This is a genomic window from Speluncibacter jeojiensis, assembly GCF_029589495.1.
Taxonomy (GTDB): domain Bacteria; phylum Actinomycetota; class Actinomycetes; order Mycobacteriales; family Mycobacteriaceae; genus Speluncibacter; species Speluncibacter jeojiensis.
Genome location: NZ_JAAIVF010000002.1, coordinates 738,516 through 791,325, shown reverse-complemented (window position 1 = coordinate 791,325; position 52,810 = coordinate 738,516). Strand labels below are relative to the sequence as shown.

Genomic DNA, 52,810 nt, shown 5'->3' with positions numbered 1-52,810 from the left:
TATCGGATGCTCGAGACGTTGCGTGAGTATGGGCGTGAACGCCTCCGTGGTGGTGGTGGCGAGTTGGGGGTGCGGCGGGCGCATCGGGATTGGTTTGAGCGGTTGGCGTTGCGGGCGCACACGGAGTGGATCGGTCCCGGGCAACTCGAATGGCTCGACCGGCTCGATCGTGAACAGGCCAATCTGCGTGAGGCCATGGAGTTTTCACTGTCCGAACCCGATGGTGCGGGCGCAGCACTACGCCTCGCCGCGAGTCTCTACGAGTTCTGGGTGGCCCGACAGCGGATCACCGAGGCCCGCTACTGGCTCGGCCGGGCGCTGGCGAAGCCGGGCGGTCATCCGATGGTGCGCGCCATGGCCCTGAGCGAGGACACCGTGCTGGCCGCGATGCAGATGAATGCCGAGGCCGGGCGGGGCATTCTCGAGGAAGCACGCGCCATTGCCGACGAGGTCGACGACGAGACGCTGCATGCGCTCGTCACCGCGGCTGGAGGGATTCTCGCGCTGTTCTCCGGCGACTTCGCCGGCGCGGTCACGCATTTGGGGCGGGTGTTGCCGGTGTTCGAGAAGTCCGGGGATGTGCTGCACCAGGTGTCCGCATTGTTGGCGCTCGGCGCCGCGAAGGGGCTGTTGCAGGAGCCGGAGAGTGCGGCCGACTGTCAGGAGCAGGCACGCAAGCTCACCGAGGAGCGGGGGGAGTCGGTCTATCGGTCGTACGCGCTCTCGCAACTCGGCTACACGGCGGTCGAGCGTGGCGACCTCGAACGCGGGCCGGTATTCGTCAAAGAAGGGCTGCGATTGGCGCGGATGATCGAGGATCGGCCGGTGGTGGGAACGTGCCTGGCCACCCTGGCACTCGTCGCCGCCGAGAACGAGCAGCCGGAACGCGCAGCGGTGCTGGTCGGTGCCGCCTCGGCGGTGGGGGAATCGGAGGGCGCGCAGGCGGCCGCGCTGATCGAGATGTTCGGCCACCACACGCAGGCGCAGCAATACGCGGCGAAGGCGTTGAGTTCGCGCGCCTACGAGGCGGCGCTGCGCCGCGGCCACGAGTTCGACATCGACGAGGCGGTCGCCTTCGCGCTCGAGGAGCGGGCCCCGGAGCGAGTGCCGCAGCAGGAGGCGCAGAAAGATGTGGCGCCGTCACCGCTGACCAAACGCGAACAGCAGGTTGCCGAACTGGTCGCCCAGGGCATGACCAACCGGGCCATCGCCGACAAACTCGTCCTCTCGCAGCGCACCGTCGAATGGCATGTCGAGCACGTGCTGAGCAAGCTGCAGTTCACGACTCGTGCGCAGATCGCCGCGTGGGTCGTCGAACGGGAGCGCGGATAGGCGCGATCTTCCCGGCACGGCCCCTGTATCCGGCACGCCCGTGCGGCGGCGCACGGCACTGGGGCTGGACGGTTGTGGGGCTGGACGGTTGTGGGGCTGGATTGTTGCGGGGCCGGATTGTTGCGGGGCCGGATTGTTGTGGCGCCGGCGTTGTGTGGGGTCAGGACACGGTCATCGCATGGCGTGCGGGGTGTGCGCCTCGTCGGTGAAGTCGATCTGGCGTTGCACGTTCGACAGCGCGGTGACCACGCAGGTGCCGAGCGATCCGTGTCGGTCGTACATGGTCGCGGTGCCGACCGAGATGCCGTCGGCGCTCACGTGGTTGTCGGCCTCGAGCCCCAGTTCCGGACCCTCGGGAACCCGGCACAGCGTAAGGGTCAGGTCGGCGTTGATGTAGCCGACGCCGCATGAGCCCCAGTTGGTGAGCAGGCTGGTCGCGTCACCGATCATGGCGGCGCGCGCGAACGGGGACGGCGCCTCGCCTTCGACGACGCCGAGTTGGTGCGTCCACATGCGCTTGCGGCTGGCTCCCTGGTGGCCGGCGAGTGAGTTGGACCAGCCGTCCGGGTGTCCGTCGCTGCCGAACCAGGGTGCGGTCGGGTGGTCCGACGGCGGCGCCAGGTCGACGGACGGGGGCACGGGGTGTTCTTCCCGCGTCCACATCTCGCCGGGCGGCGGCGCCGAGCGGTGAAGGAAGACGGCCGACGCACGGGCCACCGTCTCGCCGTTCTGGATCGCCTCCGCATCGACGACGCGAATACGGTTGCCGTCGCGCACCGTGGTGGTCGAGGTGGTCAGCGGAGAGGTGCGCGCCGGTCGGAACATGTCGACCGTCAGCCGGGTCGGAATGAAATTCTCCCCGCCGCCCGCGGCTTCGAGTGCCCGGGCGAGCAGACCGCACACAGAGGCACCGTGGATCATGTCGGGTGACCAGTTGCTCGTGGCGGGCCGCAGCGGCGTGAACACGTCGCCGGCACGGCTGAAGAACGCGGTGGGCACCGCTCCAGTGGTGGACACGGTCGGACTCCTGACGCTCGGTGTGCAGCAAACTGTAATTCGTTCTACCACGGCGAGAAGAACCGTTCCACCACGGCGAGAAGAACTCAGTGCCGCAGCAGGATCGCGCGCGTATCCACCCCGGCGGGCAGCGTGCCGTACTCGTGCCCGCGGCTCTCGCCGATCCGGGCCGCGATGAAGGCGTCGGACGTGGCGGCGGGGGAGAAGCGCACCAGAAGCGACGCCTGCAGCGCCAGCGCCATCGACTCGACGACCGTGCGGGCCCGCAACTGCGCCTGCTCGGGCGCGACCCCGGTGAGCTCCCCGAGTTGGATGCGCACCCGGTCGAGATGGGCATCGAGCGTCGCGTTCGCGCCCCGAGCGAGACTCACCTCGGCGTCGAACGCGGCAACCGACTCCGGCTCCCGGGTCATCGCACGCAGCACGTCCAGTGCGATCACGTTGCCCGAGCCCTCCCAGACGGCCATCACCGGCTGCTCCCGGTACCGGCGCGCCAGCGGGAAGTCCTCGACATAGCCGTTGCCGCCGAGGCATTCGAGCGACTCGTAGGCGTGGTGCGGCCCGCGCTTGCAGATCCAGTACTTGGCCACAGCGGTCGCGAGCCGCCGGAACGCGCGCTCCTGATCGCCGGCGTCCTCATCGTGTGCCCGGGCCAGCCGGATCGCGGTGACCGTGGCGGCCTCCGACTCGAGCGCGAGGTCGGCGAGCACCGCGGCCATCGCGGGCTGATCGGCCAGCGTCCGGCCGAACGCGGCCCGGTGCCGGGCGTGCCAGAGTGCCTCGGCCACCGACTGGCGCATGCCTGCGGTCGACCCGAGGATGCAGTCGAGCCGCGTCCGGGCGACCATCTCGATGATCGTGCGCACGCCGCGGCCGGGCTCGCCGACCATCACGCCGACGGTGCCGTCGAGTTCGATCTCCGAGGAGGCGTTGGACTTGTTGCCCAGCTTGTCCTTCAGTCGCTGGATACGGAACACGTTGCGGGTGCCGTCGGGAAGGATGCGCGGCAGCAGGAAGCATGACAATCCCTCGCCCGCAGCGCCCTTCGCCTGGGCGAGCACCAGGAAGGCGTCGGACATCGGCGCGGAGCAGAACCACTTGTGCCCGGTGAGCAGGTACTCGGCGCCGGGGCCGCCCGCACCCGCGGGCACCGCGACCGTCGTGTTCGCGCGGACGTCCGAGCCGCCCTGCTTCTCGGTCATCGACATGCCGAAGATCGCCGACTGCTTTGCGGGAGCGTCCAATCGGGGCTCGTAGGACCGTGACAGCGCCCGCGGCACCCACTGGGCGGCGACATCTGGCTGCAGCTGCAGCGACGGGATCACGGCGTGCGTCATCGACACCGGGCACGCGTGGCCCGGCTCGATCTGAGAGAACATCATGAACGCCGCAGCGCGAACGACATTCGCACCCGGACGCGGGTCCGCCCACGAGCGGGTGTGCGCACCGTGCGCGACCGCGGCCGAGATGATCCGGTGATAGGCCGGGTGGTACTCGACCTCGTCGATGCGGTGGCCCCAGCGGTCGAAGGTGTGCAGCTGCGGGGTGATCGTGTTGGCGAGCTCCGCATCGTGTTGGAACGACTCGGTGCCGACGTACTCGCCGATCTCGGTCAACTCGGTTGCAGCCCAACCTCCGTCGTGGCGGTCGACCGCCTCGGTGAGCACCGCGTTCAGCGTGTACTCGTTGACGTCGACCCGTGCGGTGGCCTGGTTGAGGACCTCGTGGGTCACGTGCGGGGCGGGATGGGTGACGTCGCGGTGCGGGGTGACGGTCATGGTGTTCCTCATTCGGTGTGGCGGAGTGGGAGGGGCCGATATCAGGCGGTGCGGAGCAGGTGCTTCTGCGCCTTGCCGCTGGGGGTACGCGGGATGGCCGCGGCGAAGACATACCCGCGCGGGACCTTGTACCGGGCCAGTCGGTCGGTGAGGAAGGCGCGCAACGTATCCCCGTTCACGGCGGCGCCCTCGCGGATCACGACGTGCGCGACGACGGTCTGACCCCATTCCGGGTGCGGCCGGCCGATCACGGCGACGTCGAGGACGTCGGGGTGAGCGGTGATCGCGTCCTCGACCTCCTTCGAGTAGACGTTCTCACCGCCGGTGATGATGACGTCCTTGGCGCGGTCGACGATGAACAGGTAGCCGTCCTCGTCGACGCGGGCGATGTCGCCCGTGCGGTACCAATTGCCTTGGGCGAACGCCTCCGCGGTGGCCCCGGGGGCGTCGAGATAGCCGAGCATCACGGTCTCGGTACGTAGCCAGATCTCGCCGACCTCACCGTCGGCGGCATCGGCGCCGTCCGGTCGGACCACGCGCATGTCCACCCCGGGTAGCGCCTCTCGCCCGATCGAACCGGCCTTGGACACCTGCTCTTCGGGGTAGAGCACACTGCCGAGTGGTCCGGTCTCGGTCATCCCGTAGACCTGGAAGAAGCGGTCGGTGCGGTAGCTGTCGACGAGCCGGCGTGCCACGTCTGCCCCGATCGGACCGCCCCCGTAGATCCATCCCCGCACGGCACTCAGGTCGTAGCTGTCGAAGTCGGGGACCGCGTTCATCGCGGTCGTGTAGATCACCGGCGGGCCGAAGCACAGGGTGATCCGCTCCTGCGCAGCCGTTTCCAGGAACTTCTGCGGATGGTACTCGCGGAGCAGGACGACGGTGCCGCCCATGTAGGTCGTGCTCATCAGCCAGTTGTTCAGCGGCGAGGCATGCCAGATCGGCACCGCCATCAGCAACCGCTCCTCGCGGGTGATCGACAGGCCCAGCGCGGCGACCATCGCCGTCAGCGTCACCCCGCGATGGCTGTGCACGCAGCCCTTCGGCGCACCGGTGGTCCCGGAGGTGTAGAGGATCTCGGCCGGATCGGATTCGGCCGGCGCGGTGCCGTCGATGCCCTCCGCGGCGGCGACCAGGTCGTCGAAGTGTGCGAGCCCGTCGTGGCGACTGTCGGTGGTGGCCAACCGGAGCGACGTTCGCAGCCCGTCGAGCACCGGACCGAGCGCGCCGTCGGCGATGCAGACCGACGCCCGGCAGTGGCCCAGGATCCGGTCGACCTCCGGCGCCTGCAGCTTGTGGTTGACCGGCACGACGGTCGCGCCGAGACGCCAGGCCCCGAACATGGCGTAGACGAATCCGGTCGTGTTGAAACACATCAGCGCGACGCGGTCACCGGACCGGACCCCGAGGTCGCGCAGTGCCGCAGCAGCACGCCGAGTGTGCTCGAAAGCGTCTGCGTACGTGACGGATTCCCCGTCCTGACGCAGGAAGTCCTTGGCGGGGGTCTTACGGACGTTGCTGTCGAAGGCGCCGAGCATGTCCATCGTGGTTCTCCAATGTGCGAGAAGTTCGCGGTCGATCAGTTCAGGGCGCTGTCCAGCACCGATTCGGGGATCTGCAGGTGGGTGAACACCACCGTCACCGCATCCTCGAGCGAGTAGCCGAAGCGGTCCTCGGTGGCAGCCTTCTGGATGGCCAGTCCGAAGATCGCGGACCAGAAGGCGCGGGCCTCCACGTCGACGCCGGCGCGCAGCACCCAGCCCCTGCTCTCCAGGGTTCGGATCAGGGCCTGCTCGCCCGCGGCGTGCAGCGTGGTGAGGGCCTCGGTGATCAATTCGTCCAGCCCGGGCCGGCGACTGGCGAGCAGCATCGCCGCCACGAACAGTCGCACGCTCGGCGCGTCGGGTCCGAGCAGCGTCGACACCAGCGTGCGCGTGTACCCGCGGACGGTGTCGGCGCCCAGCGCGGACTCTTCCGCATGCCGACCGGCCCGCAGCACCGCCGCGCACGCGACCTCGACGAACAGGCGTTCCTTCGAGCCGAAGTAGTAGGTGACCTGGTTGGGGTGCGCGCCGGCTCGCGAGCAGATCTCCGACAGCGGCACCGACTCCCCGTGTTCGAGGAACAGGTCGGTCGCGGCCCGCAGCAGTGCGGACCGGGTCTGCCGCCCCGACGATCGCGACGCGCGACCGGACGGGACGGCTCCGCGGGATCGGGGGGTGGTCACAACGCCTCCATTGTTGTTTGTACGACAAACAATAACAGCCCGCGATGAGCCTCGCCAGGGGAAGTGCAACTGGATCGTCAGGCGGATTCGTCGGCGGTGCGGGCATACACGGTGAGCATGTTGAACGTCACCTCGCTGCCGACCTGTTCGCAGCCGAGCCGCTCGAGCAGTCCCTGCAGCTCGTCGGGGGTGAACATCCGGGCGCCGCCGAACCGCGACGTCGCGTCGACCAACGGACCGGTCAGCGCCGCCAGACGGCCGACCGGCCGGCACGGCACCATGACCAGCAGCCAGCCGCCGGGGACCACGATCCGGACCATTTCCGCGAGTGCCTCGACCGGCTCGGGGACCAGCATCACGACCGCCGTCGCGCAGGCTGCCTCGGCGCAGTGGTCACGCAGCGGGATCCCGGTCGCGTCGGCGCGCAGCAGCCCCATGTTCGGGCGGGCCTGCCGGGCCGCGAGCTCCAGCATGGGCCCGGACAGGTCCACCCCGACCGCCAGCCCGTCGTCGCCGACCGCCTCGGCCAGCCGGACGGTGACGTTGCCCGGGCCGCACCCGACATCGACGACGGTCTGCCCCGGCCGCAGCCGCAACTGATCGGCGACCCTGCGGTATCCGGGTACGAACGACGCGGCCATCACCCGCTGTATTCGCTGCCAGGCGGCCGAACCGAAGCGGTTCTGCCACGCGGCCTGGGCGCGACCGGGCGGCGGTACGACCTCGCCGGGCATGGTGTCCAGATAGCCCGCCGTCGACGGGACCGCGGTCGTCTCGGGTCGGAGCAACTGCTCGAGGCGCGCCGTGGCCGCATGCCGACGGGGCATCGACGACTTGTCCATCGAATCCTCCCCGTGGGAACCCGTCCCAATTGTGCGCCGGAAGCGGCACAGAGGGAACCACTGCGGGAACCGCACAGGGGGCAAGCGGGGGAGCCACTGCCGTGGCCGCTGATCGCCGCCGATTCGCCGACCCCGAGGGCGGTGAGCACCGATACTGAAGGCCGACCGAGAAGCACCGACCGAGCGAAGGAGCCGCCGACGATGTGTACCCGACTGGTCTACCTGGGTCCGCAGGACACCGTGCTGACCGCGCGGTCGATGGACTGGAAGGTCGACGTCGGCACCAACCTGTGGATCTTTCCGCGGGGGATGGAGCGCGCCGGGCAGGCCGGACCGCGTTCGGTCGAGTGGACCTCGCGGTACGGCAGCGTCGTCGCCTCGGCGTACGACATGTGCACCACCGACGGGATGAACGAGGCCGGACTCTCGGCAAACCTCTTGTGGCTGGCCGAATCCGACTACCCACAGTACGACGGGTCCGGACCCGGACTGTCCATCTCGATCTGGGCGCAGTACGTGCTCGACCGCTTCGCCACCGTCGCGGAGGCCATCGCCGCGCTCGGCGACGAACCGTTCGCGGTGGTCACCGGCGGGGTGCCCGGCGAGGATCGCCTCGCCACGCTGCACATGTCGCTGTCCGACGCCACGGGCGACAGCGCGATCATCGAGTACATCGACGGCCGGCAGGTCATCCACCACAGCCGGGACCACCAGGTGATGACCAATTCGCCGGTGTTCGACCAGCAACTCGCCGTCCGCGCGTACTGGGAGCAGATCAGCGGCGTCGTCATGCTGCCCGGGACCAACCGCGCCGCCGACCGGTTCGTCCGCGCCTCCTTCTACGTCGACGCGGTGCCGCAGACGGACGACCCCGAGGTGGCCCTGGCGTCGGTGTCCAGCGTGATCCGCAATGCCTCGGTGCCGTACGGGATCTCGACGCCGGACGAGCCCAACATCTCCTCGACGCGGTGGCGCACGATCGCCGATCACAAGCGGCTGCTCTACTTCTTCGAGTCCGCGCTGTCGCCGTCGTCGTTCTGGGTGGACCTCAAGGCGGTGGACTTCGCCGAGGGGGCGCGGGTGCGTCGACTCGAACTCGGTCCTGACCAACGGAATTCATACGCGCGCAACGTAACCGATGACTTCGCCGATGCCGATCCGTTCGCCTTCCTGGGCGTCTGAGGGGATTCGGACCCCGTCGGCGCGACGCGTAGCGTGGGGCGCATGGCTTTTCTTCGTACAGGTGCGGTGCTCGCCGCCGCGGGTCTCGCGGCGGTGGGCGTGTCGGCGTGCGACTCCGATTCGTCGGCGCGCTGCCTGACGGTCCCGGATGCGGCGGTCGAGCAGATCGAGCGCGGGGCGCCCGGCGGAACGCTCGACGTGACGAAGTCGGCCGCCGTTCGCAACGACGTCGCCGGTACGGTCCTGGTGGAGTTGCGGGTGCAGGGTTCCGGTGGCGAGCGGACCGGTGCGTGGTCGCTGTCGAATCTCGAGGCGCCCGGACCGGTGTTCTCGGTCGACGAGGTGGCCGCCGGACTCACCCACTGGCCGATGCTGCCCTATGCGACCGGTGCCGAGTTGCACGCCGACCTCGACAAATGCCTGGGGTGAGCGCCTTCATCCGTCGTGTCCGGCGCGGAGGCTGCACACGGCGTTGACCGCGAGCAGCACCAGGAACGTCACCAGCGGTGCGGTCCAGCCGCCGGTGCGGTCGTGGATCCACGAGGCCAGCAGCGGCCCGACCGCGGCGATGAGATAGCCGACGGTCTGCGCCATCGTCGACAGCGCGGTCACGTGATGGTGGTCGCTGCCCCGGCGGGTGAACAGCACGCCCGACAGTCCCTGCCCGGAGCCGAGTCCGATGCCGAGCAGCACCGCCCACACCGGCGGGGCCGCGGCGGGTGCACACAGCAGGCCGACGACACCGGCCGCGCCGAGGATGATCGTCCCGATGATGTGCGGCCGCTGGTCCTCGCGCATGCCGGCCAGCAACGGCACCACCAGTCCGCCGATCGACACGCCGACGATGAACAGCGCCTGCATGCCACCCGCGGACGACTTCGCGAGCCCGGCGGCGACCAGGATCGACGGCAGCCAGGCCAGCACGGTGTAGAACAGCAGCGTCTGCAGGCCGAAGAAGATGGTCAGGCTCCAGGCCAGCGGCGTCCGGTGCACGCGGTGCTTCGGCGCCGGAGCCTGTGTGGTCGTGGGATCCGTTGCGGCCGAGCAGTTCAGCTGCGGAACGAGGCCCGCGACCGCCAGCAGTGCCGGTACGATGGCGATGCCGATCGCCGTCGGCCAGGACTGGCCCGCGGCGCGCCAGACCGGCACGATCAGCGCGGCCACGATCGCCGACCCGGCGCCCATCGACAGCGCGTAGACGCCCATCATCACGCCGATCCTGTTGGGCGCGAACCGGGTCCGGACGAAGACGGGGATGAGCACGTTGACGACGGCGATCGCCGCCGCGACGACGACGGTGCCCACGAACAGGCCGGGCATGCCGAGCATGCGCACCACCGCGCCCGCCAACACGACCACGCTCGCGGCGAACAGTGCGCGTTCGTCGCCGAACCGGCGTCGGGCCGGCACCGCGAGCGGTGCGAACAGTCCCATGCACAGTGGCGGGATCACACCGAGGACGGTCACCGTGCGGTTGCTGAAGCCGGCCACCGGAGCGAGCGGGCCGATCTGGCCGAACGCGACGCGGGTGTTGAGGCTGAGCAGGACGAAGCCGACTACCAGCAGGATCGCCGCGGTGCCGCCTGACGCAGGAGGGCGGGCGGGTGCCGGCCGGGCGGGTGCTGGTGCGGATGCTGTCGACATGGCGGGCCTTTCTACGGGGGCGTAGAAAGGATTCACGCTCAAGTCCACTTGAGTGCAACTCGTCAGGAGGTGATCATGCCCGAACTGCACCCGATCGACGAGGTCGCACAGGCCTTCCGGATCTCGGTGCCGGCGTTGCGCTACTACGAGGAGCAGGACCTGGTGCGCTCGTCGGAGCGGCGCGCGCGGGTGCGCCAGTACGACCGGGACGCGCTGCGCCGGCTGGCCTACGTGCAACTGTGGCACGACGACGGGATGCTCTCGCTGGCCGACAGCCGGGCCATCGTCGACTCCGGGACGGCCGAGGACCGCCGACGGCTCATCGAGGAGCAGCGCGACGCGATCAACGCCCGGATCCGCAGCCTGTCCCGCGCGGTGGCGGTGCTCGAGCACATGCTCGGCTGCACCACCGACCGCGCGCTCGAATGCCCGGTGACCGGCGGATACATCGAGGCTCGGGTCGATGCGGCGCTATCCGGGCAGGACTTCGCCGACGACTTCCTGCCCGGCGGGTCCGGGCCGATGACCCGACGTCCGCGGGTTCGCTGATCACCGCAGTCAGGTCGTCACGATGTCTGCCGCCAGCGGTTCCAGTGTCGCGACGACGGCCGTGACGGTGTCCGGGACGACGCCGGCGGCGTCGAGCGCGTCGGCCAGGTGCCCGACCGCGCGATCGAACTGGCGACGGCCGATGTGCCGGCCGCGATGGGCGTCGGCCATGGACAGCCCCGTGTACCCCTGCGGCCCGCCCAACGCCGCGGTGAAGAAGGCCACCTGGCTGCGCTTGAGCCGGTCCAGGTCTGTCCGGCGGAAGTATCCGGCCAGCCGGGCGTCGGCGAGTACCCGCTTGTAGAAGTCGTCAACGACGCAGGTCAGCGCCTCGGCTCCACCGATCTCTTCGTAGATGCTCTGCATCATCGCCTCCCGTGGTGTGGTCATTTCAGTGATGGTCGAACCGCCACCAGCACACCGCCGTCAGGTTTCGGGGAGGTGAGCGGCAGATCAGGATCGCCGAACATGTCATGCGCGGTCCCGAGCAGGCAAGGCGGGTAGGTTGACGGATCGTCGGATCGGCAAACCGGGAGGCCTGATGGTCGGCGCTGGACGTCACAATGGTGTTCGCGGGCTGCGTCGCGCAGCCGTGAACGGAGTCTTCGTCGTGGTCACGGCCGCGACGGGAGTCGTCATGGCGGCGGCGCCGGCGTCGGCTGCGCCCGCGGGCGGGTGTACGCCCGCCACGGCGACCACGGCGATCCCCTTCACCACGCCGGTGCTCGACTGGTCGGAGAACGTCGGCTACGACGCGGGCGGCAACCTGTGGGTGACGCGCGAGCTGCGCGACGAGGTCCAGCGGTACGACAGCGCCGGGCGGGTGACCGCGACGGTGCCGGTGACCTCGCCGGGCGCGGTGCGGCTCGGCCCCGACGGACTGATGTACGTCGCGTCGGGCGACACGCCGACCAATCTGCTGCCGGGCTCGCGCCGCGGCTCGGTGGTGCGTTTCGACCCGAACAGCCCCGCGCCACGACCGCAGCCGTTCGTCACGGGCCTGGGCATGCCCAACGGCATGGCCTTCGACGACGCCGGGAACCTCTACGTCGCCGACAGCGCCTCCGGGGTGGTCCGCGTGCGACCCGACGGGACGGTCGACGCGGCGTGGACGGCACAGTCGCCGAAGAACTTCGACTTCGGTGCGGGCGTGGACGGCTACAGCATGAACGGCATTGTCGTGCAAGGGGAAGCGCTGTACGTGACCGTCTCGGAGAGCGTGACCGGTCGGGTGCTGCGGATCCCGATCGACGCGCCGTCCCGCGCCACGGTCGTCGCGAATCTCACGCTCGGGCCGCTGCGGGTGCCCGCGCTGCCCGACGACCTGGCCGCCGCTCCGGGCGGTGCGCTCTACATCGCGACGACGACCGGGCAGTTGATGCGACTCGATCCGCGCACCGGCGCTACCTGCGCGGTGCTCAGCGGAGAACCGATGACCTCGGTGGCGTTCGTGCCGGGCGCGCCAGACCAGCTGATGGTCGGCACCGAGAGCGGCGACGTGCTGCGGGTGCTCATCTGACCGGCGATCTCGGCGTGGCGACGGCCGGGTAACGATCTGATGCAGTTCGGCCCACGGGATCGGTCGTGGCCGTTAGCCTTCCGTCCGACCTCACATGGACGGGAGTCTGCACATGCGCGTGAAGATGTTGCCGTTGATCGCCACCGCCGCCATTGCGATCGGGTTGGTCGCCGCACCGGCCGCGACCGCCGACCCCGCTCCGGGGACCACGTACTACCTGTCGCTCGGTGACTCGCTGGCCGCGGGCTACCAGCCGGCGCCGCCGCCGGGAGGCGACACCGACCGCGGGTATGCCAACGTCATCTACAACACGCTCAAGGCGAAGGAGCCCGGACTGCAGCTGGAGAAACTCGGCTGCGACGGCGAGACGACGACGTCGATGATCAAGGGCAACACCTGCCCCTACCCCAGTGCCACCTCGCAGCTCGACGCAGCCAAGAAGTTCCTGGCAGCACACAAGGGTCAGGTCAAGTACGTCACGATCAACATCGGTGCGAACGACATCTACCACTGCATCAACGGCTCGGGGACCGGCTCGCTCGGGTCCTCCGGCGTGCCCGACGTCGGTTGCATCACCAGCGAGCTCGCGACCATCAACACCAACCTGAACTCGATCGACAAGCAGGTGCGCGCCGCCGGCGGCGAGACGCCGCGGTATGTCGGGATGAACTACTACAACCCGGCCCTCGCCGGTTGGATCAAGGGCGGGTTGAGCAGGGTGGAGGCCGACGCCACCGCGGTCTTGAACAACCTGCTCAGCGCGACCATCGTGCAGGCGAACATCGCCAACGGATTCCGGACCGCCGACGTGCTGTCGGCCTTCTCCAACAACGACTTCGGCAACTTCGAGAACGTCCCGCCGTACGGGTCACTGCCGCGCAACGTCGCCCGGATCTGCCAGTGGACGTGGATGTGCTCGATGAACAACATCCACGCCAACGACCAGGGCTACCAGGTCATCGCGGACACCTTCCTGCCGTTGCTGACCAGTTCCGGCACCGGTAGTTCGATGAGCTCGACCGGGTCGGCGGGCTCCAGCGGGTCATAACGAGGCCGAGCCGGCTCCTATCGATGGCTTACACTCGATAGTGATCGATAGGAGCTGGCCATGGCCACGAGTGGGAAGTACGTGCCGGGGAGCGTCGAGTCACGGTTCGTCGCCGGCAAGCTCGACTTCGAGACGGCCCTCGGCGAGATCGTCGGAGACCGGATCGGCCGCGACGACCTGGCCCAGATCTTGCACGTGATCGCCGAGCGTGCCGCTCTGTCGCCCGTGGCGGCTCCGCTGTCCGGACACGACGCGCAGATCCTCGCGGATGCCGGTTTCGTCGGGGACCGTGTCGCGAGTTCGTCGGCGGCCGTCAGCCGGGACCTGCAGATGCGCGAGCTGATGCGCACGGCACTTTCGGTCTCCGAGGCGGCCGAGCGGCTCGGTGTGACGCCCGGAAGGGTCCGGCAGCGGATCACCGCCCACACGTTGTGGGCGTTCCGGTCCGGCCGCAATCAGCTGCTGCCGGCAGTGCAGTTCACCGAGGAGGGCACGGTGCCCCACCTCGAGCGGATCGCCCCGTTGCTGCCCCGCGACCTGCATCCGCTCGCGCTGCAATCCCTGCTGACGCTGCCGCGAGCGGAGTTGCCTGTGGACGGGGAACCTACGTCGATCGTCGGTTGGCTGGCGGCCGGCGCAGGCGCACCCGAGGACATCGCGGCGGTCGAAGCGGTGATCGCCGCGGCGCTGTGGGAATCGGCGTAAGTGGAGCAGATGATTCCGGCGCCGCCCGGCGTCGAGGCGCTGCGTGCCGCGGGTCTGCTTCCCGGCGAAGTGATCGACGTCGGTGCCGAGCAGCGAATCTGGCGCGTGCACCGGACCGACGGGGTCCACGTGCTGCCGTGGAATGCGTTGCGCACCTTCGGCCCGATCCTGCGATTCGATCATCACCCGCCGCCACGCGGGGAACACGCCGATCACGGGATCTGGTACGGATCCGACAGTCCGCGTGGGGCACTCGCCGAGGCGTTCCAGTCGACCCGGGTGATCGATTGTCGCCGTGGCGAGCCATTCCTGACGGCACTGCGATTCACGCGTGTGCTGCGCCTGCTCGACGTCTCCGGCATCGGGGGAGCGGCGTGGTCCACCCGAGTCGGGGGAAACCATGCGATCGAATCTGTCGCGCAATGTCTCTCGCGACAGTGGGCCCGTCAGATCCGACAGGCGTACGGAGAGATCGACGGTGTCGCGTATCGGGGTCGCTACGCGGGAAGGATGAGTATCGCGCTGTTCGAACGGGGTGCGGATGGGTTCCCTGACCGACCCGAACTGTCGCTGCCGCTGAGGCATTCGGAGCTGGCGTGCCCGCTGGAGACGGCCGCGCACGAGTTGGGGTACACGGTCGTGTGAAGGTGCTCAGGTCCAGTGCTGCCAGCCGTCTGCTGGTGGCTGGAGGGGGCGGGACCGGAGTTCGCGTGCCACGTCACCTGCCAGTGCCTCGCGACTCGAGCCCATCCGTGTTGCTGTCGTCCACGTGGTGCTCCGCCACGACCTGAGGCGACCGCTGATCCGCTCTGCGAGTCCACCTTCGGTCACCGCCAGAACTGCGTCACGTAGATCGTCGATCAGGTCCTCGGGGTCCTCATCGCAGGCATCACAGCCACACGCGGGGAAGCCCTTGAACGCCCACGCGCCGGCGCGAAGGAAGATGCCGGGGAAGTCGGAGAAGCCAAAGATGATGGGTGCGGCGTCGAGTGCCTGGGGAAGGACTCGGACGTAGTGGCAGCCTGGGAAAGTACTCAGCACCGCCCGGCCCTCGCTCGACGCTGCATGCGAATCGCTCGACCAGGCCCGGCACGAGTTCTTCTGCCGCAGAGTGGAGTACGACATACCGTTGCGGATTGGTGACGCGGCCGTACGCATCGTCGGGCGGATCTTCCATCACGTAATTCTGGCGCAGCCGGTGGCAATCGGGTGGGTGGCAAACAACGTCCCCAACTCGCACACACTCGAACACGTGTTCGTGTATGGTGTGGTCATGGGGATCGGGGAGATCAGGGGTGACGAGCAGACCGCCGCGCTGCTCGATGCCGAGTTGTGGCAGTTGAGTGATGCTCAGTTGATCGCTGGTGTCCCCGCGGTGACCGCTCAGATCCACCGGTTGCAGGCGTTGCGGGTGGGCTTGGTCGGGGAGATGACGGACCGCGGTGTGGTGCCGGATCGGGTGCATCCGTCGCTGAAGAATTGGCTGGCCGCGCATCCGGTCGGGTTGTTGTCCGAGGGTGAGGCGGCTCGGATCGTGGACCTCGCGAGGGTGTTGCGCGCGCAGCCGGAGGTGGCCGCCGCCTATGAGTCCGGCGCGTTGCGCGGCGAGTTGGCGTTGGCGATCGCCGCGTTCTGCGAAGACCCGCCGCCGCGCATGCCGCAAGAGCGTGTGCCGGAGTATCGGAAGGTGTTGATCGAGCACACCTCTCATGGTGGTCTGGGGATCCAGGGTCTGCGGCGGGCGTTGACGAAGTTGCGTGATGACTATGGGCAGATCCCGCCGGCGGAGGACACCGACCGTAACGAGTTCTACGCCTCGCAAACGTTGAACGGGCGGGTTGTCATCAAGGGCGACATCGACTCCGAAACCGGGGAAATGCTGCTGACCGCCCTGTCGAAACTGTCCGCACCCGTGCCGGGTCCGGGTGGGGAACCCGACCCGAGGCCGGCGGCACTGCGGCGGGCGGACGCGTTCACCGAAATGCTGCGTCGCTTCCACGACTGCGGTGCCGGTCCGGTCGAGGGCGGCGAGAAGCCGCACCTGACGGTGCTGGTGAACATCCACGACCTGCACCACTGCGACGGCGACGGCGATGGCGACGGGGAGGGTGGCTGCGAGTGCGGTTGCGGCGGCGGCGAAGCCGGCCAGGGCGGCAAGGGTGAAGCCGCCGGCCACAGTAGCGGCAGCGGAGGCAGTCGCAGCGGCCACGGGCCTGGGTCGGGATCCGGGTCCGCCGGCGGCCTCGGTCCGCAGATGATGTGGACCGGCCCGCTCTCCCGCGCGTCGACGCGCCGGTTGGCGTGTGACTGCATCATCACCCCCATCATCATCAACGACGACGGCGTCCCATTGAAACTCGGCCGCAAAGACCGGTTGGTTCCCGCCTCGTTACGCCGCGCCTTGATCGTCCGTGACCGGTGTTGCGCGTTCCCCGGCTGCGGTAGGCCCGCCGCCTGGACAGACGCCCACCACATCGTCCACTGGGCCGACGGGGGTGAGACCGACCTGTCGAACACCGTCCTGCTCTGCCGCTACCACCACCGACTGATCCACCACAGCGAGTGGGAAGTATTCATCGGACCCGACCTTTGCCCGTGGTTCCGGCCGCCACGCTCCCGCGACCCCGACCGAAAACCCCTCCCCGCCCACGGCCGCACCGCCGCCTGAGCGGGAACGAGCAACAACCGCATACGTCTACCCCGCGCCGACGCGATCGGTGCGGGGTAGAGGTGCCGGCACGGCACAGCACAGCACAGCACCTGGCTGCGCGCATCTGTGCGGGAGCCCGTCGCGTCCATTCATCCCAGTTCTGCACCGGCGCTCAGGGGCTCGGCAAGCACCGTCGCCTCGGCCCGACCGCGCAGCACCGCGGCGCCCCCGACCACCCACTGCGCCGCTTCTGCGGACTCCGCGGAGGCGACCGTCACCGATGAGGCCAGCACGCGGGCACTCCGGGACTTGGCCAGCTCGGTCAGCCGGGCGGCCTCGTTCACCGGATCGCCGATCACTGTGTACTCGTAGCGATGTTCGCCGCCGATCTTGCCGGCGAACACCTGCCCCGACGAGACGCCGATGCCGAAGTCGATGTCGTCGAGCGCGGTCAACGCCCGCCGTAGCCCTCGCGCGGCTGCCAGCGCGCTCCCCTCGGCATCTGAAACCCGCTGTGGCGCACCGAACACGGCAAGCGCGGCATCGCCCTCGAACTTGTTGATGAATCCTCCGTTGCCCTCGACCGTCTCGGCCACGATGCGGAAGAAGTCGTTGAGCAGTGCCGCCATCTCGTCGGGCGGTACCGCTGCGGCCATCATCGTCGACCCCACCAGATCGACGAACAGCACGGCGACATCTTGCACCCGGCCGTCGAGCAGGCCGTCGGACTCGAGGGCGAGTCGTGCTACCTCCCGCCCCACCTGCCGTCCGAACAGGTCGCGCAGCCGTTCCCGCTCGGCCAACCCGCGCACCATCGTGTTGAAGCCGCTCTGCAGCCGCCCCACCTCCGAGGTGTCGTACACGGGGACATCGGCATCGATGCTGCCGCGCTCGACCTCGCCCATCGCCGCGACCAGTTCGTGCGCCGGATCCGATACCGACCGCGAGATCAGCACGGTCCCGCGCAGTCCGGCGAACAGGGACACCACCGCCAGGATGAGCACCGGCACATCGATCGGGGTGCCGGACGTGATCGGCCACCCGAGTTCCCGGGCAACCACGATCAGCGCGATCGCGCCGACCGGAACACCCGTGCACAGCGTCCACACGGCGACCAGGCGCACCATCATCCGCGGCCGCCGCACGCTCGCCGGGTGACCGCTCAGCGCCGACTGGGTGATCGGACGCAGAATGCGTTCGGACAGCAGATATCCCATGCAGCAGGTGGTCGCCGCACCCAAGCCGGCCGCCACGGCGATCAGGACTTGGACGTTCCCGCCCGCATCGCGATTCGCGACCACGAACGCGACGGCGGCGACCGTCCAGATCAGAATGTGTACCGCGCCCTGCCGAAGCGGAATCCGTAGCGCGGATCGTCGCTGTCGGTCGTTCGGGGACACTTCCGCGGAGAACCACGCCAATGCCGGGCCGAGTGTCAGCGCACCGCCGAGGAACGCGCCCGGCACACCGACCAGCACCGCCGCTCCGAGGATGACGATGTTCTCCGTGGTCAGCAGACTGCCGCCGGCCGGGCCGGCGTGCGGAGTGAGCAGCACGACCAGCGCGAACACCTCGACCGCGCCGACCAGTTGTGAACTCAGCAGCGCCAGGGCGTACCGGACCCGTATCGTCCCCGCCTGCCGCGTCGCTTCGACGGTGTCCGTGGCGTCCTCCTCGGTACACGTGCAGACTCAGAACGCGCACCGGATCAGTACGCGCGCAGCCTCAGTATTCACGCCAGGACGCCGGCGACCACGCGAGCGCGCCGGGCACTCTCAACTGTGCACCGGCGCCAACTCTTCGGTCTCGTCCACCAGCGCGCCCTCGAACTGCGACATGTACAACCGGTGGTACGCGCCCCGCGCCGCGAGCAGGTCGACGTGGTTGCCGTGCTCGACGATGTGCCCGTTCTCCATGACGATGATCGTGTCCGCGTCGCGGATGGTCGAGAGTCGGTGTGCGATAACGAAACTCGTGCGGTCCGACCGCAGCGCGTTCATCGCGTGCTGCAGCAGCACCTCGGTGCGGGTGTCGACCGAACTGGTCGCCTCGTCGAGGATGAGGATCGCCGGATCGGACAGGAAGGCCCGGGCGATCGTGATCAGCTGTCGTTCACCGGCGGAGAGGTTCGTGCCCTCGTCGTCGATGACTGTCTGATACCCGTCCGGCAGCGAGTGCACGAACCGGTCCACGAAGGTCGCGGTTGCGGCGGCCAGCACCTGCTCGTCGGTCGCCTCGAGGTTGCCGTAGCGGATGTTCTCCTCGATCGTCCCCTCGAACAGCCACGTGTCCTGTAGGACCATGCCGATCTTCGAGCGCAGGTCGGCCCTGCTGATCTCGGTGATGTCCTTGTCGTCGAGCAGGATCCGGCCCGAGTTCAGTTCGTAGAACCGCATGATCAGGTTCACCAGCGTGGTCTTGCCGGCGCCGGTCGGTCCCACGATCGCGATCGTCTGGCCGGGTTCGGCGGTCAGGTTCAGGTGCTCGATCAGCGGCACGTCCGGTTTGTAGCCGAAGCTGACGTCGTCGAAGGACACCTTGCCCTGTACCGGGGTCGGCAGCTGCGCGTCGCGATCGGGCTCCTGGTCCTCGGCGTCGAGCACCTCGAACACCCGCTCCGCCGAGGCGACGCCGGACTGCAGCAGGTTCGTCATCGACGCCACCTGCGTCATCGGCTGGGTGAACTGGCGCGAGTACTGGATGAATGCCGTGACATCGCCCAGCGAGAGGGCGCCGGAGGCGACCCGTAGCCCGCCGAGTACGCACACGATGACGTACTGCAGGTTGCCGACGAACATCATGATCGGCATCACCAGGCCGGAGATGAACTGCGCGCGATAGCCGGCGTCCATCAGTTCGCCGTTCTTGTCGCGGAACCGCGCCTCGACCTGCGGCCGACGCCCGAAGACCGTCACCAGTTCGTGGCCGCTGAACGCCTCCTCGATCTGTGCGTTCAACGATCCGGTGTGCTTCCACTGCGCGACGAACTGCTTCTGCGAGCGCTTCATCAGCTGCGCGGTGATCAGCATCGCCACCGGGATCGACACGACCGCCACGAGCGTGAGCAGGGGGGAGACGACCAGCATCATCACCAGCACACCGACCATCGACATCAGCGACACGAGCAGCTGGCTCATCGACTGGGTCAGCGACTGGCCGAGGTTGTCGATGTCGTTGGTGACGCGGGAGAGAAGCTCGCCGCGGGGCTGATTGTCGAAGTAGCGCAGCGGAAGCCGGTTGATCTTGTGCTCGACGTCGCGACGCAGGTCGGCCATCGCCCGCTGCACCGCGCCGGTGAGCAGCCAGCTCTGGATGTACTGCAGCACCGACGAGCAGACGTAGACCGCCAGCGCGATCGCGAGGATCTCGCCGACCTTGCCGAAGTCGATTCCGGTGCCCGGGATCAGGTTCAGGTGCGCGATCATGTCGGCCAGCGTGTTCTGCCCGCTGTGCCGCAGGCCCTCGACGACCTGCTCCTTGGACTGCCCCGCGGGCAGCCGGGAGGCGATCGCGCCGCTGTAGATGTAGTCGACCGCCTTGCCGATGATCCACGGCCCGGTCACGCTGAGCGCCACCGAGATCACCGACAGCACCAGTACGACGATCATCGTGACGCGCTGCGGGCGGAGGGTGCCCAGCAGGCGTTTGGCCGACGGCCAGAAGTGCATGGACTTCTCGTTGGGAGCCAGCCCGGCCATGCCGCCGCCGGGCCCTCTGCGTACCGGTCCGGTCATGCCACCGCCTCCGATCCCGCCTGCGAACCGGCGATCTCCTGGTAGGTCTCACAAGTGTCGAGCAGTTCCGCGTGCGTGCCGATGCCCATCACCTTGCCGTCGTCGAGCACGACGATGCGGTCGGCACCGACGATCGTCGAGACACGTTGCGCCACCAGGAAGATGGTCGCGTCGGTGACGTGCGGGCGCAGTGCCGCGCGGACCCGGGCGTCGGTGGCGAGGTCGAGCGCGGAGAACGAGTCGTCGAACAGGTAGATCCGCGGTTTCGCGACCAGTGCCCGGGCGATGCTCAGTCGCTGACGCTGTCCGCCGGAGACGTTGGTGCCGCCCTGGGCGATCTGCGCTTCCAGACCGCCCATCGACTGCACGAAGCTCGAGGCCTGTGCGATCTCGAGGGCCTGCCACAGTTCGTCGTCGGCGGCCTCCGGGTTGCCGTAGCGCAGGTTGCTCGCCACCGTGCCGCTGAACAGATACGACTTCTGCGGGACCAGGCCGATGTGCCCCCAGAGGGCCTCCGGATCGATGTCGCGGATGTCGGTGCCGTCGATGCGCACCGCGCCGCCGGTGACGTCGAACAGCCTGGCGATCAACGAGATCAGTGTCGTCTTGCCGGAACCGGTCGAGCCGATGATCGCCACCGTCTCGCCTGGGCGGCCCGTCAGGGTGACGCCGGAGAGCACCGGTTCGTCGGCCCCGGGGTAGGTCATGGCGACGTCGTCGAACCGGACCTCGCCCCGGATGGGCGGAATCGAAGTCGGGTGCTCGGGCGGGCGCACCGAGGGTGTCGTGTCGAGCACCTCGGTGATGCGCTCGGCCGACACCGATGCCCGCGGCACCATCATCAGCATGAACGTCGCCATCATGACGGACATGAGGATCTGGATCAGGTAGGTCATGTATGCGGTCAGCGCGCCGATCTCGACGCTGCCCTGATCGATCGCTTTCGCGCCGAACCACCAGACCGCCACCGTGGTCACGTTCATCACCAGCATGACGAACGGGAACATGATCGCCATCAGCCGCATCACCCGGATGCTGCTGTCGGTCAGCTCCTCGTTCGCGGCGCGGAAGCGCGCCGTCTCGTAGGGCTCGCGCACGAACGCGCGCACCACCCGCACTCCCGAGAGCTGCTCGCGCAGCACGCGATTGACGTTGTCGAGCTTGGTCTGCACGGTGCGGAAACCGGGCACCATCCGCGCGATGACGAATCCCATGACCACCCCGAGCAGCGGGACGGCGACCAGCATCAGCCAGGACAGCCCGATCGCCTCGCGCAGCGCCATGATCACGCCGCCGACGGCCATGAACGGAGCGGCGACCATGAAGGTCATCGTCATCAGCACCAGCTGCTGCACCTGCTGAACATCATTGGTGCCGCGGGTGATCAGCGACGCGGCACCGAAATTGCCGACCTCGCGGGCGGAGAACCTGCCGACCGCGTGGAAGATGTCGCTGCGGGTGTCGCGGCCGAATGCCATCGAGGCGCGGGCGGCGTAGAACGTGGCCAGCACCGAGGCGACGATCTGCACCAGCGAGATCGCCATCATCACGCCGCCGCTGCGCCAGATGTAGCCGGTGTCGCCGACCGACACGCCTTGGTCGACGATCCTCGCGTTCAGGCTGGGCAGGTAGAGGTTGGCGATGACGCTGACCAGCTGGAAGAGGCCGATCAGCGCCAGCCAGCGTTTGTACGGCCGCAGCCGGCTTGCGATGAGTGCGATCAGCATGAGAGCCCCCCTTGGTGTCGGCTCGGTTCGGTGGAGATCCCGTCGAGGACGAGATCGACGATGAAGTGCGGATCCATCCGGTCGTTTCCGCAGAGCAGTGGGTTGACGCCGCCGAAGGAGAGCATCCGCAGTGTCTGCATGACCCGCTCGGGGGACACCCGGAACCGGTCGACGTCGTCGCCGAAGATCCGGTGCATCATCTCGGTGATCTGGCGGCGCATCTCGGGATCGTCGGCGTCGCGGCGCGGGGGCGCGGTCATGCCCAGGGCCGCCATCAACCCGAACATCCCGGCGAAGCGGTCCTGGTAGAGGGCCACCATGCCGTAGAGGCGTTCGCGCAGCGGCAGGTCGGCGGGGATGGCGCCGACCGCGTCGATGAAGTCGGTGGGGTCGAAGGCCTTGTCGATCACGGCCTGGATCAGGTCGTCCTTGGTGTCGAAGACACGGAAGATGGTGCCCTCGGCGATGCCGGCGTACGCGGCGATCACCCGGGTGCTGACCATCGTCCGGTGGTCGAGCAGCGCCCTGCGGGCCGCGTCGACGAGCGAGGCTCGGCGGTCGTCCGGTGCCAGCGGTCGGGCACGGGTCTTCGGTTGTTGCACAGACGAGAACCTAGTATGAGTGAGCGCTCACTCGCAAGGGCTTTTCGGCGGCCCTGTCTGCCGGCGCCGATGTCCGGCAGTGCTGCCGCATACGCACCCGCACTGTCGCCCCGGTCACGTTCGCGGGCCGCAAAGCCGGTGACCCCGCCCACAAGCGCGCCACCTTATTCGACACGTCACAGATCAACAAGGCGAATTCGCCTACAGTTCATGCGAATTGGCGTGTCAGGCATTCGGTGGCCACTCGGCGTTCACCTGACAGGATCAGTCTTTCTCTCGTCAGACACCGACACCTTCGAGGAGGCTTCCAATGCCCACTTTCGACTTCCTGCACAACTTCTTCACGCTCGGAAGCCTCGTCAGCACCGGCGATTTCGTGTTCAACCTCGCCCCCGGCAAGTAGTCCGGGCCGCTGACTCATCCACCGTACAAGATCAACCCGAAAGGTAACGACATGACCACGATCCTCACCCTCCTCACCGACGTGCTGCCGCTCATCAGCGGGCTCAGCTCCGACTCGAAGGACTCGGGCAAGACCTCGTCCGGCTCGCTCAGCGCCAGCCTCTGACGCACAGCCGCGTCGCCTTCGGCGGCCTCGCCCATCGGGCGGGGCCGCCGTTCTGCCGTCCAGGGGTGAGGAACGCCGGGGTGAGAAGCCCTGCGCCCGAAACGGCCGTGCCTACACCGGACGGGTTCTAGCCTGTGTGAGACCGCGGCAGGACCCGACCGCGGTCGAAGGGGGCCGAACACGATGAGCCGCAGCGCACCTGGAGCCGCACCAGAATCGGTCGTCCCCGATCTCACGGATCTGGACCTGTTCGTGCGCGGCTTTCCGTACGACGCCTTCGCGCGGCTTCGGGAGCAGGCGCCGGTCTGGTGGCACGAACCGACCGCGCACACCCCGGCAGGCGAGGGCTTCTGGGTGGTCAGTCGCTACCGCGACGTGGTCGGTGCGGGTGGCGACACCGCCACCTTCTCGTCGGACGGCACCGCGGTCCGTGACGGCGGCGGCACGCTGATCGAGGATCTGCCGGCCGGACTCGCGCCCGGGCACATGCTCAACATGACCGATCCGCCCCGGCATCCGAAGCTCCGCCGGCTGCTGCATGCGAGCGTGGCGCCGCGTGTGCTCGCACGCATCGAGGACGACCTGCGTGAACGGGCGGTCCGCATCGTCGACGCGGCCGTCGCGAAGGGCGAGTGCGACTTCCTGCTCGACGTGGCTGCCGAGCTGCCGCTGCAGGCGGTCGCCCAGTTGCTGGGGGTGCCGCAACAGGACCGGCACCGGCTGTTCGAGTGGGCCACCGCCACCCTCGACTACGCCGATCGCGACCTGGGCGAGGTCACCGAGCTGAGCCGGCGCGCGCTGTCGGAGATGCAGGACTACGGCCGGGCGCTGCTCGAGCGCAAGCGTGCGGATCCCGGCGACGACCTCATGTCGGTGGCGGCGACGGCCACGATCGACGACGAGCCGCTCGCGGACCTGGACCAACGGATGGTGTTCAGCCTGCTGCTGGCGGCCGGTAGCGAGACCACCCGCAACGCGATCGCCGGGGGCATGCTCGCATTCGCCGAATGCACCGGCATCTGGGAGGACCTCCACGCGGACCGCACGCTGCTCGCGCCGGCGGTCGAGGAGATCCTGCGATGGACCTCGCCGACCCCGTACAACCGGCGGACCGCCACCGCGGACGTCGAACTCGCCGGGGTCCGCATCCGTGCGGGGGAGAAGGTCACGTTGTGGTGGGCGTCGGCGAACCGTGACGCGGCGGTCTTCCCCGATCCCGACACCTTCGACATCCGCCGTACGCCCAACCCTCACGTCGCGTTCGGCCGGGGGCCGCACTTCTGTCTCGGCTCGGTCCTGGCCCGGATGGAGATCCGCGTGGTGCTCGAGGCGCTGCTCGACCGGGTGGCCGGGTTCGAGGTCGTCGGGCCCGTCGAGCGGGTGCGCTCCAACAAGCACACAGGGATCAGGCGGTTGCCTATGCGGTTGGAGCCGCGGTGATGTCAGACCCCGGTGGCAGCATCGCGGCCATGACCGCAGCAGAGCGCCTCGTGCCCGCGATGAACGCAGACGAGCGCACCACACTCGAGACCTGGCTGGACTTCTACCGGGCCACACTGATGCTCAAGTGCGACGGCCTGGATGGCGAGCAGTTGCGTGCCGATTCGGCACGGCCGTCGGAGCTGACCCTGCAGGGCCTGGTGCAGCATCTGGCGGAGGTCGAGCGCAACTGGTTCCGGCGGGTGCTGACCGGCGAGGACATCGCGCCGATCTACCCGCGACGGCCCCAGGCCGACGGGCACGACGGTGGGTTCGAACTACTCGACGCGGTGTCGTTCGCCGCAGCGCGGGCGGCGTGGGAGACGGAGGTCGCGGTGGCGCGCGACAACTGCTCCGGCCGAGACCTCGCTGGCACCAGCGCTTTTCGCGGCACCCAGGTCTCGCTACGCTGGATCTACATCCACATGATCGGCGAGTACGCGCGGCACTGCGGGCACGCCGACCTGCTGCGTGAGCGGATCGACGGCACGACGGGGGTGTGAGCGGTCAGTTCCCGAGGCGGCCGAACCCCACGACGCCGTCGTCCCGGTCCCACGTGACGGTATGGACGCGGATGCGGCCGGCTTCGTTGCCGCCGACCGTGGTCGCGGTGTCGCCGTGGACGGCGACGACGATGTTGGTGTGCTGCCCGATCCAGTCGCCGCGGTCGTACAGCACGACGTCGCCGACCACCGGGCGGTAGCCGCGCCCGACCGGGGTGAACAGTCCCTTGGACTCGTAGTACTCCTGCAGCGTGTACACGCCGGGGATCCGCCAGTCGCCCGAGTTCGGGTTGGTCAGCGGATGGCCGGCGCCGCGCATGATCCAGCTGACGAAGTCGGCGCACCACGGCTCGTCGATGCCGCCGGAGTAGTACGTCCCCGCATGTTGATCGGTGTGCGCGGTCTCGAGTAACTGCACGATCTGCGCCTGGGTCGGCGAGAGAGCGGTGACGTCCACTTCCGGGAACGAGGTGGTGTCCCACGGCAGGTATCGGCTCGGGGCGAACCACAGCACGCCGCCCGCCGCAACGGCCAGAACCGCGACGAGCGTGACGAGCCACAGCACCAGGCGCCGGCGACGACAGGTGGGCGCGGCTGCGGGTTCGCGTGCGGGTGTGGTCACGCCGTCGAATCTACGAGGTGTGTACAGGGAACCCTCAGGGAACGGGGCTACCTTGGCCGACATGTGCACCGAGTCCCCTGCTCGCGACGCGGCGGTCACGCGATGAACCTGGCATCGGGGGTCATCGTGTACGGCGGCGGCGGCGCGGCCATCCTCACCGCGAGTCTGGTCATTGCGATGATCGCGGCGACCGTCGCGATCGAGAAGCGTCGCAACCTGTACGTCTGGCTGCTCAGCAGCTTCGCCGGAACCTTCCTGATCATGACGGCCGTCGTGGACCTCGCCGTACGCTGACCGACCCGAGCCGCCGCCCACCGTTTCAGCCCCGGAGCGGACGCTTGGTCGCTAGCATCCCCGGTGTCGGTGCAGATCGGACAGTGGGGAGTCGTCATGAGCGCTGTGCTGCGTGCCGCGACCGCGTTGGCCGCCGCCGCGACTGTCGGGTTGCTCACGGTGGGCACGTCACAGGCCGCGCCGCCGCCGCAGAAGTACGTGGCGCTCGGCGACTCCTATGCCTCCGCCGCCGGGGTGATGCCGCTGGTGCCGGGCGCGCCGCTGCCGTGCTCGCGGTCGCAGCGCAACTACGCCCATCTGGTCGCGCAGGCGAAGGGGGTCGACCTGACCGACGTCACCTGCGGCGGGGCGAAGGTATCCGATCTGACCGGATCGCAGTTCCCCGGCGTCGCACCGCAATTCGATGCGCTTACTCCGGACACCGGCGTCGTCACCCTGCAGATCGGCGGCAACGACGGCAACCTCTTCGGGGGGTCCGTGGCGGACTGCCTCGCCGCGACCTTCGCCGACCGGACCGCGATGACGGAGGGCGCCGCGGGTGGTGGCGGTGCACCCTGCCGCGACCGGTACGGCGACACCTTCCTGCGCCAGGTCGCCGCCGACGGGCCCCGGATCGGGGCGGCCATCGAGCAGATTCATCAGCGCTCCCCGCGAGCGAAGATGTTCGTTGTGGGTTACCTCGGAATCCTTCCGCGGCAGGGTAATTGCTTCGCACAGATTCCGCTCGCGGTCGACGATGTCGCCTACCTGAACGAACTGGAGCTCGCACTCAACTCGATGATCCGGACAGAGGCCGCGTCGCACGGCGCCACCTTCGTCGACACCCCAGATGCCGGGCACGACGCGTGTGCCCCCGAGGGGGTGCGCTGGGTGGAGCCGCTGATCCCCGGGACCGACGCGGTGTCGCTGCATCCCAATGCCACCGGCGAGGCCGCGGTGGCCCGCCAGGTCGAGGCCGCGCTCGGCCGCGCCTGATCCGGCGCCCAGAGCAGTCCGATACCCAGAGCAGTTCGGCGCCCAGAGCAGTCCGATACCCAGAGCAGTCCCAGAGTTCAGTGCAGACCGGCCAGCAGCAACTGCGCGACGTGCGAGTCGGTGGCGACCCCGTCGTCGTACCCGCCCTGCCCGTTCAGCGAGTTCATCATCGCGAGCGTATAGCGCTGGCCGGGGCCGACGAAGCCGACCGAGTTGATCACCCAGCCGCCCTGTTCCAACGACCAGCCGTCCTTGTTCCCGGGCTGCTCGGCCGGCCCGGCGCCCCACACTCCCCACTGCTGGTCGGGTGCGACGTGCTGCAACTCGCGGACGATGTAGTCGCGATCGGTGGCGGGCAGGTCGGTGAGCACGTACTGGATCAGCCGGTCGAGGTCGTTGGGTGTGCACTTCTGGAAGCCCCAGTACGGGAAGTACCTGGTGAACCCGCGCTCGGGCTGCAGGTCGGTCATCCCGTAGCGGACGAAGTCCCGATTGAAGGTCATGTGGTCCGCACCCGCGTAGCGGAACCAGAGGGTGTCCGCGGCGTCGTCGTCGGACGAGTGCAGCATGCGCTGGATCAGCGTGCGGTCCGCGTCGGTCAGCGTGATCGCGCCGTCGCGGTCGCGGATGAACAGGTCGACCACCATCGCGAGCTTGATCGTCGACGCCGTCCACACCATCGTGTCTGCGTAGGCGTTGCGATAGACCGCCCCGGTCGTGCGGTCGCGCAGGACGAAGCCGACGGTGCCGGGGCGGGTGGCGAGGTACGCGTCGACCGAGGCGAGGCGGGCCGGGATGTCGCAGTCCTGGGTGCAGGCCGGCGCGGGAGGCGTGGTCGGCGCGGCCGGGGTGGTGGCGACCGGCGCGCCGGCGGGACGCGTGGGGGCTGTGGGCGCCGAACTCGCCGCCGGGACGGGAAGCGCGACCGGATGCACGCTCGAGCACGCGGCGGTTCCGGCCATCAACGCGGCCGCCGCGAGGACCGGCGCGACGCGGCGCGGCGTGCGGAAGGTCATCGGGGCAGCCTGGCACACGGTTCCTGCCAGGCGGCTGTGTGCCCGGGGTAGGCCCCGTGGGCTCGATCTGCGCCGCTTGTCGACCCGCACGGCGACGCTTGTCACAGACGACCCGAACGCTATGACGGCTCACAGGGCGCAACCGTCGCGAATTCAATTAGCTTGGGGGCATGGATCAACAGACCATGCCGCCCACCCCGAACCTGATCGGTGTGGCCCGGGATGCCGGCGTCTCCGTCGTCACCGTGCTCGCGTCGGCGCTCGGGCGTCGGTGGCCGTTCGCCTGAAGAAGCGACCCGCCCGCCGAATTCCGTTACCGAGTGATGAACGACCGTCCGGGTCGGTTTCGGAGGCGAGGGGACCCTCTGTTACCGTTCGCAACGCACTGGCCGCAGCTGTCGATTCGCTGCGGCCAGTAGTACGTTTCCGGAGCGTTTCCGGGCCGCACGACACGCCCGTGCGACCTGCCCGGTGACCGATCGGCAAACGTGCTGATCATCACTGCTGGGCTGCTTGTTTCGCGGCTGCCCGGCAGGTGCTCTGCCTGCTACACTCACAACTGGCTTTTCGTGTTCTCTCAGCGTCGCGGTGCACAGTGTGGTGCCACCACGACGTTTTCACCGCTGCCGTTCGGCTACGAGCCGCATTTGGGCGTCGGCCGGTGGGAGACCGCAAGAGCCACATTCGCACACTGGTCAACGTCGCCCAGTGCAGGGTCGGCCCGACATGTTCGGCCGGCGGGGCATCCACGATCGTGGTGCTCACCCGAGTCTTTTCATCAAAGCGCCGGCCCGAGTGCACCAACCGTCATGTTCAAGTGACCGGGCGCCGTCGACGAACACCACCGGAGCGGATCTTCCTTCCGTCGTGATCGCCGCCTGCTCGGCCCTGTGACCACCGGCGCGGTGTCTCGCACGACCCGATCTCGCTAGATCTGGTTCGGCGGGACCGCCCGCCCGCCGGTCGCAGCTTGCGATGAAAGCGACCTATGAAGCAGATCCCTGGGCCCATCGGCCTCTACGACCCGGCGAAAGAGCACGACTCGTGCGGTGTGGCGTTCGTCGTCGACATGCACGGCCGCAAGAGCCGGGACATCGTCGAAAAGGCGATCACCGCGCTGGTGAACCTGGAGCACCGTGGTGCCGCAGGGTCCGAGCCCAACAGCGGTGACGGCGCCGGCATCCTGATCCAGGTCCCGGACCGCTTCCTGCGCGAGGTCGTGGACTTCGAACTCCCCGCTGCCGGCAGCTACGCGACCGGCATCGCCTTCCTCCCGCAGCACACCCCGGACGCCGACAAGGCGGCCGAGGGCGTCGACAAGATCGTCGAGAGCGAGGGCATGCGCGTCCTCGGCTGGCGCGAGGTCCCGGTCGACGGCACGTCGCTCGGTGAGATGGCCCGCGGCGCCATGCCGACCTTCCGTCAGCTCTTCATCGCCGGCGCGGACGGTGAGCTCTCCGGCCTCGACCTCGAGCGCCGCGCCTACGTCGTCCGCAAGCGCGTCGAGCACGAGCTCGGCTCCGAGGGTGCCGGCCAGGGTGGCCTCGGCTCGGAGACCGTGTACTTCCCGAGCCTGTCGGGCCGCACCTTCGTCTACAAGGGCATGCTGACCACGCCGCAGCTGCGCGCGTTCTACCTGGACCTTCAGGACGAGCGTGTGGAGAGCTCGCTGGGCCTGGTGCACTCACGCTTCTCGACCAACACCTTCCCGTCGTGGCCGCTGGCCCACCCGTTCCGCATGGTCGCGCACAACGGCGAGATCAACACCGTCTCCGGCAACGAGAACTGGATGCGGGCCCGCGAGGCGCTCATCGACAGCAGGGTCTTCGACGCCCCCGGTTCGTCCGAGAGTGCCCTCGACAAGATCTTCCCGATCTGCACCCCGGGCGGTTCCGACACCGCGCGGTTCGACGAGGTCCTCGAGCTGCTGCACCTGGGCGGCCGGAGCCTGCCGCACGCGGTGCTGATGATGATCCCCGAGGCCTGGCAGAAGCACGCCTCGATGGACCCGGCCCGCCGGGCGTTCTACCAGTACCACTCGTCGCTGATGGAGCCGTGGGACGGACCGGCGTCGGTGTGCTTCACCGACGGCACCGTGGTCGGCGCCGTGCTCGACCGCAACGGCCTGCGCCCGTCGCGCGTCTGGGTGACCGACGACGGCCTGGTCGTGATGGCCTCCGAGGTCGGCGTCCTCGACATCGACCCGAGCAAGGTCGTGCGCAAGATGCGCATGCAGCCCGGCCGCATGTTCCTGGTGGACACCGCACAGGGCCGCATCGTCGGTGACGACGAGATCAAGTCGCAGCTGGCCGCCGAGCACCCCTACGGGGAGTGGATCGAGCAGAACGTCGTGCACCTGCGCGACCTGCCGGACCGCCCCTACAAGTACATGTCGCACGAGCGGGTCGTGCTGCGGCAGTTGATGTTCGGTTACACCACCGAAGAGGTCAACCTGCTGGTCAAGCCGATGGCGCTGACCGGTGGCGAGGCGCTCGGTTCGATGGGCACCGACACCCCGATCGCGGTGCTGTCGACGCGGCCGCGGCTGCTGTTCGACTACTTCCAGCAGATCTTCGCGCAGGTGACCAACCCGCCCCTGGACGCGATCCGCGAGGAGCTGGTCACCAGCCTCGGCAGCGGCATCGGCCCGGAGGGCGACCTGCTCAACCCGACCGCCGATTCGTGCCGGCAGATCTCGCTGTCCCAGCCGATCCTCGACAACGACGAGCTCAACAAGCTCATCCACGTCAACGACGAGGGCCAGTTCCCGAACTTCGGCAGCGTGGTCGTGCGCGGCCTGTACCCGGTCGCCGAGGGCGGCGAGGGGCTGCGCCGGGCGCTGGAGAACATCCGCGGACAGGTGTCCGAGGCCATCGCCGCGGGTGCCCGGGTGATCGTGCTGTCCGACCGTGAGTCGGACGCGACGAATGCGCCGATCCCGTCGCTGCTGCTGACCGCGGCCGTGCACCACCACCTGGTGCGGGAGCGGACCCGCACCAAGGTCGGTCTGATCATCGAGGCCGGTGACGCCCGCGAGGTGCACCACATGGCGATGCTGATCGGCGTGGGCGCCGCGGCGATCAACCCGTACATGGCCTTCGAGACCATCGACGAGCTGATCCAGAGCGGCAGCCTGCCGGGTGTGAGCCGCGAGAAGGCGATCGCCAACTACAACAAGGCGGCCGGCAAGGGTGTGCTGAAGGTGATGTCCAAGATGGGCATCTCCACCATCGCCTCCTACACCGGTGCGCAGCTGTTCGACGTGATCGGCCTGTCGCAGAACCTGATCGACGAGTACTTCACCGGATTGCGTTCGCGCAACGACGGTATCGGGCTCGACGAGATCGCCGCGGATGTCGCGACGAGGCACACGCTGGCCTTCCTGGACCGCCCCGACGAGCGCGCGCACCGCGAGCTCGAGGTCGGCGGCGACTACCAGTGGCGGCGCGAGGGCGAGTACCACCTGTTCAACCCGGACACTGTGTTCAAGCTCCAGCACTCGACCCGCACCGGTCAGTACAAGGTGTTCAAGGAGTACACCCAGCTGGTCGACGACCAGTCCGAGCGGCTGGCCACCCTGCGCGGCCTGCTGAAGTTCAAGTCGGGTGTGCGCGAGCCGATCTCGATCGACGAGGTCGAGCCCGTCGAGTCCATTGTGCAGCGGTTCTCGACCGGCGCGATGAGCTACGGCTCGATCTCCGCCGAGGCGCACGAGACCCTCGCGATCGCGATGAACCGGCTCAAGGCCCGCTCGAACTCCGGTGAGGGCGGCGAGAACCCGGCGCGCTTCACCCCGGACGCGAACGGCGACCTGCGCCGGTCGGCGATCAAGCAGGTCGCCTCCGGCCGGTTCGGTGTCACCTCGCACTACCTGACCAACTGCACCGACATCCAGATCAAGATGGCGCAGGGAGCCAAGCCCGGTGAGGGCGGCCAGCTTCCGGGCAACAAGGTGTACCCGTGGGTCGCCGAGGTGCGGCACTCGACGCCGGGCGTCGGGCTGATCTCGCCGCCGCCGCACCACGACATCTACTCGATCGAGGACCTGGCGCAGCTGATCCACGATCTGAAGAACGCCAACCCGCAGGCCCGCATCCACGTGAAGCTGGTCGCCGAGTCGGGTGTCGGCACCATCGCCGCGGGCGTCTCCAAGGCGCACGCCGACGTGGTGCTGATCTCCGGCCACGACGGCGGCACCGGTGCGGCCCCGCTGACCTCGCTCAAGCACGCGGGTGGTCCCTGGGAGCTCGGCCTGGCCGAGACCCAGCAGACGCTGCTGCTCAACGGTCTGCGCGACCGCATCGTGGTCCAGGTCGACGGCCAGCTCAAGACCGGTCGTGACGTGGTGATCGCCGCGCTGCTCGGCGCCGAGGAGTTCGGCTTCGCGACCGCGCCGCTGGTGGTGTCGGGCTGCATCATGATGCGGGTGTGCCACCTCGACACCTGCCCGGTCGGTGTGGCGACGCAGAACCCGGTGCTGCGCAAGCGGTTCACCGGCTCGCCGGACTTCGTCGTGAACTTCTTCGAGTTCATCGCCGAGGAGGTCCGGGAGCTGCTCGCCGAGCTCGGCTTCCGCAGCATCGACGAGGCGATCGGCCAGGTCGAGACGCTCGACATCAAGTCGGCGGTCGACCACTACAAGGCCGCCAAGCTGGACCTGACGCCGATCCTGGCGAAGGTCGAGTCGCCGCTGTTCCCCGACCAGTCCCAGTGCTGCGTGCAGAGCCAGGACCACGCGTTGGAGAAGGCGCTCGACAACACGCTGATCGCACAGGCCCGCGGCGTCATCGACAACGGCGGCACCATCACCATCGAGACGCCGGTCGGCAACGTCAACCGCACGGTCGGCACCATGCTCGGTCACGAGCTCACCAAGGTGCACGGCGCGGACGGTATGCCGGACGACAGCATCGACATCACGCTCAACGGGTCCGCCGGCAACAGCTTCGGCGCGTTCGTGCCCAAGGGCATCACGCTGCGGCTGTTCGGTGACGCCAACGACTACGTCGGCAAGGGCCTGTCCGGCGGCCGGGTCATCGTGCGGCCCTCCCTCGACGCGCCCGAAGGGTTCGTCGCCGAGGAGAACGTCATCGCCGGCAACGTGATCCTGTACGGCGCCACCAGCGGCGAGGCCCTTGTCCGCGGTGTCGTCGGTGAGCGGTTCTGCGTGCGCAACTCGGGCGCCACCGCCGTCGTCGAGGGTGTGGGCGACCACGCCTGCGAGTACATGACCGGCGGCCGGGTGGTCATCCTGGGCAAGACCGGCCGGAACTTCGGTGCCGGCATGTCCGGCGGTATCGCGTTCGTCTACAACCCGGATGCGACGTTCGAGGCCAACCTCAACGGCGAACTGGTGGAGTTGGAGAACCCGGACACCGCCGACATCGAATGGCTGCGCGAGACGGTCGTGCGTCACCACGCAGCAACCGATTCGCCTGTGGCCGAGAGGATCCTGGCGAACTGGGACCAGCAGGTGAATCACTTCGTGAAGGTGATGCCGCGCGACTACAAGCGAGTGCTGCTCGCGATCGAGACTGCGAAGAAGGACGGAACGAACGTGGACGAGGCGATCATGGCGGCTGCAAATGGGTGACCCGCGCGGATTTCTGAAGCACGGCCGGCAGCTGCCGGCCCGCCGGCCGGTCGCATTGCGGCTGCTGGATTGGCACGAGGTCTACGAGCCGTTCCCGAAGGACAAGCTCGAGACGCAGGCGAGTCGCTGCATGGATTGCGGTATCCCGTTCTGCCACAACGGTTGCCCGCTGGGGAACCTGATCCCCGAGTGGAACGATCTGATCACCAAGGGCAACTGGCGCGATGCGCTCGAGCGACTGCACGCGACGAACAACTTCCCGGACTTCACCGGGCGGCTGTGCCCCGCGCCGTGTGAGGCCTCGTGCGTGCTCGGGATCAACCAGGATCCGGTCACCATCAAGCAGGTCGAGTTCGAGATCATCGACCACGCCTTCGACGAGGGCTGGGTCACCCCGCTGCCGCCGTCGGTGAAGACCGGCAAGAAGGTCGCCGTCATCGGTTCCGGTCCGGCGGGCCTGGCCGCGGCGCAGCAGCTGACCCGGGCGGGCCACGCGGTCACCGTGTTCGAGCGCGCCGACCGGATCGGCGGCCTGCTCCGCTACGGCATCCCCGAGTTCAAGATGGAGAAGCGGCACATCGACCGCCGTCTCGAGCAGATGGAGGCCGAGGGCACCGAGTTCCGCACCGGCGTGAACGTCGGCGTGGACGTCACCGTCGACCAGCTGCGCGCCGACTACGACGCGGTGGTGCTGGCGATCGGTTCGACCATCGGTCGTGACCTGCCGATTCCGGGCCGTGAACTGGACGGCATCCACCAGGCGATGGAGTTCCTGCCGATCGCCAACCACGTCCAGCAGGGTGATCTGGCCGAGCCGACGATCACCGCCGCGGGCAAGAAGGTCGTCATCATCGGCGGCGGCGACACCGGCGCGGACTGCCTGGGCACCAGCCACCGGCAGGGCGCCGAGGTCGTGCATCAGTTCGAGATCATGCCGCGGCCGCCGGAGACGCGTGCCGAGCAGACCCCGTGGCCGACCTACCCGCTGATGTACCGCGTGTCCTCGGCCCACGAGGAGGGTGGCGAGCGGGTGTTCTCGGTCAACACCGAGCAGTTCGTCGGTGTGGATGGCCACGTCACCGGACTGAAGGCCCACGAGGTCCAGATGGTCGCCGGCAAGTTCGAGAAGGTCGAGGGCTCGGACTTCGAGCTCGAGGCGGACCTGGTGCTGCTGGCCATGGGCTTCGTCGGCCCGCAGCGTGAGGGCCTGGTCGATTCGCTCGGCGTCGAGCTCAACGAGCGGGGCAACGTCGCCCGCTCGAGTGAGTGGCAGACCAGCGTCGACGGCGTGTTCGTCGCCGGTGACGCGGGCCGCGGCCAGTCGCTGATCGTGTGGGCGATCGCCGAGGGCCGGTCGGCCGCGGCGTCCGTCGACAAGTTCCTGATGGGCACCACCGCGCTGCCGGCGCCGGTGGAGACCACCACGATGCCCCAGCGGTAGCTCCTCGGGGCGGTATCCGGAACCATGTCTGTGCGCGGTCGGTGTGATGCCGGCCGCGCACAGGCGTTCGCGGAGCGGGATTCCTTTACTCTCTGTGCATCTGCGTGACATACGGTGCTGGCAAGATTCAGCTGCCGGAATCCCGCGTTGGGGCGGGCGACGAAGAATTGGGGGCAACCACATGTTGCTGAGGAAGTCGATGGCGATCGTCGCGGCTGCGGGCGCGGCGCTGGTCGGGAGCATTGTCGGTACGGGCGCCACCGTCGGCACCGGGGTGGCGCAGGCCGCGCCCTCCTGCCCGAGCCTGTATGTTGTCGCGATCCCCGGCACGTGGGAGACCTCCGATCACCCGTCCGGGGGTGCCGACCGCGGCATGTTGCTCCCGGTCACCGACAATCTGCCGTCCTCGGTCCGCGTCGACTACGTGACCTATCCGGCCACGGCCTTCCCGTGGGAGGGGGACGTCTACGGCGCGTCCAAGCGGCAGGCCGTCCGCAACGGGCGCGGGATGATCGCGGCGATGGCCAAGAGGTGCCCCGGCACTCGCTACGGCATCGTCGGGTACAGCCAGGGCGCGGACGCGGCGGGCGATCTCGCCGCGGAGATCGGCACGGGCACCGGCGTGGTCCCGCCGAACAAGGTCGCCGCGGTGGGCCTGATCTCGGATCCGCGCCGCTCGCCGACCGACGCACTCGTCGGCCCGCCGGTGGGCGGTGCCGGTGCGACCGGACCGCGCCCGGGTGGGTTCGGCTGGGTGTCCCCGAACGTGCGCACCATCTGCGCGCCGGGCGACTTGTACTGCGCGGCACCGCAGAACGACTTCGTCGGCCGGATTGCCGGATTCGTCGTGCAGAACTCCGATCCCGGATCCTCGGACAAGAAGGGTTACGCGCCCGAGGCGGCGCCGATCATCGGCGACCTGACCAAGGACGGCGGACTGTCGACGCTGCAGCATCAGCTGACCGAGCCGAACAATGTCGCCCGCGGCAAGATGTTCGAGAACTTCCTTCAGTCCGGCGTGCACCAGGACTACCGCAGCTACGCGATCAACGGGTCGGGCGAGTCCGCGACGACCTGGATGCACGACTGGTTCGCCTCGAAGGCCTGACGCGCGCGACCCCCGCGGTCAGCGCGGGATGTCGCGCATGTGTCCGGTCTCGTTGACCGAGGCGACCTTGCGGGTTCCGTTGCGCGAGATCAGCACCCGACTCAGCGAGACGTACTCGAGGGGGAAGGTGAGCGGCCGGGCGAGGTCGAGCAGTTGCTGCAGGTACACGTTGATGACGCCGCCGTGGCTGACCACGGCTATGGTCTGGTCGTGAGCGTGGTCGTCGACCAGCCGCTGCATCGCCGCGGTCACCCGGGCGGTGAACGCGACCGGATCGGCGAAGTCGGGGATGTACCCGGCCATGATCCGGGCGTACGCCTCGGGATGCGCGGCCCGGGCCTCGTGGATCGGCACGTAGTTGCGTTGCCCGGCGTCGTATTCGGCGAGGTCGGGGTCGACGGCGACCTCCAGCCCGAGCGCGTCGGCGAGCGGCTGTGCGGTCTGCCGGGCCCGGAGCATCGGGCTGCTGACGATCGCGGACACGTCGTACTCGGCCAGGGCTTCGGGAATGCGCTGCGCCTGCAGCCTGCCCAGCTCGGTCAGCGCCGGGTCGGCTCCGCCGGCGACCTGTTCGACTCGCTGCGGAAGGGCATGACGGATCAGGAGAAGCTGCACGAAGCGACCGTAGACCAGCGGACCGCAACTATGGCACCGGTGGTCGTTCGATCGGCTAGCATCCGAAATGCCGGGGCGACAGCCTCTGCCGCCCGGGCATCCTGGTGATTCTCGGTGCTGGCGGACAGGACACGCAGATGAGCAGATTTTCGGAAGCCTTCGGTCGCGGCGAGAACGGGCCCGGCACGATCCAGCGCAACGTCGCCGACCGCACCATCCTCACCGTGCTCGTGATCGTCGCGGCGGTGGCGGCGGTGCTGATCGGTATCGGCGCGTGGCTGGTGTCGGCGAACGTGTCGACCCCCCGTCCCGCACTGACCGCCTACTCGGACGGGACGGCCGTGACCGTGCATCCGGTGCGGTACTGCGAGCAGGGGCAGCGATGCGATCGGGGTGGATCCCCCGCGGTGCTGAACGTGCGTCAGGATCCGGTGCAGTTGTCGGTGCCGAACGACGTGTCCGGCAACAGCTGGGTGCTCGAGTCCACGTACATCGACCCCACCGCCCCGCGGGGAGCCGCCACCCACACGACCGTGTACACCGCGAACAGCCGTACCGCGGTGACCATCCCGGCCTACGGCGCACTCGGTGGCCGGCTGGCCCGGGTCGAGGTGCGGCTGCCGGAGCGTCTCCCGAACGGGAACATCGCCGACCGGGCCGTCTGGGCCCTCGACGTCCCGTTGGTGCACCGCTGAGGTCGTCTGTGGACACCGCGATGGCTCAGCCGCTGCCGACGAGGCACCCGCAGCGGCCGCGCCCGGTGCCGCCGGCGATCCGGCTCTTCGCGCTCGCGCTCGGACTGCGCGAGCCCGACGCCGCGGAGTTCCGGCGTCTCGGCGAGTGCCTGCTGGTGGCGGACGCGCCTGCGGACCGGCTGGTGGACTGGATGCACACCGTCGGGATGTCGCGGTCGCGGCCGATGTTCGAGCAGGCGCTGCGCGAGGGCGTCGACAGCGTCGGTGAGCTGCGGCCGGGTGACGCACCGTTGCGCGCGTTCTTCGCCGAGGTCGAGACCGTCCCCGACTGGGTCGACCGGGACCGGCTGCGGTCCGCGGCGCGGGTGATGCGCAGCGGTGGGGCCGACGGTCTGTACATCGCGCGTGACGTCGCGCTGCTCGGTGGCTACATGTTCGCCGGCTTCAATCAGACGCTGCTGCGGACGGGTGCACTGGAGAAAGGCTCCAACAAGCGTTTCGCGGAGACGTCCCAGTGGGCGATCGACGTGATCTCGGACGGGGGACTGGAGCCGGGTGGGGTCGGGTATCGCTCGACGGTCCGGGTGCGGCTCATCCACGCGATGGTCCGGCGGCACATCGCCTCGATGGATGACTGGGACGCGAGCGCATGGGGCGTGCCGATCAACCAGACCGACATGGCCGCGACCCTCGTGGGGGCGCTCGTCGCACCGACCGTTGGCGGCGTCGGCATGGGAATCGTCAACCGCCCGAACGAGTACGAGGCGGTCGCGCACCTGACCCGCTATGTCGGGTGGCTGATCGGCGTGCAGGACGAGTTCCTGCCGACAAGCTTCCGGGACGCGATCCGGGTGCTGCTGCACACCTCGTGTGCGCTCTCGACCCCGGACGCGACGACGCGGCAACTCGCGATGCCGATGGTCGAGGATCCGCTGTCGTGGCACTACCGGACGCTGCCCGGTTTGCGCCGGTGGTTGGCGCGTTCACAGCATCTCGGTATCACCGGCGCGTTCCTCGGCCCACGCGCGATGCGCGTGCTGGGACTGCCGGTGCTGACGGTGCCGTGGTACCCGCTGATCCGGACGCCGGTCAACGCGGTCCGCTCGGCTGCCGCGCTGCTGCCCGGCGGGCGGGGCCGGGCAGCGGAGCGCGGCAGACGCGAGCAGGCGTCGTTCATGCGGACGATGACCGGCGTGGGTGGCTGAAGCCGCTGCTACTTCCGCTTCTCCCGCAGCACGTCTCGACGGGTGCGGTACTGCTCCTCGGTGATCTCGCCGCGTGCGAACAGGTCGGCGAGGGTCGATTCGCCGCCGCGTCCGGTGCAGCCGAGCCGGCGGCGGCGCAGCATCACGAAGAACGCGATGACCGCGATCCAGAACAGGATCGGGAAGATGACGAACCACGGGCCGGGCCCCCAGCCGTGGCGATAGCAGGTGTCCGCCAACAGGGCGGTGGTGGTCGGGTCGGCGATGAGTGTGTTCATGGGTTCAGCGTGCCGCCCGACGGGTACCGCCGAATCGGCCGCGAGGCGGCACTCGCGTTACGTCCCGAGACGTACCCGTGCGGCCGCGAACTGCTCCGCCAGGTCCCCGGACCATCGGGACCACAGCCGTTCGTGAGCGGGGTCGCGCGTGCCCTGATGCTGCACGATCACCCGGGTGTGCCCGTCGACCTCACGCAGCGTGATGCAGACCTCGGTTGTCAGACCACTTCGCTCGGTCCAGGTGAACCGCAGCAGTTCCCGCGAGATCACCTCGAGGACCGTTCCGACCACCTCGCCGCGGGAACTGCTTTCGCTGTCCTCGACTTCCCTGCCCTCCAGATCGGCGTCCACCGGACCGTCTTCGAGCCAGAGGTAGTTGAACTCGCCGTCTACCACCGGGTCCAGGATCACCGGCGCCCACCAGCGTCGCACGCGAGGATCGGTCAGGGCTTCCCAGACCTGCTCGGCATGCGCGGGCAACCGGACCTCCTGGATGATCACGTCCGCCGCACGTCCGGCGTTCCCGCTCTGCGAGGCGGCCTCTGGCGACAGCAGAACCGCCGCCGGCTTGCCGTAGTGGGTCAAGATGATGCGCTCGCCCCCGAACCGGACTCGTGCCACCAGCTCGGTCAATTGGTCGCGAGCCCGGGTGAGTGGGACTGATCGGTCGGTCATGATGTTCCCCCGTCGTGATGCGATTCTCCTTGGGTGCCGGGATGCTGCCACCGGGGTACGACATGTCGTCCGTTCACCACAGTTCCAACACTGCCCACAGTTCCAACACTGCCCACAGTTCCAACACTGCCCACAGTTCCAACACTGCCCACAGTTCCAACACTTCGAACTCTGTGAACTGTGCGCAGAGTTCGCATGTTGGGCGCGCCGCGACACACGGTGCCGCCGGGCGTCTCCGGGATTCGACGCTCGTGCCAGGTCACTCCTGCCAGCGCGGCCGGACCAGTCCGGATTCGTACGCGAGCACCACCAGTTGGGTGCGGTCGCGGGCGCCGAGCTTGAGCAGGATGCGCGACACGTGGGTGCGCGCGGTCGCGGGACTGAGCACCAGCCGTTCGGCGATCTCCTCGTTCGACAGGCCCTCGGCAACCAGTCCCATCACTTCGCGCTCACGCTCGGTGAGCACGGCGAGCGCATCGCGGTCCGGTCCCGGCCGGGTACGGGTCGCGAACTCGGCGATCAGCCGCCGGGTCACCCCGGGCGACAGCAGCGCCTCGCCCTCGGCCGCCACCCGCACGGCGCGGACCAGCTCGGCGGGCTCGGTGTGCTTGACCAGGAAGCCGATCGCGCCCGCCCGCAACGCCTCGAAGACGTACTCGTCCAGCTCGAAGGTCGTGAGCACCACGACCTTGACGGACTGAGTGCGCGGGTCGGCGGCGATGCGGCGGGTGGCCTCGATCCCGTCGAGGACCGGCATGCGGATGTCCATCAGCGCCACGTCCGGCAGCAGCCGTCCACACAGTGCGACCGCCTCGGCGCCGTCGACCGCCTCGCCGACGACCTCGATGTCGTCCTGCGCAGAGAGCAGGGCGGCGAACCCGGCGCGCACGAGGGTCTGGTCGTCGGCGATCACCACTCGAACGGTCATGCGTCGTCCTCCGGTCGTCGATCACCGACGGGCAGCGTCGCGCGCACGCGGAAGCCGCCGGTGGGCAGGGGAGCGGCCGTGCAGTCGCCGCCGAGCGCCCGGGCGCGTTCGCGCATGCCGGGGATCCCGTTGCCGCCGCGCATGTCCGGCGACGCCACGAACCCGCCCGCGTCGTCGACCTGGACGGCCAGCTCCGCCGGGCCGTACGTGAGGGTCACGGTGGCGGCGCCGCCGGAATGCCGGGCCACGTTGGTCAGCGCCTCCCGCACGATCCGGTCCGCCGCGAGGTTCACCCGGCTCGGCAGCGGGCGGGGCGTGCCGACCACGCGCACGCTCACCTCGACACCTGCGGCCCGCGCCGGCGCGACCAACTCGTCCGGTTCCAGCGCTGTCGGGACGGGAGTACGTGGCGCGTCGAGTTCGCCCGAGCGGATCGAGTCGAGCACGTCGTGCACCTCGACCAGCGCGTCACGGCTGGCGGCCTTGATCGCCGCCAGGGCGCGGCGGGCCTGCTCGGTGTCGCGATCGAACAACTCCAGCGCCACCCCCGACTGCACGTTGATCAGCGAGAGGCTGTGGCCCACCACGTCGTGCAGTTCCCGCGCGATGACCAGTCGTTCCTCGGTGGCCTGCCGCCGCCGCTCCTCTTCCGCGGTCCGGGCCCGTTCGTGGGCGCGCAGTCGCCTGGTGCGGATCACCGTCCGGCGCTGCCGGATCAGCTCGGCGGCCGCGGTGAGGACCAGCAGCCAGGCCGCGACGCCGAGCGCCATCGATGCCGACGGCAGCTCCTGGGAACGCGCCGCCGGGACCGCCCAGACGACGATCACGTACCCCAGGGCCAGCACCGAGTACGGCACCGCCCGCGACCCGGCGGAGGCCGCGGTCAGGAAGGCGACCACCAGCGCGAGGAACACCGGCCCATAGGGGAATCCGGCGAACAGATACGCCACCGTCACCGCGAAGACCGCCGTCAGCACCGCGATCGGGTACCGGCGTCGCCAGTACAGCGCCACCGGTCCCGCCACGAGCAGCGCGTATCCGAGCCAGTTCAGATGGGTGTGCGCCAGTGGCTGATGGCGATCCGCCATGGTGCTGCCTGCCAGCTGCACCACCACCAGCACCACGACCACGGTGAGGTCGACCGACACGAGGTGGCCTCGTTGGCCCGCGCGCACCCGGCCGTCACCCACCATGTCTGCACCGTATCCCGGTCCGGCCGCCGGCGGCGTCCGTCCCGGCGCGTACCGCGCAGTGCTACCGGAGGCGTACTGGCCACCGAATGCACAGTGCCACCGGAGGGATGGCCGGGCGCGCACGGTTTCACGTGGAACCAGACATTTCGCCCCCGGCGGCCGCTTACCTCGGCTTGGCCAGCGGGAACGGCAGCGTCTCGCGGATGCTCATGCCGGTCACCAGCATGATCACCCGGTCGACGCCCATGCCGAGACCGCCGGTCGGCGGCATCGCGTGCTCCAGCGCCTGCAGGAAGTCCTCGTCCAGTTCCATCGCCTCGGGGTCGCCGCCGGCCGCCAGCAGCGACTGCTCGGTGAGCCTGCGCCGCTGGTCGATCGGGTCGGTCAGCTCGCTGTAGGCGGTACCGAGTTCGACGCCGTAGGCGACCAGGTCCCAGCGTTCGGCGACCCCGGGCACGCTGCGGTGCGGCCGGGTCAGCGGGGAGACCGAGATCGGGAAGTCCTTGTAGAACGTGGGCGCCTGGGTGTGCTCCTCGACGAGACGCTCGTACATCTCGAGCACCACGGCGCCGGCATCCCAGGTGGACTGGTAGGGCACCCCGGCCGCGGTCGCGTATCGCCGCAGTTCCCGCAGCCCGGTCTCCGGGCCGATGTCCTCGCCGAGCGCCTCGGACACCGCGCGGTGCACGGTCTTGACCGGCCACTCGCCCGAGATGTCCACCGGTGTCAGCGTGCCGTCCGGTCCCGGGCGCATCACCACGCACGCGCCGTTCGCGGCGACCGCCGCCTTCTGGATCAGCTCACGGCAGGTCACCCGCATGCGTTCGTAGTCCGAATGCGCCTCGTACGCCTCGAGAATCGTGAATTCGGGATTGTGGCTGAAGTCGACACCCTCGTTTCGGAAGGTGCGGCCCAGCTCGAAGACCTTCTCCATGCCGCCGACGCACAGGCGCTTGAGGTACAGCTCCGGCGCGATCCGCAGGTACAGGTCCAGGTCGTAGGCGTTGATGTGGGTGGTGAACGGGCGTGCGTTCGCGCCGCCGTGCACCTGCTGCAGGATGGGGGTCTCCACCTCGAGGTAGCCGAGGGCGGTCAGCGACTCGCGCAGCGACCGCAGCACGGCGCTGCGTGACCGCGTGACCGCGCGCGTCTGCTCACTGATCGCCAGGTCCACATACCGCTGCCGGACCCGGGCCTCCGGGTCGGTCAGGCCGCGGTACTTGTCCGGCAGCGGGTGCAGGCACTTGCCGTTCATCCTCCAGTCGCGCACCAGCAGCGACAGCTCACCGCTGCGGCTGCGGCCCAGCGAGCCGCTGACCTGCATCAGGTCTCCCAGGTCGAACTGTGAGCCGAACCGGTCCATCGCGACCGCCCCGACCACCGAGCGGTCGATGAGCAACTGGAGGTCGCCGGACCAGTCCCGCAGCAGCGCGAAGATCACGCCACCGTGGTCGCGGATGCGCAGCAGCCGGCCGGCGACCCGGACCGTCGTGCCCGGAGGGGCGTTGCGCGCCTGCTCGACCGTGTGCGTCGGCGGATAGGCGACCGGGTACGGATCCATGCCGGCGGCCGCCATGCGCTGGGCCTTGTTCAGCCGGACCTTGACCTGGTCGGGTCGGCGGATCGTCGGCTGGCTCGCCGCGATCTCGCCGGCTGCGGCCTCCGGGCTGGTGAGGTCGGGCGCGCTGCCGTCGGCGTGAAGCAACCCCGACTCGGCGAGGCGTTCGGGCACCGCACTGTGCAATCCGGTGTGCTGCTGGATGTCCCGCCGGCGTCCGGGCAGCATGATGAAGCCCTCGGCGATCCCCGACGCGATCGAGATCCGCGGCAGCATCCGGTTCTCGGCGAAGCACAGGTACCGCGGCTTCCACTCGGGCCGGTACTTCAGATTCGAGCGGTACAAGGTCTCGAGCTGCCACCACCGGGAGAAGAAGAGCAGCACCGACCGCCAGAACCGCAGCACCGGCCCGGCACCGATGCGGGCGCCCTCCTCGAAGGTCGAGCGGAACATCGCGAAGTTCAGCGAGATCTGGGTGATGCCGTGCTGCTCCGAGGTGCCGGCCAGCTCGGTGACCATGAACTCGATGACGCCGTTGGGGGCCGACGGGCTGCGTCGCATCACGTCCAGCGAGACGCCGGTGCGGCCGAACGGGACCAGCGAGAGCATGCCGACGACCTCGCGGTTGCCGTCCCCGCCGTCCTGGATCGCCTCGATGAGCAGGCAGTCGCCGTCGGACGGGTCGCCGAGCCGGCCCAGTGCCATCGAGAATCCGCGCTCGGTCTCGGTGTCGCGCCACTCGTCGGCCCGGCGGACCACCTGCTCCATCTCGTCGGCCGGGATGTCGCGGTGCCGCCGGATGCGGGCGGTGACCCCGGACCGCTGCACCCGGGTGACGGCCTGGCGGACCGGGCGCATCTCGCGGCCGGCCAGGCTGAACCCGCGGGTGTGCAGGATCGCCTCGTCGCCGAGTTCGAGCGCGGTCAGCCCGAACCGGTCGTAGACCTCGGCCCCGGCCTTGCTCGCGCCCATCACCGCGGGCGCCCAGCCGTACTGCGAGGCCAACGCCAGCCACGCCTCGACCGCGTGCGGCCACGCCTCGGCGTCGCCGATCGGATCGCCGCTGGCCAGGCACACGCCGATCTCGACGCGGTAGGTGATGGCTGCCTTGCCACTGGGCGCGAACACGACCGCCTTGTCCCGCCGGGTCGCGAAGTAGCCGAGCGAGTCCGCGCCGCTGTAGCGCTCGAGCAGGCCGCGGATGGCGGACTCGTCGTTGCCGGTGAGCGCGTTGCTGGCACGCTGCGACCGGAACAGCACGATGGCGGCGGCGATCAGGGCCAGCGCGCCGAGGAACCCGAGCACGGTGTTGACGAACCCGTGCACGTGTCCGGAGAACACGTCCTTGTCGATGTTGCCGAAGATCACGACCCGGTTGAGCACCCATTCGAGACGCTCGTCGGCGGGGAGGGTGCCGGGGAACGCCTCGACCAGTCCCCAGCCGATGAGGGTGGCGACGGCCATGCCGGCGACGAGGGTGCCGAGTGCCTTGAGCAGAGCTCCGCGCCGGACCTTCGTGTAGAACTCGCGGTAGCTCGCGATCAGTACGCCGAGGACGACGAGGTGAAAGATCAACGCGCCCACGGCATTGCCGTTGTCGTGGTCGATCACGATGTCGGACACGTTGGCGAGCACGAACAGCAGCAGATAGAGGAACAGCAGCCACCAGGCGATCCGCTTGCGGGCAGCGATCGCCGCCGCGAGCAGGGCCAGTACGAATGCCCACGCGAAGCTCGTGTCCGGCGCGTCGAAGTAGTACTGGTCGACGTACTCGCGGGGCACCGTGGTCACGTGCCGGAACACCGGCGAGAGGCTGGACAGGAACGCGAGGATCGCAAAGAAGCCCAGCACCAGTCCGGCGATGTGCGGCACCTGGTGGAACCACCGCGTGCGCTGTGTCGCGACCGTCGGCTTCGCCTTGCGCGAGCCGGCCCCGGCACCATCGGACCCGGCACCGTCCGTACCGGCGCCATCGGACCCGGTGGAGGGGACGGAGTCGGACAACTCCGTGCTGGAGCGCATACGGGTCCTCTCGAGACGGGATGAATCGGCGACCCTGACGTTAGTACCTGAACCTGGCCGTTAGCCCTCGACGCACGGGCGCGGGATGATGATCCGATGAGTGCAGAGGGGTCCGTGCCCGAGGTGCCGATCAGGGACGAGTCGATCCGGCTCGGTCAATTCCTGAAACTGGCGAACCTGATCGATTCCGGCGCCGAGGCGAAGGGCGTGATCGCGGACGGTGAGGTCAGCGTCAACGGTGAGGTGGAGGCGCGGCGGGGACGGCAGCTGCTCGACGGCGACGTGGTCGAGATCGGCGGTGTCGCCGCGAGGGTGCGGTCGGAGCAGGGCTGACGCAGCCCGCCCACAGCGCTGCCGGTCTACAGCGGCAGTCCGCTTTCCAACAGGTCGACGGCCTCGAGCAGCGTGCTCAGGTTCCGCTCGTCGGTCGGGTCGACGATGGTGTCGGCGATGTGGAACACGACGCCGCTGACCGCGGCGATGAACACCCGCAGCCGCAGGTCGTCCACGCGCAGCCCGGTGTAGGCGGCGAAGAAATCGGTGATGGCCGAGATGGCCCGGTCGGATTCGAGTTGGTAGGCGGTGCGCAGCAGCGGCTCGTCGTGGATCAGCTGCTGACGTCGGGTGCTGCTGGCCCATTCGTCGGCGACCGCGATCCGGTAGTGCGTGGTGATCAGGTGCCGGATCAGGTCGAAGTGACCGAGCCCGGGTGGGATCGCGGCCAGGGCCGCGGTGCGCTGGTCGTCCAGGTCGTCGGCGATGACGACCTGTTCCTTCGACTGGAAGTAGCGGAAGAAGGTGGTGTGCGAGACCTCCGCCCGCGCCGCGATCTCCTCGACGGTCGTGCCCGCGTAGCCCTGCTGCGCGAACAATTCCATCGCGGCTGCACGGATCGCGGCGCGGGTGCGGGCTTTGTGCTGCTCGCGCAGCCCGCCCCGGCGCCCCCGGGTGGTGTCCGGGGGCGTCAGCGGCGTGGTCACGGTCACTCCTCCTGCCGACTCTGGTGGTGCGGTCAGCTGGGCGCGCCGACCGGCTCCGGACTGCCCGGATCCTGCGTGGCGACCTCCGGGATGCCCCGGTTGCGGACCGCCCCGCCCTCGATGTCGAAGTTCAGCACGAGCTTGTCCAGCCACTTCGGCAGGCGCCAGGCCCGGTCGCCGAGCATCGAGATCACCGCGGGCACCACCATCATCCGGATGATGAAGGCATCGAAGAAGACCGCGCCCGCCAGTGCGAACCCGAGCATCTTCGAGGTGGTGTCCGGCGCGAGCATGAACGCCGCGAACACGCTGATCATGATGATCGCGGCCGAGGTCACCACGCGGGCGCCGTGCCGGTATCCGGCGATGATCGCGTCCTTGGCGGACATGCCGTGGATGTACTCCTCGCGCATGCGGGTCACCAGGAACACCTGGTAGTCCATGGCGAGGCCGAACACCACGCCGATCAGGAAGATCGGCAGGAACGACAGGATCGGCTGGGTGTGGGTGATCAGCCCGAGCCACCCCTCCTGGAAGATCGCCACCGTCGCACCGAAGGTCGCGAGCACCGAGAAGATGAAGCCGAGCGTGCCGACCAGCGGCACCCAGATGGACCGGAACACCCCGATCATGATCAAGAAGGCCAGGCCGACGACGACCACCAGGTAGGGGATCAGCGCCTTGTCCAGCTTGGCCGACAGATCGGACATGATCGCGGTCTGGCCTCCGACATGCAGTTCCGCACCCTGCTGCGCCACGGTCGGCGCGAAGTCGCGGATCTGCTCCATCAGGTCGTGCGTGGCCGGCGACGACGGCGCGCTCTCCGGGATCACCGAGATCAGCGCGGTGTCGGCACCGACGTCCGGCCGGGGCGTGCCGTTGCCCATCCAGGTCAGTGTGGCGACGTTGGCGACGTCGGGCAGCTCCTTGATGTGCGCGACCGCCTCCTCCGCCGCCGGTGCGATGTTGCCCTCGTCCGTGTGCAGCACCGCCAGCAGCGGGCCGTTGATGCCCTCGCCGAATCCGCGCTGCAGCAGCGCCTGCGCCGGGGCCTCGTCGTCGCTGGACATCGACAGCCCCAACTCGAGCTTGGTCATCGGGATCGCGGCCACGATCAGCACGGCCAGTCCGGCCACGATGAACGGCAGCGGCCGCCGGGTCACCAGCCGGCCGAAGCGGACGCCGTTGGTCTCGGCGGTCTCCGACGGCTCGGCGTGCCGGATCCACGGGATCCGCGGCGCGAACGCGAACCGTCCGAAGGCGCCGAGCAGGGCCGGGATCAGGGTGAGCGCGGCCAGCACGGCGACCGCGACGGCGATGCCCGCGCCCGAGCCCATCTGGGTGATCAACGGGATGCCGACCACCATCAATGCGACGACGGCGATGATCACGGTCAGTCCGGCGAACACGACTGCGGTGCCGGCGGTTCCGACGGCACGTCCGGCCGCGTCCGCGCGGTCACCGCCGCGCTGCAACTCGCTGCGATAGCGCGAGACGATGAACAGCGCGTAGTCGATGGACACCGCGATGCCGAGCATCGTGACGATGCCGGTGGCCATCTGGTTGATCGACATGACCTCGGCGCCGAGGTTGAGCAGCATCATCGTCAGCCCGACCCCGACCAGGCCGGTGACCAGCGGGATGAACGCGGCGACCAGCGCGCCGAACGCCACGATCATCACCACGAACGCGATCGCGAAGCCGATCATCTCGGCCTGCCCGCCCGCCTCGTGCACCTGCATCAGCGACCCGGTGGCCGCGACCTGCAGGCCGTTGCCGTCATGGGCGGCGACGATGCTCTTGAGCTGGTTCATCTGGTCGACGGTCAGCTTCGTGACGTCGATGTTCTGGTGGACCTGGATCAGTCCGACCTTGCCGTGGTCGCCGAGCACCGAGGTGGCGAGCTGTGGCTGCACCTTGGCGACGACCAGCGGGTTGACGACCTTGTTCGGTGCGGTGAGGTCGGGCAGCTTGTGCAGGTCCGCGACCAGCGCGTCGATCTGCGCGGTGTGGCCGGCCAGACCGTCGTCGGCGGCGACCAGCACGCTCGTCGACGCCTGCTTCTGTTCGTCCATGACCTGCGGGAAGTACTTCTGGACCTGCGAAGTGGCGGTGCCGGAGTCGGTGCCCGGCAGGTCGAAGTCGTTGGCGAACTTGGGTTGCAGCGCGCCGACCAGGCCGGCGACCGTCAGCAGCGCGGCCAGCCATGCGGCGATCACCCACCACTTGCGTCGGTAGCAGAACCTGCCGACGCGGAACAACAACGACGCCATCGTGATCCTCTCCGGTCCGTCAGCCGTGCGGCCGACCCGGTAGCCGCAAAGTGTTAGTGACTACCACCTTTCCTGGGTACCGGCGAGTAGGTGCGGCGGCAACGTCTGGCGGGAGATTGTGGGCAGCGTCTCGTTGTGGGGTATCGGCCGTCGGCTTCGGGCGGATCCGGGTCAGCGGCGGTGGCGGGCCGGGGTGGTGCCCTTCCAGCGGGTGAACGCGTGGATGAAGCTCGACGCCTCGGCATAGCCGAGTCGCAGCGCGATCTCGTCGACCGACAGCGCGCCGGTCGCCAGCAGTCGCTCGGCCAGCGCCTGGCGGACCTCGTCGCGCAGCGTGCGGTAGCTGGTGCCCTCGTCGGCCAGCCGTCGACGCAGCGTGCGGGTGCTCATGGCCAGTTCGGCCGCGACCCGCTCCATGTCGGCCGGGATGGTGTCGATCCGTATCAGCCGGTCGCGTACCTGCGCGGCGATCCCGGCCTGGTGCCGACGCTGGGCGAGCATGGCCCGGCACTGCTGCTCACACGCCGCGCGCGTCGCCCGGCTCGCCTGCGGCAGCGGGGCGCCGAGGATCGAGGCGTCGAAGGCCAGCACGTTTTGGTCGCGGCCGAACTGCGGTTCGATGCCGAACACCGCGGCGAACCGGTCGGCGTGGGGCGGCGCCGGGCAGCGCAACCGCATGGTCGACAGGGGGATGCCGCCGGGGTAGAAGTCGCCGACGACCGTGAAGATCGCCGCGAGGTCGCGTTCGAGCAGGAACTGCCTGACGTCCGCCGGGACGCGATCGTCGACGATGCGCGCGGTGACCACGTCGGCGCCGACCTCGACGACGGGCACACAGAAGGAGAACGTCAGGTCGAAGTAGCGCAGCGCGAAGGCGAGCGCGTCGCCGAACGTCGGGCTGGTCAAGCAGGCGTACCCGAAGATGCCGAAGGTGCTGACCCGGTAGCGCCGGCCCAACTCGAGGCCGATGCCGGCCCGGTCGCCGAGGTGGGCGAGCACGTTGCGCACGACCGTCAGTTCCTGGCCCGCCGTCACCTGCAGTTCGGGGTCGTCGAGGCGGTCCAGGGTCAGTCCCGTACCCAGCAGGGCGGCGCCGACGGGCATCCCGTGGTCGAGCGCGAACTGCGCGATCACGGCCACTCCGGTCCCGGATCGGGGGAAGTCGTGGTCGATGACGGAGGTCTCGAGCGTGGAGGCCATCCGGCCGAGTCTAGGGAGCCGGCGCCCGCCGTGGCCGAAAATGTCAATCACATGGCCGGTGGTGTCTGGTCGGCGGGCCACGACGGCGATAGCGTCGAGTCATGCTCGAAGTGCCAGGACCTGCGGAGTCGTCCCCGTCGGTGATCGTGATCGGCGCGGGGTTCGCCGGCATCGCCGCCGCCATCGAGTTGATCCGTGCGGGCCACGACGACGTGACGATCCTGGAGAAGTCCCCCGAGGTGGGCGGGGTGTGGCGCGAGAACACCTATCCGGGCGCCGGATGCGACGTTCCGTCGCCGTATTACAGCTTCTCGTTCGAGCCCCGGACCGACTGGCCGATGCGCTACTCGCTGCAACCGGACATCCTCGATTACATCGAGGACGTGGTCGCCGAGTACGGGTTGCTGCCGCGGATCCGGTTCGGCGTGGAGGTGCGGTCGGCGCGCTTCGACACCTGTGCCGGACTGTGGGTGGTGTCGGCCACCGACGGACGAGAGTTCCTGGCCCGCATGTTGATTCCCGCGACCGGACTGCTCTCGCGGCCCGCGATGCCGCGGATTCCGGGGATCGGCTCGTTCGAGGGCCCCGCGTTCCATTCGGCACGGTGGGACCACGACTGCGACCTGTCCGGCAAGCGGGTGGCGGTGATAGGCACCGGGGCCAGCGCCATCCAGTTCGTGCCGGCGATCCAGCCGCGGGTCGCCGAACTGACGCTGTTCCAACGGTCGGCGCAGTACATCCTGCCCAAACCCGACCGCGAATACCGACCCGTGCACCACCGTGCGTTCCGGGCGGTGCCGGCATTGCTGGCCACCGAGCGTCTGTTGTGGTGGACACTCGGCGAGACCTGGACGCGCGGCATCACCGGCATGCGTGGCAAGCGCGCCGTCAACGCCTTCGTCCGGCGGCGTGCCCTGCGGCACCTGCGCCGCCAGGTGCCCGACGCGCGCAAGCGTGCACAGCTCACACCGGACTACGAGATCGGTTGCAAGCGAGTCCTGTTCGCGAACACCTACTATCCCGCGGTGTGCGAGCCGAACGTGCGCATCGAGACCGCCGGCGTCGAGGAGATCACGCCGCGCGGGGTGCGCACCGCGGACGGGTTCGAGCACGAGGTGGACGTGATCATCTACGGCACCGGTTTCACCGCGCAGCAGCCCCTCGCCCCGATGCGGATCGAGGGGGTGGACGGGGTGAGCCTGCGTGACGACGTGTGGTCCGACGGCTCCCGCGCCTACCTCGGCATGACAGTGCCCGCGTTTCCCAACATGTTCGTCATGTACGGGCCCAACACGAATCTCGGCACCGGGTCGATCATCTACATGCTCGAGCGGCAAGCCCGGTACGTCGGGCAGGCCGCCGCGGTGCTCGCCGCCGCGCCGGAGAAGTACCTGGACGTGCGGGCCGACGTCGAACAGCGCTTCGACGACGAGATGCAGCAGCGTCTCGCCGGTACCGCCTGGGCGACCTGCACGAGTTGGTACCGGGCCGGTTCCGGGAGGATCTCGGCGAACTGGCCGGGGTTGGTGTCCGAGTACTCCCGCCGCACCAAGAGATTCGATCCGGCGGACTACGTCCTGCGCTCCGCCGGGGTTGTGAGTTCCCCCAAGCCTGTGCCCGGCGGCTGCGACGACCCGAAGCCGTCGCTACGCTACCGCGCATGACCCCGTCTCTTGTCGTGCCCGCAAGTCTCGGCCGCGCGGCCGCAGTGTTCGGTACCGCGGTTGTCGCGCTCGTGTTGGCCGCGATGTCGGCGCTGGCATGGCCGGGTGCCGCGCATGCCGCCACGTCGGGGCTGGAGTACTCGACCGACGGAGTCGCCTGGAGTGCTGTCGCGCCGCTGGGGACCGGTGGCGCCGTCGTGCTGGCTCCCGGTCAGGAGTCGACGACGACGCTGCAGGTGCGCAACACCTCGAACCAGATCACGAATGCGGGCTTCTTCCTCAAGAGTTACACGATGTCGCCGGGGTCGTCGGCCTACTTCCGTGCCGACGTGAACGGCGTCGCGGGCCAGACCAAGACGGCATCGCAAGGTCCGATCGCGTCGCCGAACGCGGTGCTCGCGTGGGTGCCGCTGAACCCGAACCAGTCGGCAACGGTGTCGCTGGTGGTGGGCGTGCCCTCCGGCGCCGCGCTGCCGAGCACCATCTCGGTGACGTGGGGAGTGGGCACGACCGGGTGCAGTCAGCCGGGGCTGGGCAGCTCCGGGGTGTCGCTGCAGTGCCTGGTCACCGGCGACCCGAGCAAGCTGCTGACCACGGGTTCGACCGGCGCATAGGCGCATTCGACAGTCTCCCGCAGTACCGCTGTCGTTCGTTCGATCGAATCTGGATCCAAATGGACGCTTGGGTCATAAATTGCCCCTAGGCTTCCGTCATGAACACGACTTCCACCCTCACCGCCGTGCCCCGGCGCCTGATCGCGGCGCTGGGTATGGCGGTTCTCGCGCTCGCACTCGCGGCCATGTCCGCGCTGACGACGCCCGGTGCGGCCCGCGCCGACACGCCGCCCGCCGCCGATCCCGCGCCCACGCTGCAGTTCTCGGCGGACGGCAAGACCTGGGGCGGCGCGAACCTCATCCCGTGGTCGCAGGACGCGCTCGTCCCCGGCCACGAGGTCACCACGACGTTCCAGGTCAAGAACATCTCCGGCAAGGAGGGCGACGTCTTCTTCTATGTCGGCAACTACAAGATCTCGACGGGCATGAAGGTCTCGCTGCGCGTGGATGTCAACGACGCCAAGGGAAAGCCGGTCGCGGTGACCGACGCCCGTGAGATCCAGCCCGGCACCCAGATGAACCTGGTCCACCTGAAGAACGGCCAGACAGCCAAGGTCTCGCTCGTGGTCGCGATGCCGGCGGACGCGGGCAACGAGACGCAGAACGGCACCATCGACCCTGACTGGGCGATCGACTTCGAGGCGACGCCGGGCAACGGCGGCGGCAACACCACGCCGCCGGCCGCGGGCAGCTCCGGATTCGGTTCGCTCACCGATTTGTTCGGCAAGCTGATCCCGACGGGCTCCTCGACCGGC

45 protein-coding genes and 1 pseudogene (1 of these 46 running past the window's edge) are annotated in these 52,810 nt (G+C 69.1%); 22 read left to right on the top strand and 24 right to left on the bottom strand.

What is annotated here, in order from left to right:
• A partial coding sequence (locus tag G4X40_RS10835; protein WP_277832348.1) for a LuxR C-terminal-related transcriptional regulator occupies window positions 1-1,332 on the top strand: 1,332 nt, incomplete at its 5' end.
• A gap of 171 nt (window positions 1,333-1,503) precedes the next feature.
• On the opposite strand, the gene G4X40_RS10830 is transcribed toward G4X40_RS10835, so the two are convergent.
• From G4X40_RS10830 to G4X40_RS10810, 5 genes are all read right to left on the bottom strand, one after another.
• Window positions 1,504-2,349 carry a thioesterase family protein gene (locus G4X40_RS10830; protein WP_277832347.1) on the bottom strand — a complete coding sequence of 282 codons (846 nt, stop codon included), beginning with the start codon at window positions 2,347-2,349 and terminating at the stop codon, window positions 1,504-1,506.
• Between the two features lie 86 nt (window positions 2,350-2,435).
• Window positions 2,436-4,127 carry an acyl-CoA dehydrogenase family protein gene (locus G4X40_RS10825; RefSeq protein WP_277832346.1) on the bottom strand — a complete coding sequence of 564 codons (1,692 nt, stop codon included), beginning with the start codon at window positions 4,125-4,127 and terminating at the stop codon, window positions 2,436-2,438.
• Between the two features lie 41 nt (window positions 4,128-4,168).
• Complete coding sequence (locus tag G4X40_RS10820; RefSeq protein ID WP_277832345.1) at window positions 4,169-5,671, bottom strand: class I adenylate-forming enzyme family protein; 1,503 nt, start codon at window positions 5,669-5,671, stop codon at window positions 4,169-4,171.
• A 35-nt stretch (window positions 5,672-5,706) separates the two neighbouring features.
• A complete protein-coding gene (locus tag G4X40_RS10815; RefSeq protein WP_277832344.1) occupies window positions 5,707-6,354 on the bottom strand; it encodes a TetR/AcrR family transcriptional regulator C-terminal domain-containing protein in 648 nt (215 codons plus the stop codon).
• Between the two features lie 77 nt (window positions 6,355-6,431).
• Window positions 6,432-7,196, bottom strand: coding sequence for a class I SAM-dependent methyltransferase (locus tag G4X40_RS10810; protein WP_277832343.1), 765 nt, complete (start codon window positions 7,194-7,196; stop codon window positions 6,432-6,434).
• Window positions 7,197-7,397: 201 nt separating this feature from the next.
• Between G4X40_RS10810 and G4X40_RS10805 the strand changes: the two genes are divergently transcribed.
• Both G4X40_RS10805 and G4X40_RS10800 read left to right on the top strand, forming a co-directional pair.
• Window positions 7,398-8,378, top strand: coding sequence for a linear amide C-N hydrolase (locus G4X40_RS10805; RefSeq protein WP_277832341.1), 981 nt, complete (start codon window positions 7,398-7,400; stop codon window positions 8,376-8,378).
• Between the two features lie 42 nt (window positions 8,379-8,420).
• Window positions 8,421-8,807, top strand: a complete 387-nt coding sequence (locus G4X40_RS10800) for a hypothetical protein (protein ID WP_277832340.1) — start codon at window positions 8,421-8,423, stop codon at window positions 8,805-8,807.
• A 6-nt stretch (window positions 8,808-8,813) separates the two neighbouring features.
• Here G4X40_RS10800 and G4X40_RS10795 read toward each other — a convergent pair whose 3' ends face one another.
• Window positions 8,814-10,022 carry an MFS transporter gene (locus G4X40_RS10795; RefSeq protein WP_277832339.1) on the bottom strand — a complete coding sequence of 403 codons (1,209 nt, stop codon included), beginning with the start codon at window positions 10,020-10,022 and terminating at the stop codon, window positions 8,814-8,816.
• Between the two features lie 75 nt (window positions 10,023-10,097).
• Between G4X40_RS10795 and G4X40_RS10790 the strand changes: the two genes are divergently transcribed.
• Window positions 10,098-10,571 (top strand): helix-turn-helix domain-containing protein, encoded by a 474-nt coding sequence (locus tag G4X40_RS10790; protein ID WP_277832338.1) that lies wholly within the window; start codon window positions 10,098-10,100, stop codon window positions 10,569-10,571.
• Between the two features lie 9 nt (window positions 10,572-10,580).
• On the opposite strand, the gene G4X40_RS10785 is transcribed toward G4X40_RS10790, so the two are convergent.
• On the bottom strand, window positions 10,581-10,961 hold the full coding sequence (locus G4X40_RS10785) for a group I truncated hemoglobin (protein ID WP_277832337.1): 381 nt from the start codon (window positions 10,959-10,961) through the stop codon (window positions 10,581-10,583).
• A 220-nt stretch (window positions 10,962-11,181) separates the two neighbouring features.
• Here G4X40_RS10785 and G4X40_RS10780 point away from each other — a divergent pair, with 220 nt between their 5' ends.
• The 4 genes from G4X40_RS10780 (at window position 11,182) to G4X40_RS10765 (ending at window position 14,488) form a co-directional block, all read left to right on the top strand.
• The gene (locus tag G4X40_RS10780) at window positions 11,182-12,090 is read left to right on the top strand and encodes an SMP-30/gluconolactonase/LRE family protein (RefSeq protein WP_277832336.1); all 909 of its coding nucleotides are present in this window, start codon (window positions 11,182-11,184) and stop codon (window positions 12,088-12,090) included.
• A gap of 112 nt (window positions 12,091-12,202) precedes the next feature.
• Window positions 12,203-13,138 (top strand): SGNH/GDSL hydrolase family protein, encoded by a 936-nt coding sequence (locus tag G4X40_RS10775; protein ID WP_277832335.1) that lies wholly within the window; start codon window positions 12,203-12,205, stop codon window positions 13,136-13,138.
• Window positions 13,139-13,198: 60 nt separating this feature from the next.
• The gene (locus tag G4X40_RS10770) at window positions 13,199-13,843 is read left to right on the top strand and encodes a MerR family transcriptional regulator (protein WP_277832334.1); all 645 of its coding nucleotides are present in this window, start codon (window positions 13,199-13,201) and stop codon (window positions 13,841-13,843) included.
• Window positions 13,844-13,852: 9 nt separating this feature from the next.
• Window positions 13,853-14,488: an RES family NAD+ phosphorylase gene (locus tag G4X40_RS10765; RefSeq protein ID WP_277832333.1), complete on the top strand. Its 636-nt coding sequence runs from the start codon at window positions 13,853-13,855 to the stop codon at window positions 14,486-14,488.
• A gap of 6 nt (window positions 14,489-14,494) precedes the next feature.
• Here G4X40_RS10765 and G4X40_RS22960 read toward each other — a convergent pair.
• A pseudogene (locus G4X40_RS22960) lies at window positions 14,495-15,020 on the bottom strand (DUF6226 family protein).
• Window positions 15,021-15,116: 96 nt separating this feature from the next.
• Here G4X40_RS22960 and G4X40_RS10760 point away from each other — a divergent pair.
• On the top strand, window positions 15,117-16,511 hold the full coding sequence (locus tag G4X40_RS10760; protein WP_277832332.1) for an HNH endonuclease signature motif containing protein: 1,395 nt from the start codon (window positions 15,117-15,119) through the stop codon (window positions 16,509-16,511).
• Window positions 16,512-16,642: 131 nt separating this feature from the next.
• Here the strand turns inward: G4X40_RS10760 and G4X40_RS10755 are convergent, their stop codons facing one another.
• From G4X40_RS10755 to G4X40_RS10740, 4 genes are all read right to left on the bottom strand, one after another.
• Window positions 16,643-18,064, bottom strand: a complete 1,422-nt coding sequence (locus G4X40_RS10755; protein WP_277832330.1) for an adenylate/guanylate cyclase domain-containing protein — start codon at window positions 18,062-18,064, stop codon at window positions 16,643-16,645.
• Window positions 18,065-18,268: 204 nt separating this feature from the next.
• Window positions 18,269-20,227, bottom strand: a complete 1,959-nt coding sequence (locus G4X40_RS10750; RefSeq protein ID WP_408642171.1) for an ABC transporter ATP-binding protein — start codon at window positions 20,225-20,227, stop codon at window positions 18,269-18,271.
• Window positions 20,224-21,954 carry an ABC transporter ATP-binding protein gene (locus G4X40_RS10745; protein ID WP_277832328.1) on the bottom strand — a complete coding sequence of 577 codons (1,731 nt, stop codon included), beginning with the start codon at window positions 21,952-21,954 and terminating at the stop codon, window positions 20,224-20,226. Before G4X40_RS10745 ends, G4X40_RS10750 begins: the two co-directional genes overlap by 4 nt.
• A complete protein-coding gene (locus tag G4X40_RS10740; RefSeq protein ID WP_277832327.1) occupies window positions 21,948-22,556 on the bottom strand; it encodes a TetR/AcrR family transcriptional regulator in 609 nt (202 codons plus the stop codon). The genes G4X40_RS10745 and G4X40_RS10740 overlap by 7 nt, the downstream gene beginning before the upstream one ends.
• 751 nt (window positions 22,557-23,307) lie before the next feature.
• Here G4X40_RS10740 and G4X40_RS10735 point away from each other — a divergent pair.
• On the top strand, window positions 23,308-24,564 hold the full coding sequence (locus G4X40_RS10735) for a cytochrome P450 (RefSeq protein WP_277832326.1): 1,257 nt from the start codon (window positions 23,308-23,310) through the stop codon (window positions 24,562-24,564).
• 29 nt (window positions 24,565-24,593) lie between these two features.
• Window positions 24,594-25,106, top strand: coding sequence for a DinB family protein (locus tag G4X40_RS10730; RefSeq protein WP_277832325.1), 513 nt, complete (start codon window positions 24,594-24,596; stop codon window positions 25,104-25,106).
• 4 nt (window positions 25,107-25,110) lie between these two features.
• On the opposite strand, the gene G4X40_RS10725 is transcribed toward G4X40_RS10730, so the two are convergent.
• Complete coding sequence (locus G4X40_RS10725) at window positions 25,111-25,728, bottom strand: CHAP domain-containing protein (RefSeq protein ID WP_408642170.1); 618 nt, start codon at window positions 25,726-25,728, stop codon at window positions 25,111-25,113.
• Window positions 25,729-25,830: 102 nt separating this feature from the next.
• On the opposite strand from G4X40_RS10725, the gene G4X40_RS10720 reads away from it, so the two are divergent.
• Both G4X40_RS10720 and G4X40_RS10715 read left to right on the top strand, forming a co-directional pair.
• The gene (locus G4X40_RS10720; protein ID WP_277832323.1) at window positions 25,831-26,022 is read left to right on the top strand and encodes a hypothetical protein; all 192 of its coding nucleotides are present in this window, start codon (window positions 25,831-25,833) and stop codon (window positions 26,020-26,022) included.
• A gap of 96 nt (window positions 26,023-26,118) precedes the next feature.
• Window positions 26,119-26,997 (top strand): SGNH/GDSL hydrolase family protein, encoded by an 879-nt coding sequence (locus G4X40_RS10715; protein ID WP_277832321.1) that lies wholly within the window; start codon window positions 26,119-26,121, stop codon window positions 26,995-26,997.
• A gap of 77 nt (window positions 26,998-27,074) precedes the next feature.
• On the opposite strand, the gene G4X40_RS10710 is transcribed toward G4X40_RS10715, so the two are convergent.
• Window positions 27,075-28,013, bottom strand: coding sequence for a serine hydrolase (locus G4X40_RS10710; protein ID WP_277832319.1), 939 nt, complete (start codon window positions 28,011-28,013; stop codon window positions 27,075-27,077).
• Window positions 28,014-29,001: 988 nt separating this feature from the next.
• On the opposite strand from G4X40_RS10710, the gene gltB reads away from it, so the two are divergent.
• From gltB to G4X40_RS10695, 3 genes are all read left to right on the top strand, one after another.
• Window positions 29,002-33,606, top strand: coding sequence for a glutamate synthase large subunit (gene gltB / locus G4X40_RS10705; RefSeq protein ID WP_277832317.1), 4,605 nt, complete (start codon window positions 29,002-29,004; stop codon window positions 33,604-33,606).
• Window positions 33,599-35,047 (top strand): glutamate synthase subunit beta, encoded by a 1,449-nt coding sequence (locus tag G4X40_RS10700; protein ID WP_277832316.1) that lies wholly within the window; start codon window positions 33,599-33,601, stop codon window positions 35,045-35,047. The genes gltB and G4X40_RS10700 overlap by 8 nt, the downstream gene beginning before the upstream one ends.
• A gap of 199 nt (window positions 35,048-35,246) precedes the next feature.
• The gene (locus G4X40_RS10695) at window positions 35,247-36,155 is read left to right on the top strand and encodes a cutinase family protein (protein WP_277832315.1); all 909 of its coding nucleotides are present in this window, start codon (window positions 35,247-35,249) and stop codon (window positions 36,153-36,155) included.
• 18 nt (window positions 36,156-36,173) lie between these two features.
• On the opposite strand, the gene G4X40_RS10690 is transcribed toward G4X40_RS10695, so the two are convergent.
• Window positions 36,174-36,770 (bottom strand): histidine phosphatase family protein, encoded by a 597-nt coding sequence (locus tag G4X40_RS10690; RefSeq protein ID WP_277832313.1) that lies wholly within the window; start codon window positions 36,768-36,770, stop codon window positions 36,174-36,176.
• A 137-nt stretch (window positions 36,771-36,907) separates the two neighbouring features.
• Between G4X40_RS10690 and G4X40_RS10685 the strand changes: the two genes are divergently transcribed.
• Both G4X40_RS10685 and G4X40_RS10680 read left to right on the top strand, forming a co-directional pair.
• Entirely contained in the window at window positions 36,908-37,465 is a 558-nt protein-coding gene (locus tag G4X40_RS10685; RefSeq protein WP_277832311.1) for a DUF2771 family protein, read from the top strand.
• A 20-nt stretch (window positions 37,466-37,485) separates the two neighbouring features.
• On the top strand, window positions 37,486-38,670 hold the full coding sequence (locus tag G4X40_RS10680; RefSeq protein ID WP_277832309.1) for an oxygenase MpaB family protein: 1,185 nt from the start codon (window positions 37,486-37,488) through the stop codon (window positions 38,668-38,670).
• A gap of 8 nt (window positions 38,671-38,678) precedes the next feature.
• On the opposite strand, the gene G4X40_RS10675 is transcribed toward G4X40_RS10680, so the two are convergent.
• The 6 genes from G4X40_RS10675 to lysX all read right to left on the bottom strand — a co-directional run bounded on the left by G4X40_RS10675 (window position 38,679) and on the right by lysX (window position 45,324).
• Complete coding sequence (locus G4X40_RS10675) at window positions 38,679-38,948, bottom strand: SHOCT domain-containing protein (RefSeq protein WP_277832307.1); 270 nt, start codon at window positions 38,946-38,948, stop codon at window positions 38,679-38,681.
• A 57-nt stretch (window positions 38,949-39,005) separates the two neighbouring features.
• Window positions 39,006-39,623: a type II toxin-antitoxin system prevent-host-death family antitoxin gene (locus G4X40_RS10670; protein WP_277832305.1), complete on the bottom strand. Its 618-nt coding sequence runs from the start codon at window positions 39,621-39,623 to the stop codon at window positions 39,006-39,008.
• Window positions 39,620-39,820, bottom strand: coding sequence for a thiocillin family RiPP (locus G4X40_RS22955; RefSeq protein WP_408642169.1), 201 nt, complete (start codon window positions 39,818-39,820; stop codon window positions 39,620-39,622). Before G4X40_RS22955 ends, G4X40_RS10670 begins: the two co-directional genes overlap by 4 nt.
• A gap of 62 nt (window positions 39,821-39,882) precedes the next feature.
• Window positions 39,883-40,551, bottom strand: a complete 669-nt coding sequence (locus G4X40_RS10665; protein WP_277832302.1) for a response regulator — start codon at window positions 40,549-40,551, stop codon at window positions 39,883-39,885.
• On the bottom strand, window positions 40,548-41,744 hold the full coding sequence (locus tag G4X40_RS10660) for a sensor histidine kinase (protein WP_277832300.1): 1,197 nt from the start codon (window positions 41,742-41,744) through the stop codon (window positions 40,548-40,550). Before G4X40_RS10660 ends, G4X40_RS10665 begins: the two co-directional genes overlap by 4 nt.
• A gap of 163 nt (window positions 41,745-41,907) precedes the next feature.
• Entirely contained in the window at window positions 41,908-45,324 is a 3,417-nt protein-coding gene (gene lysX, locus G4X40_RS10655) for a bifunctional lysylphosphatidylglycerol synthetase/lysine--tRNA ligase LysX (RefSeq protein WP_277832298.1), read from the bottom strand.
• A gap of 96 nt (window positions 45,325-45,420) precedes the next feature.
• Here lysX and G4X40_RS10650 point away from each other — a divergent pair, with 96 nt between their 5' ends.
• Window positions 45,421-45,657 (top strand): RNA-binding S4 domain-containing protein, encoded by a 237-nt coding sequence (locus G4X40_RS10650; RefSeq protein ID WP_277832297.1) that lies wholly within the window; start codon window positions 45,421-45,423, stop codon window positions 45,655-45,657.
• Window positions 45,658-45,683: 26 nt separating this feature from the next.
• Here the strand turns inward: G4X40_RS10650 and G4X40_RS10645 are convergent, their stop codons facing one another.
• From G4X40_RS10645 to G4X40_RS10635, 3 genes are all read right to left on the bottom strand, one after another.
• A complete protein-coding gene (locus tag G4X40_RS10645) occupies window positions 45,684-46,304 on the bottom strand; it encodes a TetR family transcriptional regulator (RefSeq protein WP_277832295.1) in 621 nt (206 codons plus the stop codon).
• 32 nt (window positions 46,305-46,336) lie between these two features.
• The gene (locus tag G4X40_RS10640) at window positions 46,337-48,577 is read right to left on the bottom strand and encodes an MMPL family transporter (protein WP_277832293.1); all 2,241 of its coding nucleotides are present in this window, start codon (window positions 48,575-48,577) and stop codon (window positions 46,337-46,339) included.
• Window positions 48,578-48,748: 171 nt separating this feature from the next.
• Window positions 48,749-49,777, bottom strand: coding sequence for an AraC family transcriptional regulator (locus G4X40_RS10635; protein WP_277832291.1), 1,029 nt, complete (start codon window positions 49,775-49,777; stop codon window positions 48,749-48,751).
• 101 nt (window positions 49,778-49,878) lie between these two features.
• On the opposite strand from G4X40_RS10635, the gene G4X40_RS10630 reads away from it, so the two are divergent.
• The 3 genes from G4X40_RS10630 to G4X40_RS10620 form a co-directional block, all read left to right on the top strand.
• Window positions 49,879-51,441 (top strand): flavin-containing monooxygenase, encoded by a 1,563-nt coding sequence (locus G4X40_RS10630; protein ID WP_277832289.1) that lies wholly within the window; start codon window positions 49,879-49,881, stop codon window positions 51,439-51,441.
• The gene (locus tag G4X40_RS10625; protein ID WP_277832287.1) at window positions 51,438-52,055 is read left to right on the top strand and encodes a hypothetical protein; all 618 of its coding nucleotides are present in this window, start codon (window positions 51,438-51,440) and stop codon (window positions 52,053-52,055) included. The genes G4X40_RS10630 and G4X40_RS10625 overlap by 4 nt, the downstream gene beginning before the upstream one ends.
• A 98-nt stretch (window positions 52,056-52,153) precedes the next feature.
• On the top strand, window positions 52,154-52,810 hold the 5' portion of the coding sequence (locus tag G4X40_RS10620) for a hypothetical protein (RefSeq protein ID WP_277832285.1). 15 nt of this gene lie beyond the right edge of the window; 657 of the gene's 672 nt are visible here — the first part of the coding sequence; its start codon is at window positions 52,154-52,156; its stop codon lies off the right edge, out of view.

Excerpts from the sequence above, each read along its gene's own strand:
- G4X40_RS10825 (WP_277832346.1), bottom strand. The coding sequence starts at position 4,127 with ATGACCGTCACCCCGCACCGCGACGTCACCCATCCCGCCCCGCACGTG.
- G4X40_RS10820 (WP_277832345.1), bottom strand. The coding sequence starts at position 5,671 with ATGGACATGCTCGGCGCCTTCGACAGCAACGTCCGTAAGACCCCCGCC.
- G4X40_RS10810 (WP_277832343.1), bottom strand. The coding sequence starts at position 7,196 with ATGGACAAGTCGTCGATGCCCCGTCGGCATGCGGCCACGGCGCGCCTC.
- G4X40_RS10805 (WP_277832341.1), top strand. The coding sequence starts at position 7,398 with ATGTGTACCCGACTGGTCTACCTGGGTCCGCAGGACACCGTGCTGACC.
- G4X40_RS10800 (WP_277832340.1), top strand. The coding sequence starts at position 8,421 with ATGGCTTTTCTTCGTACAGGTGCGGTGCTCGCCGCCGCGGGTCTCGCG.
- G4X40_RS10795 (WP_277832339.1), bottom strand. The coding sequence starts at position 10,022 with ATGTCGACAGCATCCGCACCAGCACCCGCCCGGCCGGCACCCGCCCGC.
- G4X40_RS10790 (WP_277832338.1), top strand. The coding sequence starts at position 10,098 with ATGCCCGAACTGCACCCGATCGACGAGGTCGCACAGGCCTTCCGGATC.
- G4X40_RS10785 (WP_277832337.1), bottom strand. The coding sequence starts at position 10,961 with ATGACCACACCACGGGAGGCGATGATGCAGAGCATCTACGAAGAGATC.
- G4X40_RS10775 (WP_277832335.1), top strand. The coding sequence starts at position 12,203 with ATGCGCGTGAAGATGTTGCCGTTGATCGCCACCGCCGCCATTGCGATC.
- G4X40_RS10770 (WP_277832334.1), top strand. The coding sequence starts at position 13,199 with ATGGCCACGAGTGGGAAGTACGTGCCGGGGAGCGTCGAGTCACGGTTC.
- G4X40_RS10765 (WP_277832333.1), top strand. The coding sequence starts at position 13,853 with ATGATTCCGGCGCCGCCCGGCGTCGAGGCGCTGCGTGCCGCGGGTCTG.
- G4X40_RS10760 (WP_277832332.1), top strand. The coding sequence starts at position 15,117 with ATGGGGATCGGGGAGATCAGGGGTGACGAGCAGACCGCCGCGCTGCTC.
- G4X40_RS10750 (WP_408642171.1), bottom strand. The coding sequence starts at position 20,227 with ATGACCGGACCGGTACGCAGAGGGCCCGGCGGCGGCATGGCCGGGCTG.
- G4X40_RS10745 (WP_277832328.1), bottom strand. The coding sequence starts at position 21,954 with ATGCTGATCGCACTCATCGCAAGCCGGCTGCGGCCGTACAAACGCTGG.
- G4X40_RS10735 (WP_277832326.1), top strand. The coding sequence starts at position 23,308 with ATGAGCCGCAGCGCACCTGGAGCCGCACCAGAATCGGTCGTCCCCGAT.
- G4X40_RS10730 (WP_277832325.1), top strand. The coding sequence starts at position 24,594 with ATGACCGCAGCAGAGCGCCTCGTGCCCGCGATGAACGCAGACGAGCGC.
- G4X40_RS10720 (WP_277832323.1), top strand. The coding sequence starts at position 25,831 with ATGAACCTGGCATCGGGGGTCATCGTGTACGGCGGCGGCGGCGCGGCC.
- G4X40_RS10715 (WP_277832321.1), top strand. The coding sequence starts at position 26,119 with ATGAGCGCTGTGCTGCGTGCCGCGACCGCGTTGGCCGCCGCCGCGACT.
- G4X40_RS10710 (WP_277832319.1), bottom strand. The coding sequence starts at position 28,013 with ATGACCTTCCGCACGCCGCGCCGCGTCGCGCCGGTCCTCGCGGCGGCC.
- gltB (WP_277832317.1), top strand. The coding sequence starts at position 29,002 with ATGAAGCAGATCCCTGGGCCCATCGGCCTCTACGACCCGGCGAAAGAG.
- G4X40_RS10700 (WP_277832316.1), top strand. The coding sequence starts at position 33,599 with ATGGGTGACCCGCGCGGATTTCTGAAGCACGGCCGGCAGCTGCCGGCC.
- G4X40_RS10695 (WP_277832315.1), top strand. The coding sequence starts at position 35,247 with ATGGCGATCGTCGCGGCTGCGGGCGCGGCGCTGGTCGGGAGCATTGTC.
- G4X40_RS10685 (WP_277832311.1), top strand. The coding sequence starts at position 36,908 with ATGAGCAGATTTTCGGAAGCCTTCGGTCGCGGCGAGAACGGGCCCGGC.
- G4X40_RS10680 (WP_277832309.1), top strand. The coding sequence starts at position 37,486 with ATGGCTCAGCCGCTGCCGACGAGGCACCCGCAGCGGCCGCGCCCGGTG.
- G4X40_RS10675 (WP_277832307.1), bottom strand. The coding sequence starts at position 38,948 with ATGAACACACTCATCGCCGACCCGACCACCACCGCCCTGTTGGCGGAC.
- G4X40_RS10670 (WP_277832305.1), bottom strand. The coding sequence starts at position 39,623 with ATGACCGACCGATCAGTCCCACTCACCCGGGCTCGCGACCAATTGACC.
- G4X40_RS22955 (WP_408642169.1), bottom strand. The coding sequence starts at position 39,820 with ATGCGAACTCTGCGCACAGTTCACAGAGTTCGAAGTGTTGGAACTGTG.
- G4X40_RS10665 (WP_277832302.1), bottom strand. The coding sequence starts at position 40,551 with ATGACCGTTCGAGTGGTGATCGCCGACGACCAGACCCTCGTGCGCGCC.
- G4X40_RS10660 (WP_277832300.1), bottom strand. The coding sequence starts at position 41,744 with ATGGTGGGTGACGGCCGGGTGCGCGCGGGCCAACGAGGCCACCTCGTG.
- lysX (WP_277832298.1), bottom strand. The coding sequence starts at position 45,324 with ATGCGCTCCAGCACGGAGTTGTCCGACTCCGTCCCCTCCACCGGGTCC.
- G4X40_RS10650 (WP_277832297.1), top strand. The coding sequence starts at position 45,421 with ATGAGTGCAGAGGGGTCCGTGCCCGAGGTGCCGATCAGGGACGAGTCG.
- G4X40_RS10640 (WP_277832293.1), bottom strand. The coding sequence starts at position 48,577 with ATGGCGTCGTTGTTGTTCCGCGTCGGCAGGTTCTGCTACCGACGCAAG.
- G4X40_RS10635 (WP_277832291.1), bottom strand. The coding sequence starts at position 49,777 with ATGGCCTCCACGCTCGAGACCTCCGTCATCGACCACGACTTCCCCCGA.
- G4X40_RS10630 (WP_277832289.1), top strand. The coding sequence starts at position 49,879 with ATGCTCGAAGTGCCAGGACCTGCGGAGTCGTCCCCGTCGGTGATCGTG.
- G4X40_RS10625 (WP_277832287.1), top strand. The coding sequence starts at position 51,438 with ATGACCCCGTCTCTTGTCGTGCCCGCAAGTCTCGGCCGCGCGGCCGCA.